The organism is Paenibacillus sp. Soil766 (genome assembly GCF_001428105.1).
GTDB lineage: Bacteria > Bacillota > Bacilli > Paenibacillales > NBRC-103111 > Paenibacillus_E.
On record NZ_LMSJ01000015.1, the window covers coordinates 20,964 to 78,634 of the forward strand.

Consider the following 57,671-nt stretch of genomic DNA (forward strand, 5'->3'; position numbering starts at 1 on the left):
TAGAAGTAGAAGTAGAAGTAGAAGTAGAAGTAGAAGTAGAAGTAGAAGTAGAAGTAGAAGTAGAAGTAGAAGTAGAAGTAGAAGTAGAAGTAGAAAGTAGAAGTAGCAAGTAGAAGTGAAGTAGAAGTTAGAGTAGCAAATAGAATGTGAATGTGAATTTGACGCTGAAGGCGTAAACAGTCTTAATGCTAATTTGTTACAAACACGTAACCCTCAACAGCGCGCGCTCTAACCCACCAATTTAAAGTATCCTGAAGAATACACATTAACCCATAAATAGAAACTTCATTAATCCATTAACATAACGCCTGCCGACCAACCATGCTTTCCTACATAACCAACAGTAACGTTTGCCCAGAACATAAACCCACTCACCAACAGAATATAAACCCACCAACATGACAAACGATCGATAACAAGTCAAACTCACCAAGCATTACATAACCCGTCACTACATCACCCACCATATATCACCCCACTACATCACCCCCCAACAAGCCTGCCCTTTATGTTTTCACATGCTAAAGTCGCTCACTTTACGGCGCAACTTGTTTCAAGTCGTTGTTCAATCCCGATCCCTAACCGCCGACTACACGGAAAGGGGAGTGTTATTTTACAAATTTTGTTTGACATGCAACTAAAATGTTGCATATAATAGGCGCATGGACAAACTTTTTAAAGCACTTGCAGACGGAACACGCAGAGAATTACTCGACATCTTGTTCGTGAATAACGGTCTATCCTTAACAGATCTCTGTCAGCAAATGACAATGAGCCGCCAAGCTGTTACGAAGCACCTTTTGCTGCTGGAAGAGGCCAATCTGGTTACGGTCATGTGGCATGGCCGCGAGAAACTTCATTATCTGAACCCGGTACCGATCGGGGAGATCTACCATCGCTGGATCGGTAAGTTTGATCAACGTCGAATAGAGGCGTTAACCAATTTGAAGAAAGCCCTAGAGGAGGATTCGAATCATGAATAAAAAGTCTTTCGTGTACGTGACTTATATTGCTACCACACCTGAGAAGCTGTGGGCAGCTTTAACGAGCAGTGAGTTTACGAAGCAGTATTTTTTTGGCCGTGAAATCATTTCAGATTGGCAAGTCGGTTCGAGCTTTCACTTAATGAATAAAAACAAGACGGAACACTACGGGGAAGTTCTTGTCTATGAGCCGTATCGTTTGCTCACGATTACTTGGAGCGTCAAGGACGTGGAAGGCGATCGGATGTCTAATGTGACCTACGAATTAACACCATTGAACGGTACGATCAAGCTAACACTTCGCCATGAGGAGCTGTTAGAACAGGATATTCGTAAGGATGAAGGCAAAATCGAAGGATTTAACAATGGCTGGCCTGTTATTCTTAGCAATTTGAAGAGCCTGCTCGAAACAGGCAAAACGCTGCCAGCGTTTTAAAGGAGGGCAAGATGATGAGCGCAAATCAACTGAATTACTCGGTTAGTAACGCAGGTGCATTTTCTGATTTTGCAAATGTGACGGAAGGTATGTTGAAGGGTAAAATCTTTCTAAAAGACGCCCTACAACTGACGAGTATGGAGGTTTCACTTAATCACTTGCCCCCGAAGGGGGAAGTTCCTTTTTATCACAAGCATGAACAGAACGAAGAACTCTACATTTTTCTTCAAGGGCAAGGTCAAATCCAAGTGGACGGAGACGAAGTGGATGTGCAAGAAGGCACTTCCATTCGCATTGCACCTGACGGTGTGAGAGTGTTGCGGAATACATCGGCGACGCAAGGCCTACACTTTATCGTGATTCAAGCCAAGGAGAACAGTCTCACCCAATGGGTGGAGGCAGATGGGATTATTCTGGAACAACCTGTCGAATGGGAGAGAAGCAGTCATTAGTTCTATATAACAAAAAATCAGCGGCAAGCTAAGACTTCAATCCCAAGTCCTAGCTTGCCGCTGATTCGATATACTTACTTCATTTTACGCTCCCGCAAGTAACTACACAGCATCAAAACAAACCCCGCCCCGGTCAATCCCGCGCCGATCCAAGGCAACGACGACAGGCCGATGTGCGTAATCGCCCAACCGCCTAGAAAAGCTCCGCCAGCGTTACCTAGATTCAACGCAGAATGCGTTGAGGTGGCCGCTAGCTCAGGCGCTTCTTTGGCCAGATTCATGATGCGAATCTGCAGCCCAGGCAAAATGCCGAACGCCGCAATCCCCCAGATGAATATGGTGATAATCGCAGCAACTGGGAATTGATCCGTATACGCGAATACGGCTAGAATAAGCGCTAACGCAGCAAAGTTGCCGATTAAGGACGGCATAAGCTTCCAGTCCGCCATTTTGCCACCCAAGATGTTGCCTAGGGTAACGCCAAAGCCGAACAAGACGAGAATCCACGTCACGCTGCTCTCTTTGAACCCTGTGATGCTGATAAGAATGGGCGCGATGTAGGTGAACACCGCAAACAAGCTGCTACAACCTAATGCTCCGATTAGAAAAACGAGTAACAATCGCGGCTGCAAAAGAGCACGAACTTGTTTGGCAAGACTGCTATTCGTTTTCTGAGTAATCTGTGGAATGAAGATGAGAATTCCAATGAAAGAGATGATCCCCATAATGACAACGGATCCGAAGGATGCCCGCCAGCCGAGATGTTGACCGATGTAGGTGCCAAGCGGTACGCCGAGAATATTCGCAATGGTTAGTCCCGCCATCATCACGGAAATGGCACTGGCCCTCTTATCAGGTCGTACCAAATTCGCCGCGATGACAGAACCGACTCCGAAGAACGTTCCGTGAGCCAAAGCAGTGATCAGACGCGCTACGAGTACAATTCCATAGGACGGTGCTAGCGCAGCTAAGCCATTGCCTAGGATGAAGATGAGCATCAGCACGAGAAGAAGGCGTTTTTGCGGCAGCTTATGAGTCAACATAGCGAGAATCGGAGCACCGAATGCCACACCAAGCGCGTAACCCGTAATTAATTGCCCAGCTTGCGAAATGCTAACGTTCAAGTCATCGGCCACATTAGGCAGAATCCCCATAATAACGAATTCGGTCATTCCGATCGCGAAGGCGCCAACCGTTAGGGAGAAAAGGGAGATAGGGAACCGTTCTTTCTCGGTCACTGTCCCTTGTAAAGCATGTGAAGTGTTCATGATTGCGTAGAAACCACCTTTCTATCTTAAAGGATTAATCATACCATGAAGACAAGCGAACAAGGTGTGACATTCTTTGCATTTTTTTGCCATAAGTAAGGATGGTGAGAAAGGGAAATATAAAACCATAGCAAGCGAGATAAATTTCAATTTTACCTGTTGACATTCATCTTTAAATAAAGTATCTTTAAATTAAGATAAATGAAGCAAACAAAAGAAATGAGGTGAAGCGACATGAGCGAAGCAAGAAACCATTCTCTAGATCTTTATATCGCCCTTTCTAGAGCGAGTGAGTGGGTGAACGCCCACGGAGATCGAGATATTCGCAAGCATGGACTGAACCGCACAGAGTTTGGTGTACTGGAACTGCTTTACCACAAGGGAGCACAGGCGATTCAACAAATTGGCAGCAAGGTGTTAATGAGCAGTGGCAACATCACCTATGTGGTCGATAAGCTAGTCAAAAAGGAATACGTTATACGCAATACGTCGACGGAAGATCGCAGATTAATTTTTGCTGAAATCACGGAAAAAGGGAAACAATTTATTGAGGAAGTTTTTCCGAAGCACACCGAAGTAATCGAGCATGCCGTGGCGGGGTTGACGGAGGAAGAGAAGCAGCTCGCAAGTCAATTGTTGAAGAAGCTTGGCAGGTATGCGCAGGAAGGATTCAAGTAGTAACGAGTTGACATTCTGCTCAGCACGAACGGACTTCCACGATTGAAATGACAATATCGCACGCAAACTATCTTAAAATAAAGATTCTTAAATATGAAGGAGTTGGCTATTATGACAACAACACAACAAACCGCAGGTATCCACCATATCACCGCTTTCGTACAACACGCACAGGTAACTGTTGATTTCTATTCAGGTATTCTAGGGCTTCGCATGATCAAAAAAACAATCAACTTTGATGCACCGGAAGTTTACCATCTCTACTTCGGTAATGAAGCGGGTAGCCCAGGTACGATTATTACCTTCTTCCCTTATGCGGGTTCCCGCAAAGGTCGGGTCGGTGGCGGTCAAGTCGGAATCACGACTTACGCAGTGCCAACAGGAAGCCTTTCCTTCTGGGAAGCGCGTCTAGCACAGTTCAATATCTCCTTTGAGAAAAATACACGTTTCGGCGAAACATATGTACAATTCAAAGACCCAGACGGTTTGAGACTTGAAATTGTGGAACGTGAACAAGGTGCGCCAAGTCAATGGGCATTTGGCGGTGTTCCCGTGGAGAAAGCGATCAAAGGCTTCGGCGGAGCTGTTCTATACAGTACGGCACCGGACAAAACCTCGGAGCTCCTAGTAAACGTCATGGGTCTGCAAAAAGTAGGGCAAGAGGGCGCATACGCACGCTTCACTTCCTTCGGCGACCTAGGGAACATCATCGATATTAACGTAACGCCAATGGACTACGGCGCTGGCGGTGCGGGAACTGTCCATCATATCGCATGGCGTGCGAAAGATGATGCCGAGCATGCACTATGGAGAAGTCATGTAGCGAACAATGGCTACCACCCTACACCGATTGTAGACCGTCAATACTTCAATGCGATTTACTTCCGTGAAGAAGGCGGCATCCTATTCGAGATTGCTACCGATCCTCCGGGATTTGCAAGAGATGAAGCGCCTGAGGCCCTTGGTGAGAAATTAATGCTGCCAGAATGGTTTGAAGCAAACCGCGAGCAAATCGTGCAAAATCTGCCGCCAATCGAAGTGCGGGTATTGGAAGGTGACGAGCAATGAAACATATCTATCAGCAAGGTTCTGATCTAACTGCGCCCGTGCTCGTTCTGTTTCACGGTACTGGCGGGACAGAGCAAGACCTGCTGCCGTTGGCGCAGGCAATTTCACCAACCTCCTCCGTACTTAGTGTACGGGGGAACGTCCTAGAGAACGGCATGCCGCGGTTCTTCCGGCGGCTGGCTGAGGGCATCTTCGACGAAGAGGATCTTATCTTCCGCACGAAGGAAGTGTACGATTTCCTCGACGCAGCCGCGGTAGAGCATGGCTTCGATCGCAGCAATGTCGTCGCCATTGGTTACTCGAACGGTGCGAACATCGCGGGCAGCCTCTTGTTCCATTATCCGAAGGCCCTGAGAGCGGCTATCTTGCATCATCCAATGGTTCCGATTCGCGGCCTGCAGTTGCCAGATCTCACAGATACGCCTATCTTTATCGGCGCAGGCAAGAACGACCCGATCTGTTCACCTGAAGAGTCGGAGGAGCTAGAGCGCTTGCTGAGCGATGCTGGATCGGATGTTCATGTGCATTGGGAGAATTCAGGACATCAATTGACGCGCTCTGAGGTTTTCGCAGCGGCAGATTGGCTCCAAGGGCTCTCACTCTAACAGTTTAGAAGGGGGGGAATTGCCACTATGACGATGTTAGGTATAGATCCAGCAGCACAATCCGAGCGAGACAACTATAAGCTGCTCATCGGCAGTATTATTCCGCGGCCGATTGCTTTCGTCTCGACTTTATCAGCCCAAGGCGTGCTGAACGCCGCTCCCTTCAGCTATTTCACCATCGTTACGGCGGACCCGCCGATGGTTGCCGTTTCCGTGCAGCGGAAGCAGGGTGTCCGGAAGGACACCTCCCGCAACGCGGTCGATACAGGGGAATTCGTCGTGCATATCGCAGACGAGTCCTATATCGACCAGATCAACCAGACCGCCGCTGCGCTGCCCCCTGAGGAGAGCGAAGTGGAGCTGACGGGGCTCACGCCCGTCGCGAGCAGCCATGTCGCGGTCCCTGGCATCGCAGAAGCAAGCATCCGCATGGAATGCGTCCTCGAGCAGGTGATCCCGCTCGGCGGAACACCGGATGCACCCGCGGCAGATTTGTTGATCGGGCGTGTCGTTTATTTTCACATCAATGACAACTTAGTTGACAACGGTCGTATTGATCCGCAGCAGCTGAGGCCAGTAAGCCGATTAGCAGGCAACTCTTATGCGAAGATTGGCGAGCTGTTTGAGATAGATCGACCCATATAAAGTAGAGGCGAATTGCTCCGTTCTAGCGCAGAACGAGAGGCGTTTCGTCTCTTTTTTGTTACAATAGGAACCTATGCAGACTGCTTATCGATAGATAAGTGCTGTGGAATGGAGCAGGGGTCTAACAGCCACGATGTGGTAGGTACTGCATGCGCAAAATAGCGTTATGAAAACACCTTAATTGCTAGGGTGGAAGAGAATTCAGAGGTATAACGTTATGCCACACCCTTATTTAAAGTCATGCGTGACCGCCTTGATAAGGAGAGACAATCAACTCTGAAATCAACTGTTTTACAAGGGAATCCGTCTCTGAAGGTCAGCAATTGCTCGTTTTTTGTGGCGACTTACTTATATTGCATTTTACAAAAAGGGTTTACCCACGTATGATGATATAGCTATGTAATATTTGTTATCGTATAACGGGAACTTATTTCGATTCGCTACGTACTACAACAAGGGATAAATTCTACAAGGTTCGACACGACGCGGAGAGAGGGAGTTCTAACAGGATGAAGCATGAAGATAAGGGTGGGTGGCGGAAAGATATCGCACCTTACGAAAGACCACATATGAAGCATAGTGTGTGGCAAATCATTAACACAGTGGGACCCTTTTTCGTGCTATGGTATTTTGCTTTTCTAAGTCTTTCCGTTTCTATTTGGCTAACTTTCGTGATTGATATCATAGCTGCTGGATTTTTAATCCGCATTTTTATCATTTTTCATGACTGCTGTCACAAATCCTTTTTTAAAAACAAACTCGCCAATGAAATTGTTGGCACACTAACCGGAATATTAACCTTCGTGCCGTACCATCAGTGGCGCCATACACACTCTGTTCACCATGCATCTAGTGGTAACTTGGACAAAAGAGGTGTTGGTGACATCTGGACGCTAACCGTGGATGAATATATGCAATCATTATGGCTTAAACGAATGACATATCGCCTATATCGCAGTCCGTTCGTGATGTTTATTATTGGACCTATCTTTATCTTCCTCATTGATTACCGTTTTAACCGCAGGAATGTAGGCATGAAAGAAAGAATCAATACGTATATCACTAATATTGGTATTGTGGGCAGCATCGCTCTGCTTTGTTGGGGCATAGGTTGGCAGTCTTTCCTGCTGATTCAAGGGCCGATGTTTTTCTTCTCAGGTATGGCGGGTATTTGGCTTTTCTATGTCCAGCATAACTATGAAGAAACGTATTTCGAGAATGATGACGAATGGGATTATGTCAAAGCCGCTATGCATGGCAGCTCATTCTACAACTTGCCGAAAGTTTTACATTGGATTACCGGCAATATCGGCTATCACCACATCCATCATTTAAGCCCGCGCGTGCCTAACTATCATTTGCAAAAGGTTCACAATAAGAGCGCAGCACTTCGCAACGTGCAGACGATCACACTGAAAACGAGTCTGGAATCGCTGAAATTCCGTATTTGGAATGAGGAGTCCAAGAAGTTCATTCAGTTCAAGGATTTGAAGCAATACAGTGTGAAAGTGAAGCCGCGTATTATTAAAGCAGTTGATGTTGAGTGAGAAAACTTGTATCGAGGCCATTCAATGATGAGCGGCCGCGTTTACATGTAAGTTTTATCGCCAATAGGAAAGCAGTTTTCGGATGCCGAAAACTTATGCTTCCAAAGTGGTAAACAATATGTGTCCGACCTGTGATCATTTAGCGGGTGGGGCACTTTTTTTTATCCAAATAGCGTTGAAATACAAAAGTGGGCGCTGTATAATCCATCTATGACGTCAAAAAGTGAACAGGTGTTTATTAATGCAAATTTTAAAAGATGAAGTCAAAAACAGCATCCGCCAAGCGGCCTTGGCCGAGTTCAAGAAGCATGGTTATTTGAAAGCCTCCATTCGGCAAATTGCAGATGCCGCAGGTATAACACCGGGTAACATCTACCGCTACTTCAAGAGCAAGGATGATCTGTTCGACGAGCTGACACAGCCTATTCAGGAGCAATTAGCCGAGGTTCTTCGCGTGTGCAAGCAAGAGGTAGATAATACTCGTTGTACGGCCTTATCCGATCACTTGCTAATCTTGCGTCGAATTGATGCCTCTCTGATGCTGCTTTTCAAAGAATCCAGCACGGAGCTTACGATTCTTCTCAACTTGAGTGAAGGCTCCCGATTCGCTTCGGTGAAACAAGATCTAATCACGCTGGTGCATCAGATTATTTCGGAAGTATTTACAGCAGAATTGGCGCCATCAGGCATGCTATCTCAGAAAGATCAGTTATCCGCTCGCATGATTGCGACGACGATGATTGAGAGTATTTGTCTTATTTTACGCGACAATGAAGATGGCGATACGATCAAAATGCTCGTTGATGACCTGTTGTACCTGTATTGCACGGGTATTTCAGAAAAAATAAAGATAGCACAGGCATAAAATTTTTTTGACTCAATAATGAACGCTTGTTTACTATCGACTGGAGGAGAAGAGTGATGAAATCCATTATTAAATGGCGCTGGGCGATTCTGGCGTTATGGTTGGTGGCGACAGTGTTGCTGACGGTTTTCCAACCCAATGTGAATGCGATCCTTGGACTTAGAGGGCAGGATCCGCTGCGTAATGACGCGCCGTCCAAGGTTGCCTCAACGATTTTGAATAAAATCAATGGGGTCGAGGGCACGAGTGATATCGTGGTTTTCCATAACCCGAATAAGCTGTCAGATGCCGATATGAAGGCAATCGAGGCAGGCATTACGAACTTGAAAAGTCATCAAGACCAGCTTGGCTTCAATCAGTTGATTGATCCATTTACCATGCCTGAGGCAAAGTCTTCACTCATTTCTGAGGATGGCACGACGTTGATGGCGAGCTTTTCTTTGGATAAAAGAGGGCGTCACGTCGAGGATATCAAGGTGGAGTTTGAAGATGTTTTGAAAGACGTGAAGGTGGAATACTACCTCTCTGGGGAGGATTTCATCCAGGATGATTATATTAAAGCTTCCGAATCAGGCGTTGAAAAAAGTGCTGCGCTAACGGTCATTTTTATCCTAGCAGTCCTAGTGATTATGTTCCGTTCCGTCATTATTCCGGTCGTTTCCTTGCTGGCAGTCGGTATTTCGTACCTCGTGTCCATGGGGATCGCGGCACAGCTTATTGATAAGTTCAATTTCCCGGTGACAAGTGTTACACAAATGCTGTTGATTTTGATTCTTTTCGGGATTGGGACCGACTATAACATTCTTTTATTCAACCGTTTCAAAGAGGAATTATCCCATGGCTTATCCGTGGATGAAGCGATCATTGTGACCTACCGCACGGCGGGTAAAACGATTTTTTATAGTATTTTGACGGTATTTATTGCGTTTGCTGCATTGACGCTCTCGGATTTCGGTATTTATCAATCAGGTAACGTGGTTGCGATTGGTACCGCGATTCTCTTGCTCCAAATTGTAACGGTGACGCCATTTTTCATGAAAATGCTAGGAAATAAGCTCTTCTGGCCTTCCAAAGGCATGGGGGGACATAAGGAGAGTAAATTCTGGGCTGGTTTGACGAAAATTGCGGTGAAAAGACCGATCGTTACGACGGTCATCATTCTAGTCATAACGATTCCGCTTGCTCTTGCGAATCATCAGAAGCTGTCTTTTGACCAGTTGAAGGAGCTTGGGAATGATCACCAATCTACCAAAGGCTTTAGCCTAGTGGCAGACCATTTCAGCCGCGGTCAGGCGCTCCCGACCATGGTCGTAATCGAAAATGACAAGCCGCTTAATACAAATGAGGGTTTAGCTGCGATTGATAAGGTGACGGAGAAGCTGAAAAGTATTTCAGGTGTCGACATGGTTTCCAGTGTGACACAACCGCAATCGAAGCCAATTGATGACTTCTATATCTCTAATCAAACGAAAACTGTTGCGGACGGTATTACAGCCTCGCAAAAGGGTGTAAACCAAATTCGCGATGGACTTACTTTGATGCAAAGTAAGCTGGAAGCACCAGATACGTCAAGCGTCGGCCAACTGGTAGACGGCACAAGCCAAGTGCAGGATGGGTACAGTAAGCTGACGACTGCGCTGGATCAAGTGGCTAGCGGAATCGCACAAGGTGCTGGCGGTGCTGGAGAGCTAACTACAGGCATTACTGCGTTGAAGGATGGCATGTCGCAAGTCGCGAGCAATACGGATAAAATCAGTGATGGTTTGACACAGCTTGGGCAAGGTTATAGCGCGATGACAGATGGCTACGGCCAAATCGAGACGCAGCTTACAGGAATTCAGCAAGGACTTGTCGGCATGAATGGCCTGATTGGCGGTCTTGGCAGCAAGTACAGCCAGCTGGCGACAGATAGCGACTACATCCAGCTGAAGCAAACGGGTGAGGGGCTTGCCTCCGGTCTAACGCAGCTGAGCGGTGGACTTGGGGAACTTGGCAAGAACGCAGCCAAGTTGAACAGTGCTTTCGCCGAAGCGACGCAAGGCTTGGCGCAAGTGAATGGTGCGCAGGCACAGCTAGCGGCAGGGCTCTCGCAGCTGGAGAGCGGTGCGGCTGAGCTCGCACAAGGGCTGAAGCAAGGCAGCGCGGGCAGCCGCGAGATCGCTGCGAACATGGCGAAGCTGAACGCTGCGCTAGGCAGCGTCAAAGACGGTCAGCAGAAGCTGAGCGAAGGCTTGTCGGGTCTCAGCGGCGGCATGGGCCAGCTGAAGGACGGCCTTGGCCAGAGCGGCAACGGACTCGGTGACGTGTCCGAGGGGCTTGGCTTGACGAGCCAGTTCCTTACACAACTGAACGGCTCGAAAACGTTCTTCATCCCGAAAGAAGCGCTGTCGAGCGCGGATTTCGGGAAGTCCTTGGACAGTTTCATGTCCAAGGATCGGACGATGACGAAGATGATCGTCATCTTGAAGGATGATCCGTATTCATCGGCTGCGATGGATACGATTGAAGGTATTAATGCTGAGCTGGCTGCCAGCGTGAAGGGCACGGTTCTCGAGCAAGCGAAGGTTGGCGCGGCGGGACCGAGCTCGACGACGTACGACACGAACAAGGCGCAGCTGAAGTCGTTCAATAGCACCGCCATTATTGTCATTATCGGCGTGTTCATCGTCTTGTTGTTCGTCATTCGTTCCTTCTGGCCAGCTATCTATATCATTTTGAGCTTAGTGATTTCCTACTATGTAGCGATGACGGCAACGAATGTCGTAACGGATAAAATCATTGGTGCCGACGGGGTTTCCTCCTTCGTACCGTTCTTCTCTTTCATCATTATTATTGCTGTCGGCGTCGACTACAGCATCTTCCTGATGATGCGGTATAAAGAGCTCGGCGATCTATCGCCTTCGAAGGCGATCGTGCAAGCCGCCAAGCACATCGGCGGCGTGGTGATCTCGGCGATGGTCATCCTTGGCGGAACCTTCGCCACGCTCGTACCATCCGGCCTCGTTCTGTTGATCGAGCTAGCCGTGGCCGTGATCGTCGGCCTCGTCGTGCTCTGCTTCGTCTTGCTGCCGATGCTTCTGCCGGCTTTGCTGGCGATGCCAGAGGCGCTTCGTGCAAAGCGCGGCGTCACGGCGCACAAGGTGTCGACGGAGAGTCGCACCGCGTAACGATCCACAAAGCCTTCCCACACGTGTACTTGTGTGGGGGGGCTTTTTTGGTTGGGAAGCACCTCACCCGGTAGTTAACCCGCATGTTAACTGTAAATCCTACAGCTAATTTTGCCATTTTCTCCGCATCCGATAAACTAACTGGATTTCCTGTAGTTAATTTCGCCATATTTCGCTGAAATGGCCGATTTTGGCGATTTTAGCTGTATGTTATATTATGTTATACAGCTAATCATTTATTTCCGGCCGTTTCGCCGAGAATAGATGTAGGTTTTCCAGTTAAACGCAGCGGCAGGAAGCGGGATCGTGGATGGAGATAGCTAGTTGGTGAAGGCGCGACTATAGCGCGGTTAATGTTTTTGGATGGGACAAGTTTGTGGTGAGTAATTCAGAAATTTAGCATCTCCAGCCCCAAAAACCTAAAAAAAACACAAGTCGGTTAAAAGCCATTCCATAGTTGAAAGCGCTGTATCAGGGTACGATAGACCTATAACATCGACGAAGATAAGTGAGGGGGGCCAGAGGATGGCGGTCAACGCACAAGCGGTAAAGCAAATGAGTGGACGTAAGCAAATGAGCAAAGGAAAGGCCTTGCTGCGAACGTTCTGGAAGTATAGGGCACTATATCTAATATCGCTGCCGGGCATTGTTTATTTTATTGTTTTCAAATATGTACCTTTGCTAGGATCCGTTATTGCTTTCCAGGATTACAACATTTTCAACGGCTTCACTGGCAGCGAATGGGTAGGTTTTGAACATTTTACCCGGATGTTTGCACACTACGACTTTCTCAATATTTTGAAAAACACGGTACTCATCGGTGTTTATGATTTGTTGCTAGGGTTCCCAGCGCCGATTATTCTCGCTTTACTCCTGAACGAGCTTCGCCTTGTGTTATACAAGCGTGTTCTCCAAACAATCGTATACATGCCGCATTTCCTTTCATGGGTTATCGTGAGCGGGATTGCGATCGGCATTCTATCCCCGTCTACAGGGGCCGTCAACCACTTCATTACTTGGTTAGGGTTTGAGCCCATTTATTTCATGGGTGAAGAATCATGGATTCGTTCCGTGTTGATTACTTCAGGAATTTGGCGGGATTCTGGCTACGGTACCATTATCTATTTGGCGGCTTTAGCGGGAATTAATCCGGATTTATATGAAGCTTCTGAGGTGGATGGCGCCAATCGGTGGAGACAAACGATATCCATTACACTCCCATCTTTGCTGCCAACAATCATGATTCTGTTCCTGCTTCATATTGGTAAATTCTTAGATTTCGGTTTCGAGCGCGTTTTCGTTTTCCTGAATCCGCTAAATAAAGAAAACGGTGAAATTCTAGATACGTACATCTATACCCAAGGATTGCTAGGGCAACAGTTTAGTTATACAACAGCTATTGGACTATTCAAAGCCGCAGTAGGTGTGATTTTTATCGTGACGGGTAATATTCTAAGTAAAAAAACAACGGGTGAAAGCTTGTACTAAGACGGAGGTGAACGCTATATGAATCGCAAGCCGACAGCCGGCTGGCAAGTGTTTAACGGCTTTAATATATTATTCCTATCTCTCCTGTCGTTAGCGATGCTCCTGCCGTTCTTAAACGTGCTGGCTCAATCGTTCAGTTCTTCAGAAGCAATTGTGAATGGGAAGGTATTATTCCTTCCAGTTGAATTTACATCCATTAATTATCAGTATGTGTTTAGTGATGGGGCAATCTGGCGTTCATTTGGAGTAACCGTGTATATTACAGTGGTGGGTACGCTCATCAATCTAATTGCGACTGCCTCACTGGCTTATCCAGTGTCGCGCCCTGAGTATGCAGGCCGTAACGCAATCGTTATTATGGTTTTGATTACGATGGTCTTCACAGCGCCGCTGATTCCTAACTTTATTTTGATGAAAAATTTACACCTGACCAATTCACTTTGGGCCCTTATGATTCCAGGTGCGATCAGCGCCTTCAACTTCTTCATTATGCGGTCGTTTTTCATGCAGATTCCAAGTGAATTGATTGACTCAGGGCGTATCGATGGTTGTTCCGAGCTTAGAATGATCTGGAACATTGTCCTGCCGCTATCCAAACCAGTTATGGCTTCTCTAGGGATTTTCTATGCGGTAAGTCATTGGAACACGTTTCAAAACGCTTTGTTTTACGTAAATAAGCCTGCTCTATGGCCGCTTCAAGTGAAGCTCCGTCAATTGATTGTATCCGACGATATTAGTATCGATCCGAACGCCTCCCAATTCAGTGGGCTTGCTCATATGGATCCAGAAGGCATCAAGATGGCGACGATTATTATCGCAACGCTCCCGATCATTATTATTTACCCATTCCTACAGCGCCACTTCGTCAAAGGGATGATGGTTGGATCGGTTAAGTCCTAATTCGCTCGACAAATTTATACAAATAAGTGTATTTTTCACTCTTATTACTCAATTCTAAAAAAAAGACAATTCGAACTAAAGACAGTCCATAGTCGCTAATTGTAAACGCTTTTACAATAAGGGTGTGAAAGCGTTTGTTACCTAGTCGAAATGAAAAGAGGGGTATATATGAAAAAATGGATTCCCACGACGATGGCTGCGGTGTTAATGGCTAGTGCATTGGCTGCTTGCTCTGCCAAGACAGAAGATCAACCGACATCGAGTGCAGCTGCAGGCGCAGCGAGTACGAAGCCAGCTGAGAAGACGAAATTCTCCATCTCCCTACGTACACTTGCTTTCGGACATGTTGAGAAATCACCTGATATTAATCAAGACAAATGGGTGAAGAAGCTTGAAGAATTAACAAACACCGATATGAATATCGTGCTTGTCCCTCACAAAGAATATGAACAAAAAATGATCCAAATGTTTGCAACGAACGACATTCCAGACGTTGTACAAGGCAGCGGCGGTGTGAACGGAAAAGAAATGGCGGGATCAGTGAAAGCGGGCGTATTCCAACCGCTGGACGAGTTGCTGAAGAAGTATGGTCCTAATTTGCTGAAGAAAGTCCCTAAAGATGCTTGGGATAACGTAACGTATAATGGCAAGATCTATGCAATTCCAGAATACTTGTCCAATCCATCTCGCCGCGCGATCTTTGTTCGTAAGGATTTGTTAGATAAAGCAGGCTTAGGCGTACCAAAAACGGTAGATGAGTACATGGCAGTTCTGCGCAAATTCAAGGAAATGGGCGTTGAGAACCCGTATATGGGACGTGAGAACTTCAAGTATTCCGATTCTTTCTTCGGGGCTTATGATGTGTATCCGTACCTGTCGATGTTCGAGAAGTCAGGCGATCAAATCCTGCCGAAATTCTTCGATACAGAGAACATGACGAAAGCACTACAAACGTACAAAACCATGTTTGACGAAGGCTTGATCAACAAAGAGTTCGCAACCATCAACGCAACTGTGTTCAAGAACACGATTCTTGCAGGTAAAGCTGGCATGTGGTCCATGAATGCAAACGAAATGCTGCAATGGGAAACACAGCTGAAAGCATCGGTTCCAACGGGCGATATCGAAATTATTGGTTCCCCAACAGGACCTGATGGCAAAGGCGGACACTACTTGTACGGTCCAGCGCCGCGTGCTTACTTCATCAACAAGAACGTGAAGAATCCAGAGCAAATCATTAAGTTCTACGACTGGATGATGTCCGACGAAGCTGAGAAATTCTTTACATTCGGTATCAAAGACGACACCTACACAGAAGTAGATGGCAAAATCAACTACAAAGCACCAACGGATACGGCTGCTGTAGATGAAGAGCGTTACCGTCAATCCTTCTTGTGGCTTGTTCAAGATACCACGTATAATAAGGGCACACTAAGCCTGACAGAAGAAGGCAAAAAATTAATGAACGTGTATGACACAACGTTGAAGAATGAAGGACGCGATGGGTTGAACTTTGAGCCTCGTCTAGAATCTTTGATGAAAAACCCTGATATTTCACCTCTTTCTGACCAAGCACCACCGGTTATTCTTTCTCACATGGTGAAAATGGTTTATGGGAAAGAACCCATTTCCGACTGGCCGAAAGTATTGGAAGAGTGGAAGTCCAAAGGTGGAAATGAAGTCATCAAGGAAGCAACAGAGAAATTTAATAATAAAGATTCCGGTACGACTGTGTCGATGCCGCGTAAATAAGCTCAGTTCCTGAGCATGCCGCCTCCTCACGTACCCACAGGTACGTGGGGAGCGTGCATTTCATCCCATTTTGAAAGGAGAGTTTCTCATGTACCGCATACTCATTGTCGATGACGAACCGATGATACGCAGAGGATTACAGAAGCTTGTGGAACAATCGGAGCTGCCCATTGAAAGCTTACGAACGGCTGAGAATGGTGTTGTCGCAATGCAGCGGATACAAGAGGAACGACCTGATTTTCTTTTTACAGATATCCGCATGCCGAAGATGGATGGTCTGGAGTTGTGTGCGCAAATTGCCGAGATGGATGCCGACATTCAAGTGGTTGTGATTTCTGGCTATGGGGATTTTGAGTACGCGCAGAAGTGTGTGTCTTATGGGGTCAAAGAATATTTGTTGAAACCAGTCAACATCAAGGGGTTTCAGCAGGTGTTAGAGAAGCTCATTGTGAACAAGAGCAAGGTGAGCTCGGAGTCTTTTGTCGCTGTCACGAAGCTGGAGAGCTGGGCAACTCGTCTGGAGCAAGCGGTGTGGATGCTGCAGCAAGAGGAGCTTGACAGAGATCTCGAGGAGATCCAAGCGGAGCTAGGTACTTATAAATTAAAGCTCAACCGTATGAGCGATATTGTGCAGGAGATTTATACCCTCGTACATGGGCGGCTTACCGTTCGCGATGTGTATATGATCCAGGAAGAGCCACAGATTTCCGCTTCGCTTAGCGAGGAAGAAGTGTGGCTATGGTTTACCAGCTCTGTAAAAGGGTTGCTGCAAGAATTGAAGAACAAGCGCAAAGGCAAGCAAAAGGATCCAGTTGAAGAAGCGAAACAGTATATGGAGAAGCATCTGGCGGAGGAAGTTTCTTTAGAAGAAGTAGCTGAATTCATTGGGCTGAACCCCTCTTACTTTAGCCAATTGTTTAAGCAAAATACGCAGGAAACCTTCGTTCAGTATCGCACACGTCGCCGTATGGAGAAGGCGAAGAAGCTGCTGCAGCAGCCGCATTGGCGCATTACCGATATCTCCGGTGAGGTTGGGTATGCGGATCATCCGCATTTTACCAAAACGTTCAAGAAGTATGAAGGCTGTCTACCCTCCGAATACCGTCAGCGTATGGGGATTCGATAATGAAGAGAAAGTCGCTTTCGCGTCAAATTTATGCGTATTTTCTCATCGTTATCGTCCTCTCGCTAGTGTCCGTGGGCGCAGTTTCCTATGTACAGTCGTCAAGGGCGCTGGATGATCAAGTAAAGCAATATATGGAGCAGTTGATCGAAAGTGCGAACTATCAGACAGATAGCTATTTAGAGGCGTATGAGCTGCTCAGCAATGCCTTTACGACAAACTCGGACGTGCGGTCGTTCATGGAAATTAAACCGGATGATACCTATGAACATTATGAATATTCGGTCAAAATCAAGGCATTTGCTCTCGATTCAATTAAGTCCACTGTTACGCTGTATAAGCAGCTTAATATGATTTATGTGACGGGTCGTCATGGGCGTTCTGTCATTTATGATAATCAGAATCTATTCTTCAATTTCGATCCCGTCTTAGTGCAAGAGAAATTTACGAATTTGATGAAATTGACACCGGGTGATGGCAAAATCGCACTGCTCAACATGAGTATCCGCCCAGAGGATCAAGGTTCTGTTGTCACGATGGCTCGCAAAGTAAGGGGCCCTTCGTACAGTGATGAGAATCGGGGCGTTGTCGCCATTGAAATCAAGTTAGATGAGCTAGCGAAAACTTGGGATCGTGTGAACTTGGGGAAAGACGGTTTTTTCTTCATCGTAGACGATGCAGGTAATTATATTTATCCGCCTTCGATGAGTGAGCGCAAGTCACAGGATAAGTTAGCTTCGCAAGTGTTGGCAAGCGGGAATCAGACCTTTGTGACCGAATACAACAAGGAAGAACGTATGTTTGTATCAAGGAAATCGGGCTATTCCGATTGGAACCTCGTTGCCTCTATGCCCGTTCAGGAGCTTCGCCGACCTGCGAACACCATTCGGACAACAACTATTATCGTGGGTTTGGTTACCTTGGCTGCTGCACTTGTGCTGGCTTCTCGCTTCGGTCGCTCCATTATTAGGCCAATTCGGGATCTCAAAGACAGCATGCGGGAGACCGAGAAAGGGAACTGGCAGTATATCGAGGACGCAGGGAGAACGGATGAGATGGGAGGACTCATTCACAGCTACAACCTGATGGTAACGCGTCTATCAGATATGATCGAGCGTGTGTATGAGGCCGAGCTTGCGCAGCAGAAAAATGCACTCGAGCTTGGCGAAACCAAGCTGGAACGTCAGAGGGCTGAATTTCAGTCCCTGCAGCTGCAAATTAATCCGCACTTCTTATACAACACATTGGAAACGATCAACTGTTACGCCATCGTTCAGGATTCGGGAGAAATCACAGAAATGGTTGAGGCCATGGCGTTCATGCTTCGCTACTCTGTTCAGACCAACCTAGAGGAAATCACGGTTGCGAATGAGCTGAATCATGTGCGAAATTATATGATTATTTTGCAGCATCGCACGGAGCGGGAATTCGAGATTGATGTAGCGATCCCGCCCAGCCTGCTGCTGGAAAAGATGGTCCGCTTGACGTTGCAGCCATTGATTGAAAATATTTTCCAACATGCGTTTCCAGATGGTGTGGAAGAGCGGCATACCATTCGAATTGATGCCCGCAAAGAGGGAGGCTTGTTCCAAGTTTTCATCGAGGACAATGGCACAGGCATGAAGCCAGAAAGACTTGCTGAGTTACGCAGGAAGCTGGAGGAGAACCGTCTGGCGGAGCCGGAAGAAGCAAGCACCGGGGTCAAGCGAGGTGGTGGCATCGGTTTGATGAACGTCCACCGCCGGATTCAAATGGTGTTCGGCGAAGCCTACGGGCTGTCCGTTGACAGCGAGTGGGGGCGCGGCACCTGCATCACGATGACGATGCCAGAAACGGCGCGGCCTCGGCTGCGCGGGTGAAAGTAAACAGGTAGTTACGCTGCACAAGCAGCGATTCAAATAAAATATAGATTTACATCCATGGGAGGATACCACAATGAACATCAACTTAACTGGGAAAATAGCACTTGTAACAGGATCGAATGCAGGGATTGGACGCGCGATTGCACTAGCATTAGCTAGCAACGGTGCGAAAGTAGGCGTGAACTGCTTGAATAATGTGGCACAAGGACAGGAAGTTGTTGCTGAAATTCAGGCACTAGGTGGGGAAGCGGTGCTTGTACAAGCAGATGTAACGAATGTGGAGCAAATTGATCGACTAGTGAGTGAAGTAGAGCAAGCGCTAGGCGGAACAATCGATATTCTAGTAAACAACGCGGGTCACTTGGTACAACGTGTACCTAACGCTGATATGTTTGAAGAAATGTACGATCGCATCATGGATGTAAACTTGAAAAGCACAGTTTTCGTGTCCAAACGCGTGCTTGCAGGCATGAAAGAAAAAGGCTACGGCCGCATTATCAACATGACATCCGTTGCAGCTCATAATGGCGGCGGACCAGGTTCCAGCATTTATGCAGCAAGTAAAGCGGCTGTGCTTACGTTCTCCAAAGGTTTAGCGAAGGAAGTTGCTGCTAGTGGCATCACCGTTAACAACGTTTCACCGGGTTTCATCGGCAATACGATGTTCCACGCGACATTCACGACGGACACTGCGCGCCAAGCTACGATCAACGGCATTCCGTTGCAACGTGAAGGAACACCGGATGATGTGGCTGGTGCAGTGCTATACCTTGCTTCTAATCTTGCTGGTTACTTAACAGGTGAAACGATCGAAATCAACGGCGGGATGATGATGCGATGAGTACCCATCCAACTACCCACAAACTAAAAGAAGAAATCGACAGGCTGCAGCTAGCAGGCAGCCTGGTCGTTCCTAAAGAACCTGGTGGTTGGTGGCACCAGTATGTTTGTCCACACCATCATACCGAACTGATGTTCGATGATAGCTATGTAGATGCTTCCGAATTTCTGTGCCCACACGGGTGTGTAATTACAGGTGATGCCTACCGAGGTGCGTGGCTTGTGTTTAAGCACCAGTCCTTGGCGCGAGTGGCGTTGCAATCGGCTGCTGTTTATGCAGCATTGGGTGATGTATCCTACGCGAAGATTAGCAAAAGACTGCTAGTCGAGTATGCCGAACAGTTTCCGCTCTATCCTGTGCATCCAGAAGCACAGAGCTGGATGCTGAAGGGACGTGCGTTCCATCAAGCGCTGACGGAGGCGATATGGTCTACAACGCTGATACGTGCCTATCTGCTTCTACGCGATGAAGGTATTACATTTGATGCGAAAGAACAGGTAGCGATCGACGTGTTCTTAGGTTTATTGGCGGAAAGTATGGAGGAGTACCGCCATATTTTGATCCATGAACGAAACAATGCGGAGAACAACTACACCGCTTGGCTGAATGCCTCCTTATCTTGTGTGTACGCGGCTCGAGGCGAGCAAGCTGCTTTAGAAGCGCTTATTGAAGGTCAAGGCGGCTTCATTCATCACCTATCCATCGGCGTGAAAGCCGATCAATTCGAATTCGAAGGAAGCACGTATTACCATGTATTCGTGCTTCGTGCTTATCTCATCGCTGCCGAAATGGCGCAGCGATTCCATATTGATCTCTACGCGACAACGGGCGCAGAGGGGCAGTCCATGCGTGGCATGCTTGAAGTGTTGGCCGACTTGGCTGACGATCAGGGCGCTTTGCCTGCCCTGCATGACGGGCCGCTTGCGCGGGGCCCTTACGCCCGCGAGATCGCTGAGATCGCTGAGCAGGGGCTCGCGATCTACGGCATTGCTGGCCTAGTGCCGGTGCTTCGCGAAGCGTACCGGCAGCTAGGCGCTTCCGAGCAGCTTGAGGCGCTGCTCTACGGCGGTGGCGCTGACCGCGCCGCTACTGATGACGAGCCGCGCAGCTCGCGGCTCTGGCCGGATGCCGGCTTCGTCATCGGCCGCATCGCGGGGAACCCGCTGTCGTTCCTCGCCGATTTCGGCGAGCACGGCGGTTCCCACGGTCACTACGACAAGCTGCATCTGACGTTGATGCACCAAGATCAAACCCTAACCCCCGATCTGGGGATGGTGCCTTACGGCTCGTCCATGCGCAGATCATGGTTCGCAGAGACCGCCAGCCACAACACGGTTTCGCTGGCGGGTCAATCGCAAGCGCCGCATGAAGGGCGCTTGATGCACTACGAAGCAACAGAAACGTCAGTTTATGCGTGGATACAATCCACGGAAGGATACGAAGGTTGTACGATGAATCGACATCTTTTGCTTACGGCTGATTGGATGTTGGACTGGTTCCAAGTTGAACTTTCTAATGAACAACCGCAAGCGATTGAATGGTGGATGCACCCGGTAGTAGCGGTAGAAGCCTCGCAACAACCAATGAGCCCAGAGGCTGCTTATCAGTTAGTTATCGCTGAGAAAGTAGGGGACGTGACGACACTGAAGGAGCAGCAGCTTCCGATTACTAGTCGATTCGTACCGAATGCGGGGGAGCTACAAGCATCGTACAGTCTCACCAACTCTGACGCAGTCATTTTCCATTCGGCGTTAGTTCAACCAGGTGATGAGATTGTGGCTGTTCAGACAGCAGGCGATGCTGTGGATCCTAGCCGCTCCCTTACGGCGATGCTTCATCGCCGGAATGACCGTAAAGCGGATTTCATTCACGTATATCGTGCGGACAGTACAGTTCAGTTAACGCAGATGACAGGCAATGAAATCAGCATCACTGTTCCTGGTCATCCGAATAGTTCGGTCCGCGTACGATTAGTGACAGATAAGGGATTGCAAATTTTGTGATTTGTCATTCATATACATGAGCCTGGAGGGGAACGATCCATGTTATTATCGCCACTTTACGAACCGCAGAGCGGTGTGTTAACCGTACAATACGAGCCGAATGAGAAGACGGTGTTGTTGGAAAACCCGCCACGCTTCACATGGATTCCGGCGCAACTCGAGCATGATCGTTATGTGCTGCAGATCGCGCAATCAGAGGCTTTCGAACCTGCCGAAACACAGACGATTGAACCGATTCCATATAACTTATATACACCTGATGCTGCATTTGAAGCGGGTACGTACTATTGGCGTTATGCGCTGCTTGAAGAAAATGGCGCGCACACAGCCTGGAGCCGTGTACGACGTTTCGAAGTGCCGGCAGATTTACCGGAAACACCTCTGCCGAGCAGAGCCAAGCGCTACGAACTGGCTTCACCGCAGCATCCCCGGTTATGGCTGCAAGCGGCAGAAGTAGAAGCCTTCCGCACCAAATTAGCGAGTGATCGAAGTTACTGCGAATTCGATGTTTTCTTTGAAAAATCCGTTCAACCGTGGATCGAACGCGACTTCATAGCGGAGCCACTTCATTACCCAGGAAATAAGCGTGTAGCCAAGCTGTGGCGTCAGATGTATATGGATACACAAGAAGCGCTCTATGCCGTGCGTCATCTTGCCGTAGCCGGTCAGCTTTTAAACGACGCCTCCTTGCTAGATCGCGCCAAAACCTGGCTGCTTCACATCAGTACTTGGGATATTAGAGGAACGACGAGCCGCGACTATAACGATGAGGCTTCCTTCCGAATGGCTGGCGCCATCGCCTGGGGCTATGACTGGCTCTATGACCAACTATCTGAAGAGGAACGCAAGCAGATACGCCACGTTCTTCTCGAACGTACACGTCAAATCGCGCAGCATGTTATCGAGCATTCCAAAATCCATCATGTACCGTTCGACAGTCACGCCGTGCGCTCTTTATCCAGCGTACTCGTGCCTTGCTGCATTGTGCTTTTGCAGGAAGAGCCGGAGGTTCAAGAATGGTTAGACTATACTCTCGAATACTATGCATGTCTCTACTCGCCATGGGGCGGACCTGACGGAGGTTGGGCCGAAGGGCCGATGTATTGGACGACAGGGATGGCGTTTGTTACGGAAGCGATGAATTTGCTGAAGAAATATACAGGCATCAACTTCTATAAGCGGCCATTTTTCGCAAAAACAGGTGATTTCCCGCTATATGCGTTCAGCCCAGATACGTTGCGGGCAAGCTTTGGCGATCAATCGACATTGGGTGATCCGGTCAGCTTGAAAACCGGTTTCAACATCCGCCAATTTGCAGGTGTCACAGGAAACGGATTATATCAATGGTATTTCGAGCGTGTCCGCGAGATTGATACCGATTCAGAAATGAAATTTTACAATTACGGCTGGTGGGATTTCCGTTTTGACGAAATGGTGTACCGTCACGACTATCCGCAGGTGGAAGCTATCGCGCCAACCGATGCGAATATTCAATCGGTCAAATGGTTCCGCGACATCGACTGGGTCGCATTTCACTCGAATATGGCGGATCCAGAACGTCACATTATGCTCCTGACCAAGAGCAGCAAGTACGGCTCTGTCAGCCATAGTCATGGCGACCAGAACGGCTTCTTGCTGCATGCCTACGGCGAGCCGCTAGCGATCGAGAGCGGCTACTACGTGGCGTTTAGCTCCACGATGCATATGAATTGGCGCAGGCAGACGCGCTCGACGAATAACATTTTGATCGACGGTCTGGGCCAATATGCCGAGAAAAATAAAGTGCTGAACATGGCCGCCAATGGGTTTGTGGAGATTGCCGAGCAGCGTAAGGGCTACGGGTACTCCCGCAGCAACGCCACCGCGGCGTACCAAGAATATGTGCCATACCTAGAGAGGTATGTGCGTGAGCTTTACTTCTTCGGCACCTACGTTGTGGTTGTCGACCATATCGATCTCGCGCAGTCGGGTACCGTGGATTGGCTGTTCCAAACGCTGTATGAAATGAAGCTGAATGGACAGACTTTCAAAGTTGAAGGACGTAAAGCCGATATGGACGGTCGTTTCGTCTATTGCTCCTCTGGTGAGCTGGCACTTTCACAGCATCAGAGCTTCGCCGATATCGATCAATCAGAGATCGAAGGCTTGCCGCCGCATTATCATTTGAAAGCAACTACGAAGCACGCCCGCAGCCACCGTATTGCAACTCTGCTCGTGCCGATCAAGCATGGTGAGCCGAAATACGTGTCGTATTTTATGGATGATCAAGGCTTTGATGTTCATATTTATTTCACCGAAGACGGGATCACGAACCGCGTGGAAGTGCCCAAGGCCTATTAAAATATCCGCATACATCAAGCGTTTCCAAATCAGCGTGAGCTGCCGAGGGGGCGCTTTTCTTTTTTTAACTCATAAGAAATTCCCCAAATGGGAACGTTAGGTGAGCAAATAAATCTATAGAAATCAAACATCAAACCTAAAGTTCCTGCATTGTAAGGGGTGCCAATTCCGCGGCATAATAAGAGCATAAAGAACATTCACTCAAACGAGGGGGATTTACATTGGTGAAAAAATATAAGTCACTACAAGTTATTGCGGCAAGCTTGCTAGCCATCAGTTTAACAGCGTGTGGTTCAGGCGGAAGCAGCACGAGCACGACTTCACCAGCGGCAGGAGCAGGGGCGTCAACGACACCAGCGGCCACGAAAAAAGAGAATATTACGATCACGTTCCAAAATATATATCCGGATCCAACGGATCCGAAAAACGGTATGTTGAAGAAAATCGTAACGGATTACCAAACAAAAAATCCAAATATCAAAATTGAGCTTGATTCTTTGAACACGGATCAACAAAAGCTTAAATTGAAAACACAAGCAGCTTCCAAAGAAGTTCCTGACATCACTGTCGTGAACCCGGCTGCTCAAATGCAACCATTCGTGGATGCAGGTCTATTCGCTCCTTTGAATGATATGGTTGAGCAAAACGGACTGAAAGCTACATTCCAAGAAGGTATCCTTAACTGGTATACATTCAAAAATAACATCTACGCATTGCCAGATGGCAACAACATTGCGGTTGTTTACTATAACAAAGACTTGTTCAAACAAGCTGGCGTAGAAGTTCCAAAGACGTTCGAAGAGATGGTTGAAGCTGTAAAAACGCTTAAAGGCAAAGGCATTCAGCCAATGGCGATCGGTGAAAAAGATTCCTGGACAGGTTCCTTCTTGTTCATGAACGTATTGCTTCGTACGAACGGTGGACCTGGATTCTTGCAAGCTGTGGTAGACGGCAAGAAAACATTTAATGATCCAGCATTCACAGATGCAGTTAGCTCATTCGAAGATTTAATCCAAGCTGGCGCATTCCAAGAAGGCGCAACATCATTTGACTACAACGCAGGTGAAAACTTGTTTAAAACAGGTAAAGCAGCGATGTATTTCATGGGTAGCTGGGCAACTGGCGGTATCGAAACATCTTCCGTTAACGGTAAAGTTGGCGTATTCCAATTCCCAACTGTTAAAGGGAAAGGTAACCCAGACGAGTTCATGTTGGCTCCAGGTAGCGCATTCGCAATCTCCGCAAACAGCAAGCACTTGAAAGAAACGAAAGATTTCTTGAACTACTTCATGCTGAACTTCCCTAAAGAAGCTTTCGCAGTTAAAGGCGCAGTAGGTATCGCACAAAAAGTTGACGGCGACTTCAAAGCTGCTGGATACTCCGATATGGCAATGGAAGTACTAGGATTGTTCAAAAAAGTTAAAGGCGGCGACCTTGCATTTGATAACACGATGAACCCAGGAACAGCTCAAGGTCACTTAACGAGCATTCAAAACCTATTCGTGAAGAAAACAGATCCAGCAGTCGTAGCGAAGGAGCACCAAACAGCTTACGACACAAACAAGAAATAGGTTGATAACGTAGTAACCCCATTGGGGAATTTGCCAAGAGTGCCTTAAGAGGTACTAAGGTAAGTTCCCCATGGGTATATCCCATGAAGGAGGCGAGCCAAGTGAATGTGTTAAGAGTCTCCAAGTGGACGATTGCCATGTTTGTACTGCCCTGTTTATTGATCTATGTTTGTCTTGTTTTTGTGCCGATCCTGGTATCGATGTATAGCGGTTTGCTCGATTGGAACGGTATTGGTGAATCCAAATTCATCGGTCTTGAGAATTTCCGCACCATGTTGTTTCATGATCCTGTATTTTGGCCATCAGTGAAACGCACCTTGATGTTTGCTGTATTTTCCATGTGTGAAATCCCAATTGCATTGGGTGTAGCTATCTTACTTAATCGATTCATCAAAAAACCGAATTTCCTAGTTTCTGCTTACTTTTTACCCGTTATTCTATCTGTAGTAATCATTGGCCAATTGTGGAAAACAATTTATAATCCGGCTTCTATGGGCGGTATGCTCAATCAAGTTCTAGAATTACTCAACCTACATAGCTGGACGAGATCGTGGTTAACCGATCCGGAGATAGCCATGTATTCCCTTTATTTCGTAGCGCTTTGGCAGTATTTGGGTTATCACACATTGATCCAGTTTACAGGAATTCAGAACATCCCTGCTGATATCTATGAGGCTGCGCGTCTTGATGGAGCAGAAGGTCTGAAAGCTGACTGGTATATCACTTTCCCTATGAATATTCCGATTTTCAAAATATCGATTGTCCTTGCTTTCATCGGTTCCTTACAAGCGTTTGATATGGTTATGGTTATGACCGCAGGCGGGCCTGCCCATGCGACAGACGTGATTTCAACACTGATGTATAACAACTCATTCCTTTCCATGAAATATGGCTACGGAAGTGCGATTGCTGCATTCTTGGTTGTGGTTTGTCTAGTAGCTACAGTAGTTATTAACTCGGTGTTTAACCGATTAGAGAGAAGATTTTCTTGAGGAAGGGGAGTGTCACCATGCAAAACGTCAGGGAAGCAGCTTCGGCTAAACCTGCTATTATACGGAGACGCAAAAGCTTCTCTATCCTAAAAGTCATCGTCATAGCCTTCTTATCTTTACTTGTGGTCACACAGGTATATCCATTGCTGTGGCTGTTCATTTATTCGTTAAAAACCAATGAGGAAATTCTCTCCGGTCGGTTTTTCGCATTGCCGGAAGTGCTGCAATGGAAGAACTTTTCCAGCGCGATAGAAGCGGGGAATTATTTCAAATATTTAAAGAATAGTTTATTTGTTACGTTGATAACGATGGTAAGCGTTCTGTTCCTAAGCTCACTAACAGCTTTCGCAATTACCCGGTTCAAATGGAAGTACGGTCAGCTCGTCATGGTCATCTTCCTCATTGGGATGATGGTTCCAATGCAGGCAACCCTGTTGCCGCTCATGATTATTTTCAAAAACATGCACATCTTGAACACGCATCTTTCGATCATTCTGCCGTACATTGCGTTTCAGACACCAGTTGCCGTCTTTATTCTTAGCGGCTTCATGAAGTCCATTCCGGCAGAGATAGAAGAGTCAGCTGTCGTGGATGGAGCGGGAGTCTTTAAGATTTTCAGCGGCATCATTCTTCCCATTTCAATTCCTCCGATGATGACGGTATGTATCCTCACCTTCATTAATATCTGGAACGAATATATTCTCGCGGCGACGTTTATCTCGTCCGAGCGACTTAAGACGCTTCCTTTCGGGGTAAACAGCTTCGTAAGTCAATACTCCGTTAACTATGGAGCAATCGGTGCTTTCCTTGTGCTAGGAGCGCTACCGGTTATTCTCGTGTACTTCTTATTAGCGGATAAAATTACAAAAGGTATGGTAGCGGGAGCGGTGAAGGGTTAACTTCACCCCTCTCTTTTTTCATCTTCAGATTTGGGTGTGGTAAAATAGCAAATACTTCCTGGCGAAAGGAGACTAAACTAGCATGAAACGGGGCTTTAATTCCATACATAATCGGCTGTTCTTGCTATTCCTCACTTCCATGCTCGTGCTTGTGCTACTTTTTAGTGTGCTGTACTACCAGAAAACGACGCAAGTTATACATAGTAAGATTAGTGATTTGGCGCAAAAAAATATTTCACAAACCGTAGGTTTATTTGATTTGCTCTTACAGGGCTATGATAGTATTACGAAATCATTGAATAGTAACTATGAAATGCTTCGCTTGATTCAGGACCGCGATATCAATCCCGATGTGACGGCTAGCATATTCAATGAGCGCACCATTACGAATATTTTGGGAGCGATTTACTACTCGCGGGACGATATTATCGGTATTCATGTCATTACCAATGCGGGGAAAAACTATAACTACGAACGCGGTTTTGACAGTGTCCTCAATATAAATTATTCAAGCGCTGAGTGGTACCAGAAGCTGCAGGATTCCTCTGGTGAGATGGTCTGGCTAGGTCTGGTGCAGGGCTCGGTAATTAACCAGTTCCAACGGGATCCACTCTTTGTATTTGGCAGGAAGCTGTATGACCTTACAGATCATCGCGTAATCGGGATTATGCTAATTGAAACGAATCCGCAGCCGATCCTTGCGGCCCTCTCTAACGTGACGATTAGTCCGAACAGCCGTGTTTACATCGTAGATCGGGAGAATCGACTGATTGCAACGACGGCCGAGGATAAAGTGACATTCCCATCGTTAGGTGGTCTTCCACGTCCGCAGGAGAATGAGATCATTATTGATGATCGTACAGATCAGTTAATTGTAGCGGCGAAAGCGAAAATGTCAGATTGGACCGTGCTCGGCCTTACCCCCAAAGGGGATATCAATGCAGAAGTCGTCAAAACGCGGGAATATTTATATGTAGTCATCGTAGTCCTCATTATCCTTTCTACAGCCTTGGCAAGCCTGATTTCGCGAAACATCGCTTCCCCGCTGAAGCTGTTGATCCGAGAGATGAAGCAAGTGGAGATGGGGAATTTCAAAGGGTCTGTGACCGTCAAATCTTTTGAAGAGATTAACTCGCTGGTATCCTCCTTCAATCGCATGGTGAATCGGATGGATGAGCTGATTGAACGTATAACTCTGGCTTCTATAAGTGAGAAAAATGCCGAGCTACAGGCATTGCAGTCTCAGGTGAACCCGCATTTCTTATATAACACCTTGGATATGATCTACTGGATGCTGGATGAACGAGAGAATGATCGCTTAGGCAAAGTCATTCTAGCGCTGTCGCACATGTTCCGGTACAGCAGTGATTGGCAGGAAGCGTCTAAGACGACACTGCAGCAAGAGTTGGATCAGATGCGTCATTATATGACGATCATTGAGAACCGTTTGGAGGGCAGGGTAAGTACGGAGATTCATATAGATCCAGAATGGTTGGATGTTGTTTTGCCGAAAATGACCCTGCAGCCAATCATTGAGAACGCTGTAAAGTATGGATTAGAGCCATTGCGAGAGCCTGGATTGCTGCGTGTGTTCGCAGAGGTGCATGAGCAAGAATTGCACATCATTATCTCGGATAATGGTGTGGGTATCGAACAGAATCTCCTTCATCAGATGCAGGAGAGGTTAGTAGAAGATGCTCGTATGATCGGAGATTGGTACGCTTATCAAGCGGAGGAGCCTAGCGGCGAAGTGAAGACTGCCCTGGAGAGCAAAATGACACGGAGAGGCATCGGTCTTACGAATGTACATCGTCGTATTGTTTTACTGTTTGGGGAGGCCTATGGACTTCGGATACAAAGTAAACAAGAGGTAGGAACTACGGTAATCATTGCGATGCCGCTGCCTCGTAAGGGGGTATAACAGACCATTATGGATATTCTTATCGTTGATGACGAAACCATTATTCTGCAAGGTATTCAGCGCACGCTCCAGAATCGCTTTCCTGAGCACACGATCCACTTAGCCTCGAATGCGGAGCAAGCCATTAACATCCTTCGCAGTGAGACGATTCATATCGTGCTAACGGACATTCTGATGCCGGGGATGACAGGTCTAGAGCTTATGAATATGTCGCGCAGTCGCCATCCCCATGTGAAGTGGGTCGTGATTTCCGCCTATTCGGAATTTTCCTATGCGCAAGAAGCTGTACGCCTTGGTGCGAAAGATTATTTGCTGAAGCCAATCGGTAAAGAAGTGTTAAGCGATATGATTAGGAAGCTGAGCGAGGAAATCGCCCATGATACCGAACTGATCGAGGAAGCAGAACTGCTCAAGACGAATCGCAAATTTCTGCAGGAAGCTGTGTTCCAACGCTGGGTACAAGGTCTGGATACGGGGCGTATCGATATGGGTCCGTTTGTGGAGCAACACCCTTATTTCTTTCTGATTATGGTCAAAATGGAGACCGATAAGGCCGTGTTCTTAGAAAATTTCATTATCGAGAACGTCCTATTGGAGCTGATTGAACGCTACGGCAAGGGTTTTGTGACCGTTCACGACAGCAAAAGCCTATTAGGGCTCGTCACTCCTCCCGAAGGCACAAGCATCGCACAGTTGATTGAGGAGCTTCGCAGCCATCTCATTAAATATTTGAAGGTACCGTTCCAGATCATGACCACGGAGCGGATTGAGCAGTTCCAATCTGTACCCGCGGAGGTACAACGTATGCGGCAGGCATCAACGACACAGGTCTATGAGCATCACGCCAGTGGCAGTGATCGTTCTGTTGAAGTGGCGTTACAGTATATGCGTACACACTATCAAGACGATCTTTCACTTGAGAAAGTGGCTTCTATCGTATACTTGAACCCCGTTTACTTTAGCCAACTGTTCAAGCAAAAGACAGGGCAAGGCTTCAAAGAGTTCGTCATTAACCTGCGATTGGAGCAAGCGAAGCAATTGCTGCTGAATCCGAAGATCAAGCTGGCGGACGTCGCCGAACGGATCGGCTATCAAGATATGAGGCATTTCTCTCAGGTGTTTAAGAAGAAATTTGGGGTTACACCATCGGAGTTTCGTCAGGAGCATACCGGAGATAAAGCGGATTCATTGCTGTCAAGAGAGTGATTCTCATGGAATTCTCAGAAAATTCTCAGAATAATGCCTACAATTAGGTGTGGCGCAGTTTTCCACCTTTGTTGTTAAATATTAGGTTATTTGGAATGTGCTATGGTAGTAGCAGGTCCAACAAACTAATATTTCTATACCAAAGGAGGAAATCAATCATGATTTTTATGAAGAAGAACCGCCTTAATCATTCTGTTGTAGGCTTAAGTCTGTCCTTGTTAGTCGCAGGAACTGCGTTGTTAAGTCCGCAAGCGGCCTCTGCTGCCACAGCAACGACGGTATCTTCCGCGGCAGCGACAGCGATGAGCACGTCCCGTGTAGACAGTATCCTGCGAACTGCGAAGTCGTATATCGGGAAGGTTACTTATCGTTATGGTACGCGAAACACGAGCCGTCTTATTTTGGATTGCTCCGCCTACACACAGCTCGTATTTAGTAAGAATGGGATCAAACTCCCTTGGGGTTCTAAAGCGCAAGCGAAATTAGGAACTCGGGTCTCGAAGAAGACAAGCCTAAGCAAAGGTGACTTAGTGATGTTTAGTACATCGAGGCCTGGCGTTATTAATCATGTGGGTATTTATATCGGCAACGGAAAATTCATCAGTAATACTACCAGTTCTGGCGTTGTCGTACGTGAAATGAACACGGGTTATTGGAAGGATCGTTTTATTATGGGGCGCCATTTGAAATAAACGTTGGAGATATTGACCACAACTCCCTTCGGGTGGTATATAGTAGAAAACGATAACCATGTTAAGGGAGAACAGATACAATGACATTAAAGCTAGCCTTCGAAGCTGTGAAGAAGTTCCATGAAACGTTCGAGCATCCAGTAGGCGCATCACCGCAGCGCCTATCCGCTCAGCGTAAAGCCGCGCGTCTAGCGTGGATGCAAGAAGAGCTCAACGAATTTGAAGAAGCAGCTACATTAGAAGATGAAGTCGATGCGATGATTGATGAATTGTATTTTGTACTAGGGACACTTGTTGAAATGGGTGTAGAGCCTGGACCCATCTTCGATATTGTTCAGCATGCGAATATGTCCAAGGTTTGGCCCGATGGGAAGGTGCATAAGAATGAAATGGGCAAAACCATCAAGCCACCGCACTGGGAAGACCCATTCGACAAAATTAGAACTGAAATTCAAAAACAAAAAAATAAGGAAAGTTGAGGTGAGGCGAGCATGGCCTTCCACAATCAGCTCAAAGAGCTGCGGCAACAGCAAAATCTCACATTACGCAAGCTCGGTGAGAAAGCAGGGATCAGTTATTCTATCCTTAATTCAATCGAAAATGGTCGAATCATCCCGTCGAAAGATGTCGCTTTAGCACTAGCTATAGCGCTTAAAATTGAGGATAGGGAAGCCTTCGTTGCTTTAGTAATAAATCCCTCTTAAGTATAATTGCAATACATAATATAGTGTGGTACAGTATTAATAGTCTTAAAGGTAAAACCTGAATTGCGTATTGCAAAGGGTTATCATTTAAGTAAATGAAACCTTTTCCAATGTGTAATTTTTTTGTTCGAAACAAGAAAAAAGACATGTTAATAAAACTTTGGAGGTATTACCCATGGCAGTAGGAACAGTTAAATGGTTTAACGCAGAAAAAGGATTTGGATTTATCGAAGTTGAAGGTGGAAACGATGTATTCGTACATTTCTCCGCAATCACTGGCGAAGGTTTCAAATCTTTGGACGAAGGCCAACGCGTTGAGTTCAACGTAGTTCAAGGCAACCGCGGACCACAAGCTGAGAACGTTGTAAAACTGTAAGCTTCAGCTTGCACATATAGCATTCTCTAGAAAGACCCTTAACTTCGTTAAGGGTCTTTCTTTTTGCGCTCAGCAGGCTGCTTGGAATTTTTGTAGACAAAATTGTCATACCAAGCGTACAGTATTCTTGGAGTTAGTAACTTGGGTGTTTTCATAGCATCACGCAAGGAGAGTAGATCATTCGTGGCCATTAAAGATATGGAGATGTTTAAGGACTTCTCTAACATAGAATTAGCTAAGCTTCTGGGCAAGTTAGACAAGGTGAAGGCACAAGCGGGGGACACGCTGTTCGAGCAAGGTGATCCTGGCGATAGCATGTATCTGATTGAGAGTGGCAGAATCGAACTTTTCTCTCAGAAGCAGGATAGTACACGCCAGTCGCTTGCGAGTTTACAGGATGGGGATACGCTCGGGGAAATGGCGCTGTTAACGAACGAGCCAAGATCGGCAACGGCCATCGTAGCTGTCGAAAGCGTTCTCTACTATATAGATCGAGAAACTTTCGATCGGTTAGTTATCGAGCAGCCGCAAATCTCTTCATATTTCATTCGGTTACTTTCGGGGCGGCTAGTATCAACCAATGGCCGATTACAAGCCTCGAAGGAAGCGAAGGCGCAGTGGGTATTGCATGAGGTGGAAGAGTTGCCGGAGACTTTGAGAGATTGTCTATTCGTGTGTGCTTGCTTGCCGAATGTTAGCAAATCTTTGCTTGTCCATATGTTTCAAATGGCACTGGAGGAAGCGGAGCAAGTCTATCCGTCACTAGGACGATTCATTCAGCGAGACCCTGAACGTGATTCTGTTCAGGTGAGAGCGGAAATCGAGAGAGTCCTGCTGGATATGCTCCCGCAGCGATATGGCAACAACCAGCAGCAGCTATGGGTAGAGCAAGCGCTAGCGTTCTACCGCGCGGAGAAGAATTGGGCAGCGCTGGTGGAGATCCATGCGGCGAGACATGAGTGGGAGCTGGCGCTAGACGCGGCGGCTGTGGCTGCGGGAGAAGTGGAAGTATCAGAAGTAGCAGAAGCGGCTCTAGCTGAGTCTGAGCGCCAGCAGCGGGCGATCGGTGAAGCGCTTCGGCGCTGCCCGGATGAGCTGCTCGTCGCGCGCTACGCGGTCTTATGGGCCTATGTCCGCTACTGCGTGGAACACGCGCCAGAAGCGGGCTTGTCCATCGTTGAGGCGGCGCTGGATCAGCAAGGCGCTGCCTATTCGGCGCAGCAGCTCACCACCGTCTACGAGTGGGGCGCTGATCTGTGCCGCAAGCTAGGGCGAAACCAGCTTGCACTCGAGTATTTGCAGCTCGCGGAGACAACCGCGCTGTCGGGATTGAGCTCGACCAAGCGCAGCGAAGTGCAAAGCTTCGGCCTGGCCAAGCAGTTGCTGGCCAGAAGCAAGAGCGAGCGCCTCGCCGCAGGCGCGGGGCGGCTTGGTGACCGCAGCCGCTGGCTAGGCCTAGCGGCTATCATCTTGGCCGTGGCCTCGGTGCTCGGCTTCCACATCGCCGAGCCCGCCCTGGGACTGTCCCGCCACGGCATGGACTTCATCGGGATCGGCTTAGCCGCGGTGATCCTCTGGATCGTGAACATCATGCCCGACTACATCGTAGCCTTGGGCATGGCCATGCTCTGGGTGCTCGGCGGGCTAGTCGAGCCGGGGGTAGCTCTGTCGGGCTTCGCCTCACCGACGTGGCTGTACATGATCTTCATCATGGCGATGAGCGCCGTGATTACGAAGTCAGGCTTCCTATACCGCTTCTCCCTTCATGCCCTGAAGCGTTTCCCCGCGAATTACCGCGGGCAACTGTGGGGCATTGTGGCCGGCGGTATCATGCTGAACCCGATGATCCCTTCTTCCTCAGCGAAGGTATCACTCGGCGTGCCGATTGCCCAGACGCTGTCCGAATCCATGGGATTCGGAGCACGCAGCCATGGCGCAGCAGGCTTAGGCCTTACCGCCATGCTGTTCTACGGCTTCACAGCGCCGTTCGTGCTTACTGGCTCGTACACGAATGTATTAGCCTTCGGTTTGGTCACCAACGCTTCACCTGTGAACTGGATTCAGTGGTTTATCTATGCCTTACCGGCATTTCTTATCTTTAGCAGCGTGCTGCTCGGCATCATCTTCATCATGTTCCGCAAAACCGCATCAGCCAAGCCGATTGCTGCCGATGTCTTAGACGAGCAGCTGCGGCTGCTAGGGCCGTTGACGCGCGAGGAGCGTATTGCCGTCGTAACCGTCCTTAGCTGCATCCTCATGCTGGTGTTACAGCCGCTTCATGGCATCGACAGCGCTTGGATTATGCTAATTGGCTTTGCTGTACTCGTCATCAGCGGCGTGCTGGATCGCAAAACCATTTCAACCGGCATCGACTGGACGTTCCTGCTGTTCCTCGGCGTAGCCTTCAGCTTCTCAGCAGCCGCCAATGAGCTTGGACTTGTCGAAGCGCTGTCATCGTTCCTTGGTCAGCATATGGGCGTTTTTGTAACGTCGCCGTTCTTCTTCCTAGCCGCTGTTATCGTGCTCTCGTTCATCGTCACATTGATCGTCAGGGATGACCCGGCAGTAATTTTACTAGTCACGGCACTTCTGCCGTTGGCTGAACAAGCGGGTGTGCACCCGTGGATTCTGGTGTTCGTGGTGCTCCTATCCACGGATCCGTTCTTCTTCGCGTATCAATCGCCAACGTATTTGACGGCTTACTATAGTTCGGAAGGGAAGGCATTTAGCCATCGCCAAGGTCAGAAGGTTGCATTTGCATACGGAATAGCCGTGCTGCTGCTTGCACTTCTGTGTGTGCCTTATTGGAAATGGTTGGGGCTTATCCATTAGCAGTATCGACTGCTGCTGCCGAAATTACCTGTATAATTTCCATTTATTGCTAAACATAAGACGCAAAACCCCCGCTAAATCCTACGCAATAGGAGGATTTAGCGGGGGTTTTTAATCTGCGCCACAAGCCTCAGCGCAGGTTCGCCCGATTCAGCAACCGCTGAATCGAGCGGTTCGCTTCGGGCAGGACGATGTCCTTATCAACCGTCCGCAGGATGCGGTTTTCCATGACGATCCGACCATTGATGATAGTCGTTTCGACATCAGCACGCGTCGCCGAGTAGACGATGCGCGAAATCGGATCCACGTCGTAAGACGGATACGTGTGGAAGTTGTTGAGATCGAGGATCGCTAAGTCGGCTTTCTTGCCGACTTCGAGCGAACCGATCTCATCCGCCATACCAACGGCACGAGCGCCGCCGATGGTCGCCATGCGGAACACCGTCTGCGCATTCATCGCCGTCGGTCCGTGGACGGGCTTTTGGATGAGCGCAGCGAGCCGCATCTCGTTGAACATATCGAGATTGTTGTTGCACGGCGCACCATCCGCCCCCAAGCTGACGGAGATGTCCAGCTTGAGCATCTCCGGCGTCTCTGCGATCCCTGATGCCAGCTTCAGGTTCGAGCCAGGGCAGTGGCTGACATGCACGCCGCGCTCGTGGATGATGCGTTTCTCTTGTTCATCGAGCCAGATGCAGTGCGCCAAGATCAATCTTTCGTTCGCTAAACCGAGATGATCGAGGTAGACGACGTTGCGCATGCCCGTTTCGGCTTGCACGATCTCGATTTCACCGAGATTTTCAGAAGCATGTGTGTGTACCTTGACGTTGTACTGTTCCGACAAATTGCGCACCTCGCGCAACAGCTCTTCCGTACAGGAGATGACGAAACGCGGAGAGAACGCGTACTGGATGAGACCATCGTGATACCCATGCCATTTTTCCAGCAAATCAACGCTCTGTTGAAGCGAATCTGTCGTGTTTTCCTGTAAGGCGAAAGGAACTTCGTCCCCTTTGTCCATCATTACCTTGCCTGACAATGCCCGAATGCCGCTCTCAGCAATAGCCTGAAAAGCAAAATCCGTATGGTGCACCGTCTCCATATCTACAATTGTTGTGGTCCCGCTTTGGATGAGTTCACCAATGCCGAGCATCGCCGAATAGTAGATCGACTCCTCGTCATGGGAGGCTTCGAGCGGCCAAATCCGCTTTTTCAACCAATCCATAAGCTCGAGATCGTCCCCTTTACCACGGAACAATGTCTGGCACAGGTGAATATGCGTCTGAATAAATCCGGGAATGATTGTGCGATTCTTAGCGTAAATAATTTTATCTGCATGTGTAGGGTTCAAATCTGGCCCGATCGCAGCAATGCGGTCATTTTCGATCAGAATATCCCCTGTCAGGATGTCTCCGCTCCGATTCATGGTCACGATCTGAGCGTCTTTAATTAAAATCGTTGTCATCAATCAAAACCTCCTACTTTACTATGTTATGAACATGTAGGCACAAAAAAACTAGCCATGAAAAATATGCCTGTTTCTCAGTGCACATTTTTCGTAGCTAGAAATTTACGGTTTCTAAGTAGAGACCCTTAATCCAATTATTAAGGTTATACGAAAGAGGTCATATGCAATTTGTCGTGCCTTCCTCTTTTAGAGTAAACTGCCAAAGCATGTTTTGTCAAATGTGTGTAAGTTAATGTGACATGCCCTCCCTCTTTTTTGAAAAAACGGCTTCCAATCTTGTCGAAATGGTGAAAAACAGTCACTCTGAATCATTCGACGTTGCACTTCCAAAGGAATTCGATGTTGTGATCCCCTGATCGTAAACGAGAATGTGAATCTTCCGTTGAATTAGCCTAATCGTTTATCTACAATAAGTTGGAATTCACGGTATGCACATCGCCTAAATCCCCATCACTCCATCTGGACTCATTAGTAAGTCAGCATGGCTGCTCCCTTCATTCTCCGACTGTGGACCTAGTAACACGGCCCCTCTGGCATCGCAAATATCACATCATAGTGTCCTCCTGCTGCGAGGAGAAGATCTTGCCTAGTAGATCTGTGGGTCCATATAGGTTCGTTCCATCAATAGCTGCCAATTGAAAAACGGTTCCTACTAACGTAAACGTCAATGGTGAATTATCCATCTAAATACTGCTCACGCGAAACGGTGTACCCTGCACAATTCGTTGGATTCAGCGCTTATTCGAAGCACTGAAGGAAATCGTGTTCGATGTGCCATCTGCGGTTGTATAGGTGTGTGCAGCACTTGGGATGTCTAGTACATTTGGCTTAATTTCAGCCAGATCCAGAGCACCGCAGCAGCAGCTAGGACGGTGGCAAAATAAGCATCTTCACCGGCATTTTCAGCACAATGTGCACAAGCACCTGACCTAGTAAAAAGAAGGCGAGTAGCCACGAGGACCTGTGACGCAGCAATTTTTACCCTAATCCATAGGCTGAAAGGCCAATTTTACAGGCAGCAGTAGAATGCAAAAAAAAGGCCGCAGGAACTAAATCCTACGGCACCAAATAGAGCTTTTATCATGAATTTAGTTCCCCGGTGCAACATTTATTCCGGATGATTCTGTGTGGCACTTCCAACCGAGAATGGCGTTGTAATCCCTTCATACATCAAATGCATCGACATCCCTGCGGCTGCATGCACGAGATTATGGCAGTGATCCATCCATAGTCCAGGATTATTAGCAACAAAAGCGACCTCATACGTTTCCCCGGGCTGAACATCTAGCGTATCCGACCACCATGGACTGCCTGTGGAAGGCTTGCCATTACGTGAAAGCACGAGCACATGATGACCGTGCAAATGCATTGGATGCTCGACATTTCCACGATTAACGAACGTCGTTTTAACCAGATCCCCTTCCTTCACCATGAACATCGGCGCATCTGGGAATACTTTTCCGTTCAACGTATAAAGGAAATCGAAATTTCTGTTATAGAAACCCAGTTTATTATCCAAAATCAATGTGAAATCTCGATCAAATGGGCTGTTCGCATCAAAAGGTGTGGTCTTCGGACTTCCATAAGTAAGCGGATCGAAAACTACGGTTTGCGGCAGCTCGGGAACATTCCCTTGGCCGTCAGCTGACAGGAGAATTCCCCCTTTTTTATTAGTGCCCACATTCAAATATACAGGATGATCCGGCATAAGAAACGTGAGATCAATTCGTCCGCCAGTTGGCACAATGACACGTGTATTGGTCAAGAGATCCGGCTTATTCAAGTCTGTCCCATCGATAGCAGTCACTTCAAAAGGAGTACCCACTAACGTATATGTTTGATTGATCCAATCATCGGTGTTGATGAGTCGCATCCGGACAGGCGTCCCAGGAGCGACTGCTTGACGATCTAGCTCATCATTTGCGCCAATAGCGAACGTATTCTTCCAAAGGTGGGTCATAACCGTAATATCTTTGAACGGAATTGTAAATGTTGTTGGATTTGCAGCCTCTTTGGGCTCTACGATCAACGCTCCAAAAAGCCCTTTGCTGACCGATTCTCTCGAATCCTGATGGGAATGGTACCAGAAGGTGCCCACCTGCTCAGCGCGAAAACGGTACGTATAAGTTTCACCTGGCATAACCGCATTTTGTGTGGCTCCAGCTACGCCATCTTCGGCGTTAGGTACATCTAAACCGTGCCAATGGGCGGTCACACCAACATCAATATCTTCGTTCGTTAGCGTGACTTCAACGAGTTCGCCTTCTTTCATACGAAGCTCAGGGCCAGGGAGTTGACCGTTATAGGTCCAAGCATCCACCGTTTTGCCAGAGCTGAGTGTGACTGTTTTTTTCTGCGCTACGAGTGTATAACGACGATCTGGTGTCCCTTCTTTCGGGCCAGTTAGGTCGGTAACAGACACCATACCCGCCATAGCGGTCATATCATGATGAGCATGATCCATCGTGGCAGCCCCACCGCCGTAATCAAGCGTTCCGCTCGCCATGTCGATTTCGGCTGGGAGTACGCTTTTGTCCATTGCAAATGTAATTAAATAGAAACCGATACCAGCGGTCACGATGAGAACGCCTGTCATGGCACCAAAGCGCGCCAATAGTCGAGGTGCTTGATAGTTAGCTGCTTTACGAACTTGCTTAGCACGCAGCGCATGTCTCGACCAAAGTCCAGCTGCTAAGATAATAAAGATTGCGAGCGGAATTGTGATTTCTAACCAATGGAAAGGAACAGGTGGCACGAATGTGAAATAAAGTGCCGTTACTGCGCTAAGCACAGCCAATTGATAAGGAAATATTAGGCCAGGACTTGCGGCTCTTTGGAACATTTCAGGTGCAATCGTAGTTTCACTCTCAGCTAAACTTTGTTTGGATAGCGAGCGAAGCTTTAACAGCTTAGGAACGGCTACGAACCATATGCTCAAAAGAGGAACAACGACTAGCGGCGCCTGCAGGAAGATGCGGTCCTTCCAGAAAATCGGATCCATGTTCATCTGCAGCCAGATGATCGCAGCTACAATTGCTGCTGCAGGAATGGTTGGAAACCATGCCCAGAAAAGCAACTTGCGCGTCTTGCGGTGCAGCTTCTCTAAGCTGCCGCTGTACAATAATCGGGACGCCTTGACACTTCCGATCCATGTGAAAATAACGAATAATACACTTACGGCTAATATCGTTTGAATACTTGCGTTATACACGTTAAAAACCCTCCTAAACTCGATACGTCAAGTATAGTCCCCCTGCCCTGCGCATCAAACCGTCTTGAGACCAAGGGGCAACCTAGACTAAAGTTGGGGAGGCATTTTTAAAATTTAGATTAGTAAAGTCTGGAAATAGTTTGCGTTTTCATAAACGGTGTGTTATGATAAATCCAATCGACAAATAGAACCTGAATTCACATATTGTAAAGGGTTTTCATTTTTGTTAGTGAACCTTATACAATGTGTGAATTTTTTCTCTTTGAAGAATAAAAAACATGTTAATAATTTTTGGAGGTATTTCACAATGGCTACTGGTACAGTAAAATGGTTTAACGCAGAAAAAGGTTTTGGTTTTATCGAAGTTGAAGGCGGCAACGATGTATTCGTTCACTTCTCCGCAATCCAAGGTGACGGTTTCAAAACTTTGGACGAAGGTCAATCCGTTGAATTCAGCGTAGTTCAAGGTAACCGCGGACCACAAGCAGAAAACGTTGTAAAACTGTAATATAATTAAAAAGACTGCCTTTACTTAAGTAATGGCAGTCTTTTTCAATTTAAAGCTAGCTGACGCTTAGTACTCTAAGGAGGTTTATCCATGTATTCCAGAAAAAAGTCGCTTGAAGAGATGCCTCTAGAAAATGTGACGGTATGGTCTTGTGAAAATGAAGGCTGTAAAGGCTGGATGCGAGATAATTTTGCATTCGATCACGTGCCGACATGTCATTTATGTCAGTCCACAATGATTCGAAGTGTCAAGTTACTTCCATTAGTTAATAACACGAATAGTGATCAGAAAACGCTCAAAAAGGGCGTACAAATATAGCGTCATAGAGCCCGGAGACATAACAGTCTTCGGGTTTTTTGTGTTACCATGAGAAGAGTGGAAATCAGAGGGCGGAGTCGTCTTAACACAGAGACAACCTGTCGTCATTCAAGGGAGGTAGGAACGTCTGTGAGACCGAGAAAAAGGCGTCAATGGCCACTGCTGGCTGGCGCTTGCATCCTTGCGGCTTGTGTGGTGATTGTTTTTGGTAAGTATCCGTTTGAATCATCCTCCACATTGCATACAAATGTACCTGACACGGTAGCAGCAACCCCTGTGCCAACCCCAACCCCTCGTGTAACTGTGGAATTCCGTATGCTCGATTTAGATCGAGGCTGGGTGAAATATGCGGACGGACTGGTACAAACGACAGATGGCGGCGCGCATTGGCAGGAAGTTGCCGGAACGGAAGTCCCTGTGGATGGTGGGACTGAAGTGATGGGGAGTGAAACGATTGCGAAGTTGCTGACCTTGGAAGCAGGTTCTGGCAGTACGTTAGGTTCGACAAGCACCGCTGGTAATTCGGGAGCGGCTGGAGTGACAGCGGGAGCGGAGACACTCTCCAAAAGCGTGGCTTCCGTTACGATGAATGGGACCACCTTGGCTGTGAAACAGTCCCAATTCGTGACACCGAAGATTGGTTGGGTGCTTTTATCCCAAACGACGGATAGTAAAAATCCTCTCCTCCTCACCGTGGATGGCGGTCAAACCTGGATAGACGGCATGACAGAGGACGCGAAAGCGATCATGCTAGCGGAGAAAGCCCATTTGGCACAGCTCAAAGCGGAGGCTTTGCTCTATAAGGATGAAGCTGGCGCGAAAGCAGTTATGGGCGCTAGTTGGAAGCTCATACCGGATCAGGCATCTCCGGGAGACATCGTGCTGGTGCGCCATAAGGAGCCGGGCAGCATTGCTTGGCAAGGCAAAACCTACACACTTCAACCTTATGAAGCGGGATACTTCACGTATTTGCCAATCGCGATGAGTGTGAAGGCTGGCACGTATCCGATTGGTGATCAGACGCTGACCATCAAGGCGAAGAAGTTCGAGACGCAGTATTTGAAGGTTACTGAGCAAATGGAAAGCATGAAGCAGGACACGACGCGTATCAACGCCGATCAGAAGAAGATCGATCTGGCGCGCAGTAAGTCAGAGCCAAGGTTTTTGTTTAGCGGACCGTTCGTGAAGCCGGTCGAGGGGATTTTGACCACACCGTATGGGTACACCCGTTATGTGAACGGGAAATACGACAGCGCGCATATGGCCCTTGATCTGGCCGCCAAAGAAGGCACGCCGATCAAGGCGACGAACGATGGAGTTGTAGCGCTAGCGGAGCTCCTGTATTTGACCGGCAATTCCATCTACATTGACCATGGGATGGGGCTGTTCTCGCAGTACGCGCATCTCTCCGAGCTGCGTGTCAAACCTGGCGACCGCGTCAAGCAGGGCGACATCATCGGGCTCGTCGGTACGACGGGTTTCTCCACCGGGCCGCATCTGCATTTTACCTTCTGGGCGCATAATATTCAGGCCAATCCGGACTTGTTTTTTAATACAACCCCGTTTCAGTGGGTGAAATGATCGTGAAGCGAGACATCAACAAGACATCGCCCCTTCTGCGTATGAGCTAGGTTCGTCGTGGAGGGGTTTTTGGTGTGGGGAGATGCGATATTGCCTAGCTTTCGAGCCCCCCCGCCAACTAGCTCAACAAACGAATCAAGTTACATCCCCCGCTAACTAGCTCAACAAACGAATCAAGTTACATCCCCCGCTAACTAGCTCAACAAACGAATCTTTTGATGATTTTCTTGCTGAATCGGGACTAAATGATGATATTAGCTGTACAAAATCCAGTTATTTTGCCAGAGAGTGAGGTGGAGGTGGCGCGAGAATGAGAAAGAGCCGAGGAATTAGGGAGGAAGGCGCAGAGAAGCAAAAGAATCGGGGAGGAAGAAGTAGAGAAGAGGAGCATGAGAAGTCAGATGAGGGGGCGAACCAGGGGTGAATTATACAGGAGGAGCTAAGTCAGTGCACAAGATGGGGCTAGTAGTGTTTCACTAACTCACATGGTATAATAAGGAACAAATGTTCTCGAAATGGAGACGTGGCATGCTACCTCTTGTTCAGATATCAGTTCGTTCGCTTGTGGAATATGTGTTTAGTAGTGGTAGTATTGATACGGAATTTCGGTCGAGCAAGTCACTGAGAGACGGAACGAAGGCACATCAGAGACTGCAAAAGCAATACGGAGAATCCGACGAGCATGAAGTGTATGTGTCTGCGGAGATCGCGTATGAGGGGCTTTTATTTGTCATAGATGGGCGTTGTGATGGGCTGCTTAGGCAGGCGGATAGCGGCATGCTAACGGTGGACGAAATCAAGTCGACTTCTGGAGATATTGCGCGGATTGAGGAAGAATCGTACCCTGTGCACTGGGCACAGGCAATGTGTTATGCGTACATGGTGGCCCATGATCGCGGGCTCAGTCAGATGCGAGTTCAGATGACGTATACACAAGTGGATACGGAGGAGACGCGGCATTTTGTGAAGGAAGTTGCATACGAAGAGCTTGAGCGGTTTGTGCATGAGGTGATTCAGAGCTACTACCCGTACGCACAAGTGAAGCACGACAACGAGCAGCGCAGGAATCAGAGCATCAAGGAGCTGCAGTTCCCTTTTCCACAGTATCGTGAAGGGCAGCGCAAGCTGGTAGGGGCAGTGTACAAAACCATCCAGGACGGGCACAAGTTATTTGCTAAGGCACCGACAGGTATAGGAAAGACGATGTCGACGCTTTTTCCGTCGGTGAAAGCGATGGGGGAGGGAGATCTGCAGCGGTTTTTCTATTTGACGGCGAAGACGATTACACGTACGGCGGCGGAAGAAGCATTTTACCTATTGCAGGACAAGGGCTTGCAGCTACAGGTGGTTACGCTAACCGCGAAGGAGAAAGTGTGTTTGAAGGACGAGGTCAAGTGTACACCGGCACACTGTGAGTTCGCGGATGGCTACTATGATCGAGTGAATGAGGCGGTGCTGGATCTACTCAGGCAGGAAACGGTGATGACACGTTCGGTGATTGAGACGTATGCACGGAAGCACCGCGTGTGTCCTTTTGAGTTCTCACTGGATGTGGCCTATGCGGCGGATGCGGTGATTTGTGATTATAATTATATTTTCGACCCGAGGGTGAATCTGAAAAGGCTGTTCGAGGAGCAGAAGCGCCATACGACGCTGCTGATCGATGAGGCGCATAATTTGGTGGATCGAGCACGGGAGATGTATGCAAGTGAGCTGCACAAATCGGTTTTCCTTACACTGCAGCGAGAGTTCAAAGGTGTGAGTAAAGAGGTCCATGATACGGCGAAGGCGATAAATACCTACTTCATAGCACTCCGTAAGCAGGTGGGAGATCGTGAGATGATGGTGGAGTCGGGGATGCCGGAATCGTTGTTGTTGCATGTGGAAGCTTTTATTGCGGTAGCTGAAAAGGAATTAGCGAGATCGGCCGGCGGAAGCGGGGCGAGTACGGTGCTTTTGGATGCGTATTTTGGCGCGCAAAACTTCGTGCGCATCTCGAAGTTGTATGACGAGCGGTATGTGACGCTCGCTGTGAATGACCGGAACGAGGTCAGTGTGAAGCTCGTGTGCCTGGATCCATCTCATCTGCTGCGGCAGATGGGGAAGGGGTATCGGGCGCATGTGTTTTTCTCGGCGACGCTGTCACCCCTGTCCTATTTCATGGACACGTTAGGAGCAGGTGAGGACGATTATTCTGTGACGGTGCCGTCGCCTTTTGCGAAAGAACAGCTGGAGGTTTTCGTGCAGCCGCTTTCGACCCGTTATCAGGATCGGGAACACAGTCGTACGCAGATTGCTCGTTCGATCTATGAGCTGGTAGCCAGACGAGCGGGTAATTACTTGGTGTTTTTTCCTTCGTATGCCTATATGAGCAGTGTGTATGAATCTTTCACGGATCTGGTAGGTGAGGCGGAGGAAGCGTCTCAGCTCATCAGTGTACTCGTGCAGCAGGCCAAAATGACGGAGGAGGAACGAGAGCACTTCCTATCGGCTTTTCAGGCGGGGGCAGAGACGACGTTAGTGGGGTTCGCGGTGATGGGGGGCATTTTCTCCGAGGGCATTGATCTCGTCGGCGACCGTTTAACGGGCGTCGTTATTGTGGGGGTTGGGTTACCGCAACTGGGACCGGAACGCAATTTAATCAAGGATTACATGGAAAGAACGGGCAAAAACGGTTACGACTACGCCTATGTCTACCCTGGCGTAAACAAGGTGCAACAGGCTGGCGGACGGTTGATTCGCTCCGAATCGGATCACGGTGTGCTGCTTCTGATCGACGATCGCTACCTACAACCGCGCTATCAGCGTCTGCTGCCGGAAGAGTGGCGCGACTATAAGGTGCTCCCTGTGCAGCGTTAAAATCGCAACGCAAAAAGCCGCCCCCAAGGTTACTGTACCTTGAAGTGCGGCTTATTCATGCTGACTATGCTTATAGCGACATCTGATAAATCTTCACGACATCCGCGCGAGTCAGCTTCTGGAAATTACCAAAATCGCCGTATATCATGGCTTTATCGGCCATAAGCTCGATGCTAGATGCGTCGATGTTGTAATCAGCTAACCGGCTCGGTGCGCCGATGCTGGTGAAGAACGCACGTAATGCCGCGATGCCTTCCTCGGCAATTTGCTTGTCGGATTTGCCTGCGGCATCGATGCCAAAGACGCGCTGCGCGAACTGCTTGAAGCGTCCCACGTTGGCATCGAGGTTGTGGGTCATCCAGTTCGGGAAGAGAATGGCCAAGCCGCCGCCGTGCGGGATATCATGGACAGCAGAAACCGCATGCTCCAGGTTGTGCGTCGCCCAATCCCCGCGGATGCCCATGCTTAGCGTGCCGTTCAGGGCCATAGTGCCGCTGTACAGAATGGTTGCGCGGTGCTCAAGGTTGTTCAGATCCGCTAACAGAAGAGGAGCCGTGTCGATAACCGTACGCAGAATCGTTTCACAGAACCCATCCTGAACGGGGGAGTTCGTCCCGTGATGGAAGTATTGCTCGAATACGTGAGACATAATATCGACCATGCCGTATACGGTTTGGTTTTCAGGCAAGGATGTTGTATGAGCTGGGTCGAGGATAGAGAATTTCGGATAGGAAAAAGGACTTCCCCAACCAAGTTTATCTTGCGTTTCCCAATTTGTGATGACAGAACCGGAGTTCATTTCGGAGCCAGTCGCAGCAATTGTCAGTACGGTGGCTAACGGAAGTGCGCCTGTTGCTGCTGCTTTGCGCGTAGCGATATCCCAGAAGTCGCCATCGTACTTAGCGCCAACGGCAATGGCTTTCGCACAGTCAATCACACTGCCGCCACCCACTGCAAGGATGAGGTCGATGTTGTTACTACGACATAGGGCTACACCGCGATGGACGGTTGTTAATCTTGGATTGGGCTCAACACCGCTAAGCTCTACGATGGTTGTTTCAAGTCCTTGCAAGAGATGAAGGACCTTGTCATAGAGGCCATTGGCTTTGATACTGCCGCCACCATAGACGAGTAAGATATTTTTCCCATACTTAGGGACTTCAGTTGTTAGTTTTTCTAATTGACCTTGACCGAAATGCAGGGTAGTTGGATTATGGAAAGTGAAATTATTCATGATCGTACCTCCTCTAACATAACTGGGTGCACAAGTGCCCCTCTTACTATTGTATAGTAACCACCTGCTAAAAACAAAATTGGAGGCGAATTCATGGTTCGAGTGCGTGCAAGAAGGACATAGGGACAATTTATAGAATGAATAAGGAGAAATGTCATCTGGTTGGGATGTGAGTGCGGCATGGTGAAAATAAGAAAGTCTGACCATATCTTAGAAATTGCATATAGTTGTGTACGTTGGTTTCTTCTTGTTGCTTCAACCTTTGTGTATCTGAACTATTACTACAGTGATTCGCAGAATCTATTGTTTTTTCTAATTATGTTTGCAGTTGCTGTTCTGTATATGGCAACTACGGAGTTTGCCCTTCATTTTACTCCTATAGCTTCTAGCTTTTATCGTAAGGTGACGCGAATAGGTGTCATTATGGATTATTTCTCTTCTATCGCCATTATCGCAATCACAGATGGGACTCAAAGTCCACTTCTCCCAATAACTTACTTGGTTATTCTTCACGCTTCGCTCTACTGGAGTTTCCGAGGATCCATGGTGGCAACGGGGATGATCATTATCGGATATTGCTTCGTAGTTGAGCTAGTGGATGGCGGGTTTCTTCAAGATGATCTGCCTCGACACTTTTTTAATGTTGTCTTCCTACTTATGATTGGTTTCATTGGGGGCATCATTGTAGCAAGGGAGCGAAAGCATTTCGTTGAGAAGGGGATTTTTGAAAATTTGGCGAAACAAGATTATTTGACGGGGCTTTATAACCATCGAAGCTTTCAAGAACAGATGAGAGAGGATATTGCAGGTAAACAACCACTCACGCTTATGTTGGGGGATATTGACTATTTTAAGCAAATCAATGATCGCTACGGTCATCAAGCAGGTGATACGGTTTTGAGGGAGATTGGCAGCTTATTAGAGACATCCATCCCGAATACACAAGGCCGTGCCTTCCGCTATGGTGGTGAGGAATTTGCAATTATTCTATATACGGATTGTCGGCAGAAGGCGACGGAGCTTTATCAATTATTTCTGGATAAGCTGCGAGCCAAAGTATTTGAGCATGGCAAAGATGCGTTTCAAGTTACGATGAGCTTCGGGGCAGCGCTTCGTGATCGGGGACAAAGTAAGTCGGAGTTGGTCACCGCGGCTGATGAATTACTATATGAAGCGAAGACACATGGCAAAAATCAATTGCTATGGGCTCGTGTCGAAGGGTATTTATCAGAACAGCATTAGTTAATCATATTTCGTTGATGACTCTTAATGGAGAATTGGCAGCTTCATGAGATTGAAGAGATGGTGGCGCTTTATGAACATGCAAAAGACGGATGAGCAATCATCCGTCTCTTTCACGTTACTTCCATGTAGGCTGTAGCTGAATGGCTGGATCCGGCCGATGGACGCCCTTTGGTTTGTAACCTAGAAGCGAGCTATAACCGCATAAGTCGGCCAGCAGCCAAATGATGCTCAGCCACATTTCCGTGCCTTGCAGACCCGGAGGGAAGGAGCGCTCCAGTTCGAAGCTGAACCCTTTGCCGTCGACCCATTGACCAAGCGCTCGATCAAGCTGATCCTTGGCCCACGCCACAGTTTCGGTTCTGCGGTAATCCGTTTGCTTGGCGCAGAGCCAAAGCGGGTGAATGACGTCGAGGACATTGCAGGCGTTACCGACATCTTGGCGAAAAAATTTGCGATTGCGGCTGTGCGCCAAAATCGTGTCGATCGCGGCTTCCGGGTACGGAAGCGGCAGCCCGAACTGAGCGAATGTTCCACGAGTAAGCCGGTAGAAGCCGTTCACGGGTTGGAGCCATTGTTCCTCAGGCGTCGGTAGCCCCCACATGCCGGTATAGGGATCGGCCCCAGCGTATAGCCAGCCGAACACATCATTTGGGCGCTCGCCGCCGAAGTGTTTTTGATTCAAATAAAGCCCGGTCCCGAAGCAGTCGATCCAATCGCCGGCGCCCCATGCATTCGTTTGCCAAGGCAGGGACTCCAGCTTCTGATAAAGCTGTTCGCCTTTCAGCTCCTCAACGGCTCGAACAGGATAAGGCAGCGTGGCATCAAGCAGTTCAAGCGCATAGCCGACCGCCAGTAAATGATAACGGGACAAATGATCCGTCAAACGTGAAGGATCGTTGTCAGCCGCTGGTGGATTCCAAGGGTCAGGTAATAAACCGCTGACAGAGTCCTGGAAGCCGCGCAGCTTGGTTATTAATTCTTCCTTGCTGAGACCAGGTGGCAGCGTACCGAACAAGGCGGCAATTTCAACGGCGTCGCACCAGGCGCGGACTGTTTTTTTGCTGCCGGGGATCGACTTATCCAAATAGATGTATCCATCCTCGGTTTGAACGTAATACGAAGCAAGCAGCTCCTGATGCTGTGCCTTTACTTTCGCTCCGAAAGCGGACAGAGCGCTCTCGAGATCGTGAGCAGGCGCTGTCGAATCGCGAGGTTTCTCTAACCGGTTTCGGATGACCTTGGCAGGGTTGCCGCCTGCAATGGCGTAAGTCGGCACATCTTTGGTCACGATGGCTCCAGCAGCAATAATGCTATGAGCGCCGATGGTGACGCCGTCGAGAATGACGGCATTGGCACCGATCCATACATCATCTCCGATGATGATGCCCTTTGTGGTCAGGGGCTGATGATAGATCGGCAGCGTCGTATCTTCGTAACCGTGATTGAAGCCGAAAATGGAAACATGAGACGCAATGCGGACACCATCTCCAATCTGAACACGGCCCGCAACAATCGCGTACGAATTGACCGTGCTGTTGGAACCGATTTCGATGTGTTCGCCCCGAATCATGGCGCCTGCGGCGACGAAGCTTTTCTCCCCCATGGCGAATCGCTCAGGAAAGAAATGAGCTTTGCGCGAAACAAAGCTGTTTGCGCCAAACTCCGCCTTGTATCGATCGATCAGAAATTGCTGCCATTCGAGCTGCTTAGCGCGCTGCTCTTCCGTGAGTGAAATCCAAGGCATATAATCCAGTTCTTCATCCGACCACTGTGCTGAAATTTCGAGAGTTTGATCCATAAAGTTACCTCCTGAGGATGTTCTTTTCTTAATGTAACAGCTTGAACGAATCAATGGGAATAGCCAAATCAGTCATTTTCATTTGTAAAAAACGCTCCTGTCTATGCTACAATCAAGTCAAGAGAAATCGGTGATTAGAGGAGGGATCGGATGGTAGGCAGCACAATTAATCATCTTGCCCTGCGCGTGTTATTGGTATTCGATAAACAAGCGCTGCCCGGATGGACAGATATTCGGCAAACCACAGATGTCCACACTTTTTACTGGATCGTTAGTGGAGAGGGAACTTTTACAGAAGAAGAAGGGAAGTCTTATCAGGTTCAAAAAGGGCAACTGGCTTATTTGAAGCCAGGTTTGTGCCTGCATATGAGGTCGGATACGGAAAATCCGCTCAGGATATGGATGGTGCTTATGGATATTGGCTTTTTGCCATATCACCAACGAGTTTGGGGGAGCGTCGAACCGCTTGCTGCACTGCCGTTTCCGGTCTTGAGATCGTTTACGAGCGAACAGACGAAGTATGTGGACAGGATTTTTCAAAGTCTAATGGCAGGTTGGATACCTGGGGATCTGGGAAGCAGCTTGCAAGATCAGTTGAATCTGCTCGGGCTGATTCAGTTTCTTCAAGAGAACTATGAGGAAAAGCCGGAGGAGCGCCCTGCCCGGGAAGCTTATGTACAAATGAAGAACTACCTGGAGACGCATTATGCAACGAACATCAAGCTAAACGAGCTTGCTGTGCGGTTCGGAATATCAGAATCGTACTCGCGTAAAATGTTTCTGAAACAGATTCAGCAAACACCGAAGCACTATTTGCAGTCGATTCGAATCGGACATGCCCAACAGTTACTAACCTTTACGGAAATGTCGATGCGCGATATCGGGATCGCTTGTGGTTATGGCGATGAATTTCATTTCAGTAAAATGTTTAAGTCATTAACGGGGAATGCCCCGTCTGTGTATCGAGATTTGTGGAAGCAAAAGCGTGAAACTTACGACGGGGGATGAGGATGGGAATCTCACTCCATGAGACCCCGAATGGCGAGATAAACCCTTGAGCCACAAGGGTTTATTCGCAATGCATGAACGTATTATTGTCGGAAATGATCGTCCCCCTCATAGTAAGAGCTACAACAATGCACGAATGGGGGGAGCTGCAAGTCTGAAACTCAGCGTTGTAACGTCCTCAGATCTCTCATTCCGCCCGCGGACCGATTCGAACGTGTTTATATTCCGTTTAAAATAGAGGAGTATGATCATATCCATTGGTAGATAACAATCATCTAGACGGAATCACATCCGAACGGGTAAAGGAGTAGAGATAGATGGCTATGACGAAGAACAAACAACCGAAACAAAAGAACAACTGGCGGGGATTTATCCGCTTAATGATGAGTGCGAATCCACCTAAGCTGTTGTTGGGAATTGCATTAGGGTTAAGTGTGATTGCTACGCTGGTGTCGTTGGTAATCCCACTTTTCACAAAAAATGTGGTCGATAATTTCAACATTTCCTCTCTAAATTGGTGGCAAATTAGCGGGATGGCTCTTGCGTTCATCGCATCAGCGGTAGCTTCAGGCGTAGCGACGTATTTGCTTAACTATTCAGGTCAGCGCGTAGTGGCAGGGATCCGAGACCGCTTATGGAAGAAGCTGCTCGTGCTGCCAGTCCGTTACTATGATAATCATCAAACAGGGGATACGATCTCCCGAATGACGAACGATACCGCGATTATTAAAGGACTCATTGCTGAGCATATGGCTGGGTTTATCACAGGGACCATCTCTATCATCGGATCGATTGTCGTGCTTTTATATATGGATTGGAAAATGACGCTGATCATGTTTAGCATATTCCCGATTGCGTTTCTTATCCTTTTTCCATTGGGAATGCAAATGTTCAAAATCTCCAAAGGTATGCAAGCGGAGACCGCTAATTTCACATCCGTGTTAAATCGAGTACTCTCGGAGATCCGCTTGGTGAAAGCTGCGAATGCCGAACCTATCGAGTACAAGGAAGGTAGCACAGGCATCCAGACGTTATTCAAATTTGGCCTAAAAGAAGGTAAAATTCAGGCGCTGATGTCGCCGCTGATTATGTTTGTCATGCTGATGATGTTCGTCGTCCTCTTCGGTTATGGCGGTACACGGGTAGCATCAGGAGCGATCTCAGCAGGCCAATTGGTAGCCTTCATGCTGTATTTATTCCAAATTGTAATGCCGATTACGCAGATTACACAATTTTTCACGCAAACTCAGAAAGCGATGGGCGCAACGGATACCATTCTGCAGGTATTGGATCATGAAGAGGAGGATCCACACGCAGGTATAGCTGTGAAGGATGCTTCCCAATCCCTCAATTTCGAGAATGTATCGTTTGGTTATAAAGAGGGTGAATCGGTACTCAAGGACGTTAGCTTCACGATGGAAGCGGGTAAGGTCACCGCGATTGTGGGACCAAGCGGAAGCGGGAAGACGACGATGTTCTCGTTGTTGGAGCGTTTTTACTCGCAGCAGGAAGGTAGTATTTCGTTAGGCAACGCAAGTATTGGTCAATATTCGCTCGTCTCCTGGCGCAGCCAGTTTGGCTATGTATCGCAGGAAAGTCCGCTCATTGCGGGGACGATTCGGGATAATATCTGCTATGGCTTGCAGCACGAAGTGACGGAAAAAGCGCTGAAGCGGGCTTCGGAGATGGCTTACGCGGACGGCTTCATCGAAGAACTTCCGCAGAAGTATGACACGGAAGTTGGAGAGCGTGGGATTAAGCTGTCAGGCGGACAACGCCAACGGATTGCAATTGCCAGAGCGCTGCTTCGTGATCCGAAGATTCTCATGTTGGACGAAGCCACGTCGAGTCTGGACAGCAAGTCGGAGGTCGTGGTTCAGCAGGCCCTTCAGAATTTGATGCAAGGACGTACAACGCTAGTCATTGCCCATCGGTTATCCACGGTCGTGGACGCGGATCAAATCGTGTTCCTAGACAAAGGTGTCGTCACAGGCCGCGGCACGCATCAAGAGCTTATCGAGTCCCATGAGATGTACCGTGAGTTTGCTACCCAACAGTTACAGATTCAAGAGCAGTTAATTGCGGAGCATTCTCCGCTGACGTCTGAGTTGGTGCCGACCGAGCAGATCCATTCTTAAATGATAAAGCCTCTAACGCCCGCGAAATAACGGGTGTGGAGGCTTTTGTTTTTAATATGTTTGGGGCAGGTTACCCTTCATTAGCACAGCAATCTGCTGCTCCAGATCTCCCTTAAGTTCGAGTTCCCGAAAAATGCGTTCTTGGCGCTCGATGGGCTGGTTCTGGCTGAGCTTAGCTTTACCTTCGATGCTAGTAATCGAGAGTCGAAAGGCTTGCACGCCATGGCTTAATCCAACAAGAAAGTGAGGGTCAACATGGTCTAGGTTATAGGAGCTGTCTGGTCCCTCATATTTGCGTGTTAGTTCCTGTAAGACGCGTAGAACTTCATGATCGTCGTGTATGAGTTCGACCTTGCCATAGACATGAACGGCCGTATAATTCCACGTTGGTACAGCGGCAGGCGTTTCATACCAGGAGGGTGAGATATAGCAGTGGGGACCTTGGAAAATCACCAAGACCTCTTGCCCCTCGATATCCATCCACTGTGCATTTGAACGAGCGAAATGTCCATACAGGCACTGCTCCTCTGCACGCAACATGACGGGGATATGGGTCGCGAAAGGACGCTCCTGATGATGTGAAACAACCGTAGCGAAGCTATGTGCTTCTATAAGATCGTACATCTCCGACAGGTCTTCTATCTTAAATTGGGAGGGTGTGTACATGGCTCCACCTTCTTTATTTTAGTGTTAAACAACAGTATAACAACTACTATGGTACATAAAAAGGGCCAATTATTTCGTTTTTGAGTAGACCACTCTGGACGATTCTACCAATAGGTTCATGTTGCTTACGAATTGTGTACAGGAGGTCACAGCCATCACGTCGAATACCTATCTAACTAAGTATATAAAAGGAGGTAACAACAGATGGAAAAGGTTCGTTGGGGAATCATTGGCTGCGGAGATGTGACGGAGGTCAAAAGCGGCCCGGCCTTGCAGAAGGCTGAAGGCTCGGAGTTAGTCGCGGTTATGCGCCGCAATGGGGCATTAGCTGAGGATTATGCGAAACGCCATGGTGTAGCAAAATGGTACGATGACGCCGCAGCGTTAGTAAACGATCCAGATGTAAATGCGGTTTACGTCGCAACGCCGCCAGGATTTCATCATGAATATGCGTTACTCGCTGCTAAAGCAGGGAAGCCGGTTTACGTGGAGAAGCCGATGGCTAGGAATCACGCAGAGTGTCAAGAAATGATCGCGGCCTGCGAAGAAGCAGGTGTGCCTTTGTTTGTGGCGTATTATCGCAGAGGGCTCCCTAAATTCGTAGAAATCAAACGTATTCTTGATAGTGGGGCTATCGGGGAGGTACGTTTTGTTCAAACAACCTATCTGCAACCGATGAGAGATTATGAAGAAGGACTTGAACCATGGCGCATTCAGCCTGAACTGTCAGGTGGTGGTCTCTTTGTGGACTTAGCGAGTCATGCATTGGATATTCTTGATTACTTGTTGGGGCCAATTGGAGAGGTGAAAGGCTTCGCGAGCAACCAAGCAGGTAAACAGAAGGTCGAAGATATCGTGACCACAAGCTACGCCTTCGAATCTGGAGTAATGGGTACTGGGGTATGGAGCTTCAGTGCTTACAAACACCTAGATATGAATGAGATTGTCGGTAGCCGCGGTAAACTATCGTTCTCTACATTCAGTGGTGATTTGCGCATTGAAACTGCTGATGGTGAAGTCCAAGAATTGACGATTCCCAACCCTCCGCACGTGCAACAGCCGTTGATTCAGAAGATTGTGGATGATCTCCGAGGGATCGGGCAAAGCCCAAGCACTGGCGTAACAGCCGCACGAACCAATCGTGTGATGGACGAGCTGTTGCGTGATTTCTACCGCGCCTAACCAAAATACGAAACCCCCAGTGGGATGTGAATGCCGTCACATCCCACTGGGGGTTCTTTATATTAGGCTTTCGGACTCGGCGTTGCTACAATAGGAGCAGGTGCCGACGCTGAAGGATTGTCGGGAGCTAGGGTACGCTTGTTAAGGAACAAGCTGAGCGGCAGCGCGACCAGTACAATGAATGTAGCAAGCAAGTATACATCGTTGACACTCATCGTGAATGCATGAGTACCGATTTGTATTTTGTCCGTCATCCCACCGATAGCAAGATCTTTACTGTGTGTTGCGGTCTGGGACGATAAGACGGATGTGAACAGGGCGATCGCGAAGGATCCGAATACGTTACGAACCCAGTTGTTAATGGATGTCGCATGGCCAGAAAGAGTTCTCGGAATCTGCTCCATCCCTGCATTACTTGCAGGCATCGTAGCAAACGCAATCCCGACGTTCCGAACGATCATCCAGAACACAATATAGCCGCGTGAGACGTCCGTACTCAACCAACTCAGTGTAAGTGTACCAACAGCAATTAAGGTAATACCGATAAAAATAAGAATGCGTGGCCCAACACTGCTATACAGCTTGCCTACGATTGGCATACAAAGTGCCATTACGAGGGAGGCAGGTAATAGAATTAATCCTGTATCCAATGGTGTTACATGTTGAATGTTTTGCAAGAAAATCGGTGTCAGGAAGGTACCTGAATACAAGCTTATCGTAACAATACTGGAAATAATGAGGGATAGCGTGTAACGCGAGTTTTTCAACACCCGAATGTTTAACAGCGGTGAATCAACCTTAAGCTCTCTCCAAATGAACAGCAGAAGGACTAGGAAGCCTGTTGCAAATAGACCGATAACACGGCCTGATGACCATCCCCAAGCATGGCCTTGCGAGAATCCGACGAGCAAGGCAAGAGAGCTGACAACGACAGTGAGTAAGCCAATTAAATCGAATCTTTTTGGAACAGAAAGACGGTAAAAAGGAATTAATTTAAAAACGAGAAAAATAGCAACAATCCCGACAGGTACGTTCATGAGGAACAACCAGTGCCAGCTCCAATTCTGCAATAACCAGCCACTCAATGTAGGTCCGATGGCAGGAGCCATCATCGCAGATAAGGACCAAAGGGAAATCGCAATCGGTTGTTTATCACGCGGAATCACTTGATAAACAATCGTCATCGTAGCCGGCATAATCAGACCGCTGAAAGCCCCTTGAATAATGCGGAATGCAATCAGGGATGAAGCGTCCCATGCTAAAGCGCATAGAAGTGAGAATATGGTAAAACCAATCAACGCAATGGCGTATAATCGTTTGTAGCTGAATTTCTCCCCGAAATACCCTGTAATCGGAGCGATTGTACCGCTTGCGAGCATGAAGCCCGTAATTGTCCATTGGATTTTGCTCAAATCTGTATGGAAATGATCACTAAGAATCGGTATCGCGATATTAATCGTACTCATACTTAGAATTGAAACGAACGACCCGAAGAAGATCGCGATCATAATTGGCCAGAAGCGCACTTGCTGTAACTCATCCTTACTCAATATAATGCCTCCACTCTATCCATTGATCTTAACGATAGTATTCTCTATAATTTGAATGAAAATCATCATACTACCGAACTGTTTATATGTCAATAATGACATAAAGGAGGAGCGCTATTGAATACCCTTTCATATGGATTGCTAAGCCTATTAACCAAAAACTCCCGCTCGGGGTATGAGCTTATGCAGCATATCCAGCCTTTTTGGTCAGCCAAACATAGCCAGATCTACCCACTCTTAGCGCAATTAGAGCAAAAGGGACACGTGGCTTTCGTACATGTTCTTCAATCAGATAAGCCGGATAAGAAAGTTTACTCCATTACGGAGCAAGGAAAGGATGCTTTACGAGGATGGATCGCTGAGCCAACGGATGAACCTGTAACGAGGGATGAACTTGCATTGAAGATGTATTGCATCGGTCTAGTGGATAAAGAGCAGGCAAGGAACATGCTCGCGGTACGAGAAGTGTATTATAGGAAGAAAAAAGAGCGATTCAACACCCTGATGGATAAGCTCCAACAAGGAAGTGAGAAACCGCTCGATCAATTAGAGATTGGTGACGATGCCTTTGGCATGTATGTACTTGTACATAAAGCTACAATGAAAGTGGATACGGATTTGTACTGGTGTGAGTGGATGAAAGAGAAGCTTAAGTAAATTAACTGCCAATTTCCTGAATGACCGTTTGGATTTTCTGCAGACGAATGTACTCTGACTTCTCTAATTGCGGTCGGAAATAAGCGTATAGATAGGCCGCATCCTCGAATGTCAATGCAGGGTAGCAGACGACCTCTTGCACCACGAGCGGATTATCCATAATAACCTGCCATTCGCCGACTCTCTCTGCGTGAGTGATGTTTGCGAAAATGTGTTTCTTGGCAGCTATTGTACTTTCGAGCTCTGGCCAAATCTTCTCCCAGGATGGGCTGAAGTCAACGGGTTCAGGAAAAAGTCGTTTCGCTTTCGCGACCGACTGTTCCACGGCATCCATATCTGCGTCACCCGCCACTTTGATCGCATCCGTGAGACTATCGAGTAGTCGCCTGAAACCTGCGAACCCTTCCGATAGCACCTCGCGCTTGAATAGGGCTTCCGCTTCCGCGGTAGTCAGCTTGTTGAAATCCGCCAATGTGTTATTTGTCATACAGGCCACACCCCCCCAGACTGTTCCTTTTCCCAAATTTATCATAAAACTTTTTCCAAATAAAGCCCTTTCATTTACCGAAAACAGTTTCTAGTTTAAATACAGTTTATATTGCTCCTTTATGCTAAATTCTATTAGATCCACAGCACATCAAGAAGTGAGGTTGAATGAATCATGGCACCGATTATGATCGTAGATGATGATCCGTATATTCGAGAGCTTGTCCGTGTTTTCATGCTGAACGAGGGATTCGATGTCGTTGAGGCCGCGGATGGCGTCGAAGCGCTCAAGAAGCTGCAAACCGTCCAAGTGGATATGGTTATCCTCGATGTAATGATGCCGAACATGGACGGATGGATGCTCTGCAAGGAGCTCAGAGAGCATTATGATCTGCCGATCCTCATGCTAACTGCCAAAGGGGAAACTTCCCAGAAGGTCAAGGGCTTCGAGCTCGGCGCCGACGACTATCTCACCAAACCTTTCGAGCCGCTTGAGCTGGCGATGCGAGTGAGAGCGCTGCTGAAGCGCTACAAAATCGCGTCCTC

General features: G+C 47.9%; 47 protein-coding genes and 1 riboswitch (1 of these 48 only partly in view). Of the genes, 38 read left to right on the top strand and 9 right to left on the bottom strand.

Annotated elements, in window-relative coordinates; all coding sequences use genetic code 11:
- The first annotated feature begins 662 nt into the window (after positions 1-662).
- Genes ASG89_RS12925 through ASG89_RS12935 form a run of 3 tightly spaced genes read left to right on the top strand, consistent with a single transcriptional unit; the run spans position 663 to position 1,871 of the window.
- The gene (locus ASG89_RS12925) at positions 663-983 is read left to right on the top strand and encodes an ArsR/SmtB family transcription factor (protein ID WP_057311126.1); all 321 of its coding nucleotides are present in this window, start codon (positions 663-665) and stop codon (positions 981-983) included.
- Positions 976-1,419: an SRPBCC family protein gene (locus ASG89_RS12930; RefSeq protein ID WP_057311127.1), complete on the top strand. Its 444-nt coding sequence runs from the start codon at positions 976-978 to the stop codon at positions 1,417-1,419. The genes ASG89_RS12925 and ASG89_RS12930 overlap by 8 nt, the downstream gene beginning before the upstream one ends.
- An 11-nt stretch (positions 1,420-1,430) precedes the next feature.
- Positions 1,431-1,871 (top strand): cupin domain-containing protein, encoded by a 441-nt coding sequence (locus tag ASG89_RS12935; protein ID WP_057311128.1) that lies wholly within the window; start codon positions 1,431-1,433, stop codon positions 1,869-1,871.
- Between the two features lie 74 nt (positions 1,872-1,945).
- Here the strand turns inward: ASG89_RS12935 and ASG89_RS12940 are convergent, their stop codons facing one another.
- Complete coding sequence (locus ASG89_RS12940) at positions 1,946-3,139, bottom strand: MFS transporter (RefSeq protein ID WP_057311129.1); 1,194 nt, start codon at positions 3,137-3,139, stop codon at positions 1,946-1,948.
- Between the two features lie 234 nt (positions 3,140-3,373).
- Between ASG89_RS12940 and ASG89_RS12945 the strand changes: the two genes are divergently transcribed.
- The 25 genes from ASG89_RS12945 to ASG89_RS13065 all read left to right on the top strand — a co-directional run bounded on the left by ASG89_RS12945 (position 3,374) and on the right by ASG89_RS13065 (position 35,216).
- Positions 3,374-3,817: a MarR family winged helix-turn-helix transcriptional regulator gene (locus ASG89_RS12945; protein ID WP_057311130.1), complete on the top strand. Its 444-nt coding sequence runs from the start codon at positions 3,374-3,376 to the stop codon at positions 3,815-3,817.
- Between the two features lie 111 nt (positions 3,818-3,928).
- A complete protein-coding gene (locus ASG89_RS12950; RefSeq protein ID WP_057311131.1) occupies positions 3,929-4,885 on the top strand; it encodes a ring-cleaving dioxygenase in 957 nt (318 codons plus the stop codon).
- Positions 4,882-5,490 (top strand): alpha/beta hydrolase, encoded by a 609-nt coding sequence (locus ASG89_RS12955; protein WP_057311132.1) that lies wholly within the window; start codon positions 4,882-4,884, stop codon positions 5,488-5,490. The genes ASG89_RS12950 and ASG89_RS12955 overlap by 4 nt, the downstream gene beginning before the upstream one ends.
- A 33-nt stretch (positions 5,491-5,523) precedes the next feature.
- Complete coding sequence (locus ASG89_RS12960; protein WP_057311214.1) at positions 5,524-6,135, top strand: flavin reductase family protein; 612 nt, start codon at positions 5,524-5,526, stop codon at positions 6,133-6,135.
- Between the two features lie 509 nt (positions 6,136-6,644).
- Positions 6,645-7,682, top strand: a complete 1,038-nt coding sequence (locus ASG89_RS12965; RefSeq protein WP_057311133.1) for a fatty acid desaturase — start codon at positions 6,645-6,647, stop codon at positions 7,680-7,682.
- Between the two features lie 241 nt (positions 7,683-7,923).
- The gene (locus ASG89_RS12970; RefSeq protein WP_057311134.1) at positions 7,924-8,547 is read left to right on the top strand and encodes a TetR/AcrR family transcriptional regulator; all 624 of its coding nucleotides are present in this window, start codon (positions 7,924-7,926) and stop codon (positions 8,545-8,547) included.
- A 56-nt stretch (positions 8,548-8,603) separates the two neighbouring features.
- On the top strand, positions 8,604-11,714 hold the full coding sequence (locus ASG89_RS12975) for an MMPL family transporter (protein WP_057311135.1): 3,111 nt from the start codon (positions 8,604-8,606) through the stop codon (positions 11,712-11,714).
- A gap of 573 nt (positions 11,715-12,287) precedes the next feature.
- A complete protein-coding gene (locus tag ASG89_RS12980) occupies positions 12,288-13,202 on the top strand; it encodes an ABC transporter permease (RefSeq protein WP_414813263.1) in 915 nt (304 codons plus the stop codon).
- Positions 13,203-13,220: 18 nt separating this feature from the next.
- Positions 13,221-14,102, top strand: coding sequence for a carbohydrate ABC transporter permease (locus tag ASG89_RS12985; protein WP_057311137.1), 882 nt, complete (start codon positions 13,221-13,223; stop codon positions 14,100-14,102).
- Positions 14,103-14,270: 168 nt separating this feature from the next.
- Positions 14,271-15,854, top strand: a complete 1,584-nt coding sequence (locus tag ASG89_RS12990) for an extracellular solute-binding protein (protein ID WP_057311138.1) — start codon at positions 14,271-14,273, stop codon at positions 15,852-15,854.
- A gap of 88 nt (positions 15,855-15,942) precedes the next feature.
- Positions 15,943-16,980 carry a response regulator gene (locus tag ASG89_RS12995; protein ID WP_057311139.1) on the top strand — a complete coding sequence of 346 codons (1,038 nt, stop codon included), beginning with the start codon at positions 15,943-15,945 and terminating at the stop codon, positions 16,978-16,980.
- Positions 16,980-18,836, top strand: a complete 1,857-nt coding sequence (locus tag ASG89_RS13000) for a sensor histidine kinase (RefSeq protein WP_057311140.1) — start codon at positions 16,980-16,982, stop codon at positions 18,834-18,836. The genes ASG89_RS12995 and ASG89_RS13000 overlap by 1 nt, the downstream gene beginning before the upstream one ends.
- Before the next feature lie 76 nt (positions 18,837-18,912).
- Positions 18,913-19,680 carry an SDR family NAD(P)-dependent oxidoreductase gene (locus ASG89_RS13005; protein WP_057311141.1) on the top strand — a complete coding sequence of 256 codons (768 nt, stop codon included), beginning with the start codon at positions 18,913-18,915 and terminating at the stop codon, positions 19,678-19,680.
- A complete protein-coding gene (locus ASG89_RS13010; RefSeq protein ID WP_057311142.1) occupies positions 19,677-21,683 on the top strand; it encodes a heparinase II/III domain-containing protein in 2,007 nt (668 codons plus the stop codon). The genes ASG89_RS13005 and ASG89_RS13010 overlap by 4 nt, the downstream gene beginning before the upstream one ends.
- Positions 21,684-21,722: 39 nt before the next feature.
- Entirely contained in the window at positions 21,723-24,023 is a 2,301-nt protein-coding gene (locus tag ASG89_RS13015) for a DUF4962 domain-containing protein (RefSeq protein ID WP_057311143.1), read from the top strand.
- Positions 24,024-24,244: 221 nt separating this feature from the next.
- Entirely contained in the window at positions 24,245-25,594 is a 1,350-nt protein-coding gene (locus ASG89_RS13020; protein WP_057311144.1) for an extracellular solute-binding protein, read from the top strand.
- Between the two features lie 101 nt (positions 25,595-25,695).
- Complete coding sequence (locus ASG89_RS13025) at positions 25,696-26,586, top strand: carbohydrate ABC transporter permease (RefSeq protein WP_057311145.1); 891 nt, start codon at positions 25,696-25,698, stop codon at positions 26,584-26,586.
- Positions 26,587-26,603: 17 nt separating this feature from the next.
- A complete protein-coding gene (locus ASG89_RS13030; protein ID WP_057311146.1) occupies positions 26,604-27,485 on the top strand; it encodes a carbohydrate ABC transporter permease in 882 nt (293 codons plus the stop codon).
- Between the two features lie 82 nt (positions 27,486-27,567).
- On the top strand, positions 27,568-29,406 hold the full coding sequence (locus ASG89_RS13035) for a sensor histidine kinase (protein WP_057311147.1): 1,839 nt from the start codon (positions 27,568-27,570) through the stop codon (positions 29,404-29,406).
- Positions 29,407-29,415: 9 nt separating this feature from the next.
- Positions 29,416-30,612 (top strand): response regulator, encoded by a 1,197-nt coding sequence (locus ASG89_RS13040; protein WP_057311148.1) that lies wholly within the window; start codon positions 29,416-29,418, stop codon positions 30,610-30,612.
- Positions 30,613-30,770: 158 nt separating this feature from the next.
- The gene (locus tag ASG89_RS13045; protein WP_057311149.1) at positions 30,771-31,304 is read left to right on the top strand and encodes a C40 family peptidase; all 534 of its coding nucleotides are present in this window, start codon (positions 30,771-30,773) and stop codon (positions 31,302-31,304) included.
- 80 nt (positions 31,305-31,384) lie between these two features.
- Positions 31,385-31,783 carry an HAD family hydrolase gene (locus ASG89_RS13050; protein ID WP_056622355.1) on the top strand — a complete coding sequence of 133 codons (399 nt, stop codon included), beginning with the start codon at positions 31,385-31,387 and terminating at the stop codon, positions 31,781-31,783.
- A 12-nt stretch (positions 31,784-31,795) separates the two neighbouring features.
- Entirely contained in the window at positions 31,796-32,008 is a 213-nt protein-coding gene (locus ASG89_RS13055) for a helix-turn-helix domain-containing protein (RefSeq protein ID WP_057311150.1), read from the top strand.
- A gap of 175 nt (positions 32,009-32,183) precedes the next feature.
- Positions 32,184-32,384: a cold-shock protein gene (locus ASG89_RS13060; RefSeq protein ID WP_028555213.1), complete on the top strand. Its 201-nt coding sequence runs from the start codon at positions 32,184-32,186 to the stop codon at positions 32,382-32,384.
- A 183-nt stretch (positions 32,385-32,567) separates the two neighbouring features.
- Positions 32,568-35,216 carry an SLC13 family permease gene (locus ASG89_RS13065; protein ID WP_057311151.1) on the top strand — a complete coding sequence of 883 codons (2,649 nt, stop codon included), beginning with the start codon at positions 32,568-32,570 and terminating at the stop codon, positions 35,214-35,216.
- 130 nt (positions 35,217-35,346) lie between these two features.
- Here the strand turns inward: ASG89_RS13065 and ASG89_RS13070 are convergent, their stop codons facing one another.
- From ASG89_RS13070 to ASG89_RS13075, 3 genes are all read right to left on the bottom strand, one after another.
- Complete coding sequence (locus tag ASG89_RS13070; RefSeq protein ID WP_057311152.1) at positions 35,347-36,681, bottom strand: 5'-deoxyadenosine deaminase; 1,335 nt, start codon at positions 36,679-36,681, stop codon at positions 35,347-35,349.
- 74 nt (positions 36,682-36,755) lie between these two features.
- Positions 36,756-36,855: riboswitch (purine riboswitch) on the bottom strand.
- 374 nt (positions 36,856-37,229) lie between these two features.
- Positions 37,230-37,367, bottom strand: a complete 138-nt coding sequence (locus ASG89_RS36365) for a hypothetical protein (RefSeq protein ID WP_157276638.1) — start codon at positions 37,365-37,367, stop codon at positions 37,230-37,232.
- 425 nt (positions 37,368-37,792) lie between these two features.
- Positions 37,793-39,895 (bottom strand): multicopper oxidase family protein, encoded by a 2,103-nt coding sequence (locus ASG89_RS13075; protein WP_057311153.1) that lies wholly within the window; start codon positions 39,893-39,895, stop codon positions 37,793-37,795.
- A 307-nt stretch (positions 39,896-40,202) separates the two neighbouring features.
- Here ASG89_RS13075 and ASG89_RS13080 point away from each other — a divergent pair, with 307 nt between their 5' ends.
- The 4 genes from ASG89_RS13080 (at position 40,203) to ASG89_RS13095 (ending at position 45,161) form a co-directional block, all read left to right on the top strand.
- A complete protein-coding gene (locus ASG89_RS13080; RefSeq protein ID WP_047679716.1) occupies positions 40,203-40,403 on the top strand; it encodes a cold-shock protein in 201 nt (66 codons plus the stop codon).
- Between the two features lie 90 nt (positions 40,404-40,493).
- Entirely contained in the window at positions 40,494-40,721 is a 228-nt protein-coding gene (locus ASG89_RS13085; protein WP_028555205.1) for a cold-shock protein, read from the top strand.
- A 129-nt stretch (positions 40,722-40,850) separates the two neighbouring features.
- Positions 40,851-42,302 (top strand): M23 family metallopeptidase, encoded by a 1,452-nt coding sequence (locus tag ASG89_RS38455; RefSeq protein ID WP_057311154.1) that lies wholly within the window; start codon positions 40,851-40,853, stop codon positions 42,300-42,302.
- A 528-nt stretch (positions 42,303-42,830) separates the two neighbouring features.
- The gene (locus ASG89_RS13095) at positions 42,831-45,161 is read left to right on the top strand and encodes an ATP-dependent DNA helicase (protein WP_057311155.1); all 2,331 of its coding nucleotides are present in this window, start codon (positions 42,831-42,833) and stop codon (positions 45,159-45,161) included.
- 70 nt (positions 45,162-45,231) lie between these two features.
- Here the strand turns inward: ASG89_RS13095 and ASG89_RS13100 are convergent, their stop codons facing one another.
- On the bottom strand, positions 45,232-46,395 hold the full coding sequence (locus ASG89_RS13100) for an iron-containing alcohol dehydrogenase (RefSeq protein WP_057311156.1): 1,164 nt from the start codon (positions 46,393-46,395) through the stop codon (positions 45,232-45,234).
- Positions 46,396-46,575: 180 nt separating this feature from the next.
- On the opposite strand from ASG89_RS13100, the gene ASG89_RS13105 reads away from it, so the two are divergent.
- Positions 46,576-47,637 (top strand): GGDEF domain-containing protein, encoded by a 1,062-nt coding sequence (locus tag ASG89_RS13105; RefSeq protein ID WP_057311157.1) that lies wholly within the window; start codon positions 46,576-46,578, stop codon positions 47,635-47,637.
- A 118-nt stretch (positions 47,638-47,755) separates the two neighbouring features.
- Here ASG89_RS13105 and ASG89_RS13110 read toward each other — a convergent pair whose 3' ends face one another.
- Complete coding sequence (locus tag ASG89_RS13110; protein WP_057311158.1) at positions 47,756-49,438, bottom strand: acyltransferase; 1,683 nt, start codon at positions 49,436-49,438, stop codon at positions 47,756-47,758.
- Between the two features lie 150 nt (positions 49,439-49,588).
- On the opposite strand from ASG89_RS13110, the gene ASG89_RS13115 reads away from it, so the two are divergent.
- Positions 49,589-50,446, top strand: coding sequence for an AraC family transcriptional regulator (locus ASG89_RS13115; RefSeq protein WP_057311159.1), 858 nt, complete (start codon positions 49,589-49,591; stop codon positions 50,444-50,446).
- Between the two features lie 317 nt (positions 50,447-50,763).
- Positions 50,764-52,584, top strand: a complete 1,821-nt coding sequence (locus tag ASG89_RS13120) for an ABC transporter ATP-binding protein (RefSeq protein WP_057311160.1) — start codon at positions 50,764-50,766, stop codon at positions 52,582-52,584.
- A 51-nt stretch (positions 52,585-52,635) separates the two neighbouring features.
- On the opposite strand, the gene ASG89_RS13125 is transcribed toward ASG89_RS13120, so the two are convergent.
- Complete coding sequence (locus ASG89_RS13125; protein ID WP_057311161.1) at positions 52,636-53,250, bottom strand: FMN-binding negative transcriptional regulator; 615 nt, start codon at positions 53,248-53,250, stop codon at positions 52,636-52,638.
- A gap of 204 nt (positions 53,251-53,454) precedes the next feature.
- Here ASG89_RS13125 and ASG89_RS13130 point away from each other — a divergent pair, with 204 nt between their 5' ends.
- A complete protein-coding gene (locus tag ASG89_RS13130) occupies positions 53,455-54,432 on the top strand; it encodes a Gfo/Idh/MocA family protein (RefSeq protein WP_057311162.1) in 978 nt (325 codons plus the stop codon).
- A 62-nt stretch (positions 54,433-54,494) separates the two neighbouring features.
- Here the strand turns inward: ASG89_RS13130 and ASG89_RS13135 are convergent, their stop codons facing one another.
- On the bottom strand, positions 54,495-55,982 hold the full coding sequence (locus ASG89_RS13135; protein ID WP_414813259.1) for an MDR family MFS transporter: 1,488 nt from the start codon (positions 55,980-55,982) through the stop codon (positions 54,495-54,497).
- Between the two features lie 117 nt (positions 55,983-56,099).
- Here ASG89_RS13135 and ASG89_RS13140 point away from each other — a divergent pair, with 117 nt between their 5' ends.
- Positions 56,100-56,639, top strand: a complete 540-nt coding sequence (locus ASG89_RS13140; RefSeq protein WP_057311163.1) for a PadR family transcriptional regulator — start codon at positions 56,100-56,102, stop codon at positions 56,637-56,639.
- A 1-nt stretch (position 56,640) separates the two neighbouring features.
- On the opposite strand, the gene ASG89_RS13145 is transcribed toward ASG89_RS13140, so the two are convergent.
- Entirely contained in the window at positions 56,641-57,126 is a 486-nt protein-coding gene (locus ASG89_RS13145; protein ID WP_057311164.1) for a hypothetical protein, read from the bottom strand.
- Positions 57,127-57,300: 174 nt separating this feature from the next.
- Here ASG89_RS13145 and ASG89_RS13150 point away from each other — a divergent pair, with 174 nt between their 5' ends.
- Positions 57,301-57,671, top strand: the 5' portion of a protein-coding gene (locus tag ASG89_RS13150; protein ID WP_057311165.1) for a response regulator transcription factor. It continues 304 nt past the right edge of the window; only the first 371 of its 675 coding nucleotides appear in the window; it begins with the start codon at positions 57,301-57,303; its stop codon lies beyond the right edge, outside the window.

Coding starts and splice junctions, on each gene's coding strand:
- ASG89_RS13045 (WP_057311149.1), top strand. CDS start 30,771: ATGATTTTTATGAAGAAGAACCGCCTTAATCATTCTGTTGTAGGCTTA.
- ASG89_RS12995 (WP_057311139.1), top strand. CDS start 15,943: ATGTACCGCATACTCATTGTCGATGACGAACCGATGATACGCAGAGGA.
- ASG89_RS12985 (WP_057311137.1), top strand. CDS start 13,221: ATGAATCGCAAGCCGACAGCCGGCTGGCAAGTGTTTAACGGCTTTAAT.
- ASG89_RS13115 (WP_057311159.1), top strand. CDS start 49,589: ATGGTAGGCAGCACAATTAATCATCTTGCCCTGCGCGTGTTATTGGTA.
- ASG89_RS13070 (WP_057311152.1), bottom strand. CDS start 36,681: ATGACAACGATTTTAATTAAAGACGCTCAGATCGTGACCATGAATCGG.
- ASG89_RS12970 (WP_057311134.1), top strand. CDS start 7,924: ATGCAAATTTTAAAAGATGAAGTCAAAAACAGCATCCGCCAAGCGGCC.
- ASG89_RS13005 (WP_057311141.1), top strand. CDS start 18,913: ATGAACATCAACTTAACTGGGAAAATAGCACTTGTAACAGGATCGAAT.
- ASG89_RS12990 (WP_057311138.1), top strand. CDS start 14,271: ATGAAAAAATGGATTCCCACGACGATGGCTGCGGTGTTAATGGCTAGT.
- ASG89_RS13060 (WP_028555213.1), top strand. CDS start 32,184: ATGGCAGTAGGAACAGTTAAATGGTTTAACGCAGAAAAAGGATTTGGA.
- ASG89_RS12965 (WP_057311133.1), top strand. CDS start 6,645: ATGAAGCATGAAGATAAGGGTGGGTGGCGGAAAGATATCGCACCTTAC.
- ASG89_RS36365 (WP_157276638.1), bottom strand. CDS start 37,367: ATGGATAATTCACCATTGACGTTTACGTTAGTAGGAACCGTTTTTCAA.
- ASG89_RS13000 (WP_057311140.1), top strand. CDS start 16,980: ATGAAGAGAAAGTCGCTTTCGCGTCAAATTTATGCGTATTTTCTCATC.
- ASG89_RS13105 (WP_057311157.1), top strand. CDS start 46,576: ATGGTGAAAATAAGAAAGTCTGACCATATCTTAGAAATTGCATATAGT.
- ASG89_RS12955 (WP_057311132.1), top strand. CDS start 4,882: ATGAAACATATCTATCAGCAAGGTTCTGATCTAACTGCGCCCGTGCTC.
- ASG89_RS13080 (WP_047679716.1), top strand. CDS start 40,203: ATGGCTACTGGTACAGTAAAATGGTTTAACGCAGAAAAAGGTTTTGGT.
- ASG89_RS12940 (WP_057311129.1), bottom strand. CDS start 3,139: ATGAACACTTCACATGCTTTACAAGGGACAGTGACCGAGAAAGAACGG.
- ASG89_RS12960 (WP_057311214.1), top strand. CDS start 5,524: ATGTTAGGTATAGATCCAGCAGCACAATCCGAGCGAGACAACTATAAG.
- ASG89_RS13095 (WP_057311155.1), top strand. CDS start 42,831: ATGCTACCTCTTGTTCAGATATCAGTTCGTTCGCTTGTGGAATATGTG.
- ASG89_RS12945 (WP_057311130.1), top strand. CDS start 3,374: ATGAGCGAAGCAAGAAACCATTCTCTAGATCTTTATATCGCCCTTTCT.
- ASG89_RS13040 (WP_057311148.1), top strand. CDS start 29,416: ATGGATATTCTTATCGTTGATGACGAAACCATTATTCTGCAAGGTATT.
- ASG89_RS12950 (WP_057311131.1), top strand. CDS start 3,929: ATGACAACAACACAACAAACCGCAGGTATCCACCATATCACCGCTTTC.
- ASG89_RS13145 (WP_057311164.1), bottom strand. CDS start 57,126: ATGACAAATAACACATTGGCGGATTTCAACAAGCTGACTACCGCGGAA.
- ASG89_RS13100 (WP_057311156.1), bottom strand. CDS start 46,395: ATGAATAATTTCACTTTCCATAATCCAACTACCCTGCATTTCGGTCAA.
- ASG89_RS13050 (WP_056622355.1), top strand. CDS start 31,385: ATGACATTAAAGCTAGCCTTCGAAGCTGTGAAGAAGTTCCATGAAACG.
- ASG89_RS13055 (WP_057311150.1), top strand. CDS start 31,796: ATGGCCTTCCACAATCAGCTCAAAGAGCTGCGGCAACAGCAAAATCTC.
- ASG89_RS13130 (WP_057311162.1), top strand. CDS start 53,455: ATGGAAAAGGTTCGTTGGGGAATCATTGGCTGCGGAGATGTGACGGAG.
- ASG89_RS12925 (WP_057311126.1), top strand. CDS start 663: ATGGACAAACTTTTTAAAGCACTTGCAGACGGAACACGCAGAGAATTA.
- ASG89_RS13110 (WP_057311158.1), bottom strand. CDS start 49,438: ATGGATCAAACTCTCGAAATTTCAGCACAGTGGTCGGATGAAGAACTG.
- ASG89_RS12930 (WP_057311127.1), top strand. CDS start 976: ATGAATAAAAAGTCTTTCGTGTACGTGACTTATATTGCTACCACACCT.
- ASG89_RS12975 (WP_057311135.1), top strand. CDS start 8,604: ATGAAATCCATTATTAAATGGCGCTGGGCGATTCTGGCGTTATGGTTG.
- ASG89_RS13125 (WP_057311161.1), bottom strand. CDS start 53,250: ATGTACACACCCTCCCAATTTAAGATAGAAGACCTGTCGGAGATGTAC.
- ASG89_RS13120 (WP_057311160.1), top strand. CDS start 50,764: ATGGCTATGACGAAGAACAAACAACCGAAACAAAAGAACAACTGGCGG.
- ASG89_RS12935 (WP_057311128.1), top strand. CDS start 1,431: ATGATGAGCGCAAATCAACTGAATTACTCGGTTAGTAACGCAGGTGCA.
- ASG89_RS13035 (WP_057311147.1), top strand. CDS start 27,568: ATGAAACGGGGCTTTAATTCCATACATAATCGGCTGTTCTTGCTATTC.
- ASG89_RS13030 (WP_057311146.1), top strand. CDS start 26,604: ATGCAAAACGTCAGGGAAGCAGCTTCGGCTAAACCTGCTATTATACGG.
- ASG89_RS13010 (WP_057311142.1), top strand. CDS start 19,677: ATGAGTACCCATCCAACTACCCACAAACTAAAAGAAGAAATCGACAGG.
- ASG89_RS13085 (WP_028555205.1), top strand. CDS start 40,494: ATGTATTCCAGAAAAAAGTCGCTTGAAGAGATGCCTCTAGAAAATGTG.
- ASG89_RS13015 (WP_057311143.1), top strand. CDS start 21,723: ATGTTATTATCGCCACTTTACGAACCGCAGAGCGGTGTGTTAACCGTA.
- ASG89_RS12980 (WP_414813263.1), top strand. CDS start 12,288: ATGAGCAAAGGAAAGGCCTTGCTGCGAACGTTCTGGAAGTATAGGGCA.